The organism is Streptomyces canus (genome assembly GCF_030816965.1).
Classification (GTDB): domain Bacteria; phylum Actinomycetota; class Actinomycetes; order Streptomycetales; family Streptomycetaceae; genus Streptomyces; species Streptomyces canus_E.
This window is the reverse complement of the sequence record NZ_JAUSYQ010000002.1, coordinates 9,588,190-9,643,326: the sequence shown is the minus strand read 5'-3', so window position 1 is coordinate 9,643,326 and position 55,137 is coordinate 9,588,190. Positions and strand designations below refer to the sequence as shown.

Annotated in this window: 53 protein-coding genes, 7 pseudogenes and 1 riboswitch (2 of these 61 cut by a window edge); of the genes and pseudogenes, 35 read left to right on the top strand and 25 right to left on the bottom strand. The window is 70.8% G+C overall.

What is annotated here, in order from left to right; genetic code table 11:
• From QF027_RS45065 to QF027_RS45050, 4 genes are all read left to right on the top strand, one after another.
• Positions 1–629: the 3' portion of a MurR/RpiR family transcriptional regulator gene (locus QF027_RS45065; RefSeq protein ID WP_307081300.1), read on the top strand. 295 nt of this gene lie to the left of the window's left edge; the window shows 629 of its 924 coding nt (coding positions 296–924); its start codon lies beyond the left edge, outside the window; the stop codon is at positions 627–629.
• A gap of 352 nt (positions 630–981) precedes the next feature.
• A complete protein-coding gene (locus QF027_RS45060) occupies positions 982–1,368 on the top strand; it encodes a hypothetical protein (protein ID WP_307081299.1) in 387 nt (128 codons plus the stop codon).
• Between the two features lie 48 nt (positions 1,369–1,416).
• Complete coding sequence (locus QF027_RS45055; protein ID WP_307081297.1) at positions 1,417–1,983, top strand: antibiotic biosynthesis monooxygenase; 567 nt, start codon at positions 1,417–1,419, stop codon at positions 1,981–1,983.
• A gap of 206 nt (positions 1,984–2,189) precedes the next feature.
• Positions 2,190–4,544: a SpoIIE family protein phosphatase gene (locus QF027_RS45050; protein WP_306986432.1), complete on the top strand. Its 2,355-nt coding sequence runs from the start codon at positions 2,190–2,192 to the stop codon at positions 4,542–4,544.
• A gap of 32 nt (positions 4,545–4,576) precedes the next feature.
• Here QF027_RS45050 and QF027_RS45045 read toward each other — a convergent pair whose 3' ends face one another.
• The 3 genes from QF027_RS45045 to QF027_RS45035 form a co-directional block, all read right to left on the bottom strand.
• Complete coding sequence (locus QF027_RS45045; protein WP_306973081.1) at positions 4,577–5,068, bottom strand: flavin reductase family protein; 492 nt, start codon at positions 5,066–5,068, stop codon at positions 4,577–4,579.
• 9 nt (positions 5,069–5,077) lie between these two features.
• Positions 5,078–5,746 (bottom strand): peptidoglycan-binding domain-containing protein, encoded by a 669-nt coding sequence (locus QF027_RS45040; RefSeq protein WP_307081295.1) that lies wholly within the window; start codon positions 5,744–5,746, stop codon positions 5,078–5,080.
• Positions 5,747–5,856: 110 nt separating this feature from the next.
• Positions 5,857–6,687: a hypothetical protein gene (locus tag QF027_RS45035; RefSeq protein WP_307081293.1), complete on the bottom strand. Its 831-nt coding sequence runs from the start codon at positions 6,685–6,687 to the stop codon at positions 5,857–5,859.
• 156 nt (positions 6,688–6,843) lie between these two features.
• Between QF027_RS45035 and QF027_RS45030 the strand changes: the two genes are divergently transcribed.
• Positions 6,844–7,512: a TetR family transcriptional regulator gene (locus QF027_RS45030; RefSeq protein WP_306986433.1), complete on the top strand. Its 669-nt coding sequence runs from the start codon at positions 6,844–6,846 to the stop codon at positions 7,510–7,512.
• A 50-nt stretch (positions 7,513–7,562) separates the two neighbouring features.
• On the opposite strand, the gene QF027_RS45025 is transcribed toward QF027_RS45030, so the two are convergent.
• Positions 7,563–8,015: a hypothetical protein gene (locus QF027_RS45025; RefSeq protein WP_306973084.1), complete on the bottom strand. Its 453-nt coding sequence runs from the start codon at positions 8,013–8,015 to the stop codon at positions 7,563–7,565.
• Positions 8,016–8,251: 236 nt separating this feature from the next.
• Here QF027_RS45025 and QF027_RS45020 point away from each other — a divergent pair, with 236 nt between their 5' ends.
• Complete coding sequence (locus tag QF027_RS45020) at positions 8,252–8,665, top strand: Zn-ribbon domain-containing OB-fold protein (protein WP_307081291.1); 414 nt, start codon at positions 8,252–8,254, stop codon at positions 8,663–8,665.
• Positions 8,666–8,705: 40 nt separating this feature from the next.
• Here the strand turns inward: QF027_RS45020 and QF027_RS45015 are convergent, their stop codons facing one another.
• A complete protein-coding gene (locus QF027_RS45015) occupies positions 8,706–10,058 on the bottom strand; it encodes a Gfo/Idh/MocA family protein (protein ID WP_307081289.1) in 1,353 nt (450 codons plus the stop codon).
• Between the two features lie 186 nt (positions 10,059–10,244).
• Here QF027_RS45015 and QF027_RS45010 point away from each other — a divergent pair, with 186 nt between their 5' ends.
• A complete protein-coding gene (locus QF027_RS45010) occupies positions 10,245–13,013 on the top strand; it encodes an alpha/beta hydrolase family protein (RefSeq protein ID WP_373432478.1) in 2,769 nt (922 codons plus the stop codon).
• Positions 13,014–13,080: 67 nt separating this feature from the next.
• Here the strand turns inward: QF027_RS45010 and QF027_RS45005 are convergent, their stop codons facing one another.
• Positions 13,081–13,461 (bottom strand): PPOX class F420-dependent oxidoreductase, encoded by a 381-nt coding sequence (locus QF027_RS45005; protein WP_306973088.1) that lies wholly within the window; start codon positions 13,459–13,461, stop codon positions 13,081–13,083.
• Positions 13,462–13,544: 83 nt separating this feature from the next.
• Here QF027_RS45005 and QF027_RS45000 point away from each other — a divergent pair, with 83 nt between their 5' ends.
• Both QF027_RS45000 and QF027_RS44995 read left to right on the top strand, forming a co-directional pair.
• On the top strand, positions 13,545–13,811 hold the full coding sequence (locus QF027_RS45000) for a hypothetical protein (protein WP_307081285.1): 267 nt from the start codon (positions 13,545–13,547) through the stop codon (positions 13,809–13,811).
• Between the two features lie 289 nt (positions 13,812–14,100).
• Complete coding sequence (locus QF027_RS44995; RefSeq protein ID WP_306973090.1) at positions 14,101–14,835, top strand: hypothetical protein; 735 nt, start codon at positions 14,101–14,103, stop codon at positions 14,833–14,835.
• Here QF027_RS44995 and QF027_RS44990 read toward each other — a convergent pair.
• Positions 14,829–15,113: pseudogene (locus QF027_RS44990) on the bottom strand (transposase); the annotation flags it as partial. The gene QF027_RS44995 and the pseudogene QF027_RS44990 sit on opposite strands and share 7 nt — an antisense overlap.
• A gap of 275 nt (positions 15,114–15,388) precedes the next feature.
• On the opposite strand from QF027_RS44990, the gene QF027_RS44985 reads away from it, so the two are divergent.
• Entirely contained in the window at positions 15,389–16,762 is a 1,374-nt protein-coding gene (locus QF027_RS44985) for a S1 family peptidase (protein ID WP_307081284.1), read from the top strand.
• A 54-nt stretch (positions 16,763–16,816) separates the two neighbouring features.
• On the opposite strand, the gene QF027_RS44980 is transcribed toward QF027_RS44985, so the two are convergent.
• The 3 genes from QF027_RS44980 to QF027_RS44970 form a co-directional block, all read right to left on the bottom strand.
• Positions 16,817–17,638: an EamA family transporter gene (locus QF027_RS44980; protein ID WP_307081282.1), complete on the bottom strand. Its 822-nt coding sequence runs from the start codon at positions 17,636–17,638 to the stop codon at positions 16,817–16,819.
• Between the two features lie 54 nt (positions 17,639–17,692).
• Positions 17,693–17,878: a hypothetical protein gene (locus QF027_RS44975; RefSeq protein WP_007386663.1), complete on the bottom strand. Its 186-nt coding sequence runs from the start codon at positions 17,876–17,878 to the stop codon at positions 17,693–17,695.
• 114 nt (positions 17,879–17,992) lie between these two features.
• Positions 17,993–19,153 carry an ROK family transcriptional regulator gene (locus tag QF027_RS44970; RefSeq protein ID WP_307081280.1) on the bottom strand — a complete coding sequence of 387 codons (1,161 nt, stop codon included), beginning with the start codon at positions 19,151–19,153 and terminating at the stop codon, positions 17,993–17,995.
• A 167-nt stretch (positions 19,154–19,320) separates the two neighbouring features.
• Here QF027_RS44970 and QF027_RS44965 point away from each other — a divergent pair, with 167 nt between their 5' ends.
• Genes QF027_RS44965 through QF027_RS44950 form a run of 4 tightly spaced genes read left to right on the top strand, consistent with a single transcriptional unit; the run spans position 19,321 to position 23,812 of the window.
• Positions 19,321–20,286, top strand: a complete 966-nt coding sequence (locus tag QF027_RS44965; RefSeq protein WP_306973097.1) for a carbohydrate ABC transporter permease — start codon at positions 19,321–19,323, stop codon at positions 20,284–20,286.
• A gap of 16 nt (positions 20,287–20,302) precedes the next feature.
• Positions 20,303–21,229, top strand: coding sequence for a carbohydrate ABC transporter permease (locus QF027_RS44960; protein ID WP_306973099.1), 927 nt, complete (start codon positions 20,303–20,305; stop codon positions 21,227–21,229).
• Positions 21,230–21,239: 10 nt separating this feature from the next.
• Complete coding sequence (locus QF027_RS44955) at positions 21,240–22,580, top strand: ABC transporter substrate-binding protein (protein WP_307081278.1); 1,341 nt, start codon at positions 21,240–21,242, stop codon at positions 22,578–22,580.
• Between the two features lie 29 nt (positions 22,581–22,609).
• Entirely contained in the window at positions 22,610–23,812 is a 1,203-nt protein-coding gene (locus QF027_RS44950) for a Gfo/Idh/MocA family protein (protein ID WP_307081277.1), read from the top strand.
• Positions 23,813–23,841: 29 nt separating this feature from the next.
• On the opposite strand, the gene QF027_RS44945 is transcribed toward QF027_RS44950, so the two are convergent.
• Both QF027_RS44945 and QF027_RS44940 read right to left on the bottom strand, forming a co-directional pair.
• Entirely contained in the window at positions 23,842–24,537 is a 696-nt protein-coding gene (locus QF027_RS44945) for a L,D-transpeptidase family protein (protein ID WP_307081275.1), read from the bottom strand.
• 103 nt (positions 24,538–24,640) lie between these two features.
• Positions 24,641–25,444 carry an SDR family NAD(P)-dependent oxidoreductase gene (locus QF027_RS44940; protein WP_307081273.1) on the bottom strand — a complete coding sequence of 268 codons (804 nt, stop codon included), beginning with the start codon at positions 25,442–25,444 and terminating at the stop codon, positions 24,641–24,643.
• Positions 25,445–25,494: 50 nt separating this feature from the next.
• On the opposite strand from QF027_RS44940, the pseudogene QF027_RS44935 reads away from it, so the two are divergent.
• Positions 25,495–26,012 (top strand): annotated as a pseudogene (locus tag QF027_RS44935) (hypothetical protein).
• A 1-nt stretch (position 26,013) separates the two neighbouring features.
• Here the strand turns inward: QF027_RS44935 and QF027_RS44930 are convergent.
• From QF027_RS44930 to QF027_RS44920, 3 genes are all read right to left on the bottom strand, one after another.
• The gene (locus QF027_RS44930; RefSeq protein WP_307081271.1) at positions 26,014–26,928 is read right to left on the bottom strand and encodes an SDR family oxidoreductase; all 915 of its coding nucleotides are present in this window, start codon (positions 26,926–26,928) and stop codon (positions 26,014–26,016) included.
• A 94-nt stretch (positions 26,929–27,022) separates the two neighbouring features.
• A complete protein-coding gene (locus QF027_RS44925; protein ID WP_307081269.1) occupies positions 27,023–27,652 on the bottom strand; it encodes an MBL fold metallo-hydrolase in 630 nt (209 codons plus the stop codon).
• Positions 27,652–28,764, bottom strand: a complete 1,113-nt coding sequence (locus QF027_RS44920) for an S-(hydroxymethyl)mycothiol dehydrogenase (RefSeq protein ID WP_307081267.1) — start codon at positions 28,762–28,764, stop codon at positions 27,652–27,654. The genes QF027_RS44925 and QF027_RS44920 overlap by 1 nt, the downstream gene beginning before the upstream one ends.
• Positions 28,765–28,937: 173 nt before the next feature.
• Between QF027_RS44920 and QF027_RS44915 the strand changes: the two genes are divergently transcribed.
• Positions 28,938–31,007: an MBL fold metallo-hydrolase gene (locus tag QF027_RS44915; protein WP_373432477.1), complete on the top strand. Its 2,070-nt coding sequence runs from the start codon at positions 28,938–28,940 to the stop codon at positions 31,005–31,007.
• The gene (locus QF027_RS44905; protein WP_307081265.1) at positions 31,004–31,753 is read left to right on the top strand and encodes a sulfite exporter TauE/SafE family protein; all 750 of its coding nucleotides are present in this window, start codon (positions 31,004–31,006) and stop codon (positions 31,751–31,753) included. The genes QF027_RS44915 and QF027_RS44905 overlap by 4 nt, the downstream gene beginning before the upstream one ends.
• Positions 31,754–31,756: 3 nt before the next feature.
• On the opposite strand, the gene QF027_RS44900 is transcribed toward QF027_RS44905, so the two are convergent.
• Positions 31,757–32,044 carry a metal-sensitive transcriptional regulator gene (locus tag QF027_RS44900; RefSeq protein WP_028807630.1) on the bottom strand — a complete coding sequence of 96 codons (288 nt, stop codon included), beginning with the start codon at positions 32,042–32,044 and terminating at the stop codon, positions 31,757–31,759.
• A gap of 89 nt (positions 32,045–32,133) precedes the next feature.
• Here QF027_RS44900 and QF027_RS44895 point away from each other — a divergent pair, with 89 nt between their 5' ends.
• The gene (locus QF027_RS44895; RefSeq protein WP_307081263.1) at positions 32,134–32,697 is read left to right on the top strand and encodes a rhodanese-like domain-containing protein; all 564 of its coding nucleotides are present in this window, start codon (positions 32,134–32,136) and stop codon (positions 32,695–32,697) included.
• A gap of 70 nt (positions 32,698–32,767) precedes the next feature.
• Positions 32,768–33,334 (top strand): annotated as a pseudogene (locus QF027_RS44890) (ABC transporter transmembrane domain-containing protein); the annotation flags it as partial.
• Between the two features lie 163 nt (positions 33,335–33,497).
• Here QF027_RS44890 and QF027_RS44885 read toward each other — a convergent pair.
• Positions 33,498–33,785 (bottom strand): annotated as a pseudogene (locus QF027_RS44885) (hypothetical protein); the annotation flags it as partial.
• 167 nt (positions 33,786–33,952) lie between these two features.
• Here QF027_RS44885 and QF027_RS44880 point away from each other — a divergent pair.
• On the top strand, positions 33,953–34,318 hold the full coding sequence (locus tag QF027_RS44880) for a nuclear transport factor 2 family protein (RefSeq protein ID WP_306973112.1): 366 nt from the start codon (positions 33,953–33,955) through the stop codon (positions 34,316–34,318).
• Between the two features lie 23 nt (positions 34,319–34,341).
• On the opposite strand, the gene QF027_RS44875 is transcribed toward QF027_RS44880, so the two are convergent.
• Positions 34,342–34,869 (bottom strand): MarR family winged helix-turn-helix transcriptional regulator, encoded by a 528-nt coding sequence (locus QF027_RS44875; RefSeq protein WP_307081261.1) that lies wholly within the window; start codon positions 34,867–34,869, stop codon positions 34,342–34,344.
• A gap of 61 nt (positions 34,870–34,930) precedes the next feature.
• Between QF027_RS44875 and QF027_RS44870 the strand changes: the two genes are divergently transcribed.
• Both QF027_RS44870 and QF027_RS44865 read left to right on the top strand, forming a co-directional pair.
• A complete protein-coding gene (locus QF027_RS44870; RefSeq protein WP_307081259.1) occupies positions 34,931–35,770 on the top strand; it encodes a hypothetical protein in 840 nt (279 codons plus the stop codon).
• 26 nt (positions 35,771–35,796) lie between these two features.
• A riboswitch (ZMP/ZTP riboswitch) is annotated at positions 35,797–35,879 on the top strand.
• Between the two features lie 22 nt (positions 35,880–35,901).
• Entirely contained in the window at positions 35,902–36,753 is an 852-nt protein-coding gene (locus QF027_RS44865) for a bifunctional 5,10-methylenetetrahydrofolate dehydrogenase/5,10-methenyltetrahydrofolate cyclohydrolase (RefSeq protein ID WP_307081257.1), read from the top strand.
• A 1-nt stretch (position 36,754) separates the two neighbouring features.
• Here QF027_RS44865 and QF027_RS44860 read toward each other — a convergent pair whose 3' ends face one another.
• Positions 36,755–38,722, bottom strand: a complete 1,968-nt coding sequence (locus QF027_RS44860; RefSeq protein ID WP_307081255.1) for a ricin-type beta-trefoil lectin domain protein — start codon at positions 38,720–38,722, stop codon at positions 36,755–36,757.
• Positions 38,723–38,924: 202 nt separating this feature from the next.
• On the opposite strand from QF027_RS44860, the gene QF027_RS44855 reads away from it, so the two are divergent.
• Complete coding sequence (locus QF027_RS44855; RefSeq protein WP_307081253.1) at positions 38,925–40,154, top strand: glycosyltransferase; 1,230 nt, start codon at positions 38,925–38,927, stop codon at positions 40,152–40,154.
• Positions 40,155–40,205: 51 nt separating this feature from the next.
• On the opposite strand, the gene QF027_RS44850 is transcribed toward QF027_RS44855, so the two are convergent.
• Positions 40,206–40,868 (bottom strand): TetR/AcrR family transcriptional regulator, encoded by a 663-nt coding sequence (locus QF027_RS44850; RefSeq protein ID WP_306973119.1) that lies wholly within the window; start codon positions 40,866–40,868, stop codon positions 40,206–40,208.
• A gap of 183 nt (positions 40,869–41,051) precedes the next feature.
• On the opposite strand from QF027_RS44850, the gene QF027_RS44845 reads away from it, so the two are divergent.
• Entirely contained in the window at positions 41,052–42,296 is a 1,245-nt protein-coding gene (locus QF027_RS44845) for a YncE family protein (RefSeq protein ID WP_307081251.1), read from the top strand.
• Positions 42,297–42,352: 56 nt separating this feature from the next.
• Here QF027_RS44845 and QF027_RS44840 read toward each other — a convergent pair whose 3' ends face one another.
• Positions 42,353–44,212, bottom strand: coding sequence for a cellulase family glycosylhydrolase (locus tag QF027_RS44840; protein WP_307081249.1), 1,860 nt, complete (start codon positions 44,210–44,212; stop codon positions 42,353–42,355).
• 229 nt (positions 44,213–44,441) lie between these two features.
• Here QF027_RS44840 and QF027_RS44835 point away from each other — a divergent pair.
• From QF027_RS44835 to QF027_RS49865, 6 genes and pseudogenes are all read left to right on the top strand, one after another.
• Positions 44,442–44,717, top strand: a pseudogene (locus QF027_RS44835) (VWA domain-containing protein); the annotation flags it as partial.
• Positions 44,710–45,810 carry an XdhC family protein gene (locus tag QF027_RS44830; protein WP_307081247.1) on the top strand — a complete coding sequence of 367 codons (1,101 nt, stop codon included), beginning with the start codon at positions 44,710–44,712 and terminating at the stop codon, positions 45,808–45,810. The pseudogene QF027_RS44835 and the gene QF027_RS44830, both read left to right, overlap by 8 nt.
• Before the next feature lie 19 nt (positions 45,811–45,829).
• Positions 45,830–46,057 carry an SRPBCC domain-containing protein gene (locus QF027_RS49870; RefSeq protein WP_307180591.1) on the top strand — a complete coding sequence of 76 codons (228 nt, stop codon included), beginning with the start codon at positions 45,830–45,832 and terminating at the stop codon, positions 46,055–46,057.
• Positions 46,048–46,494, top strand: coding sequence for a hypothetical protein (locus QF027_RS44825; protein WP_373432476.1), 447 nt, complete (start codon positions 46,048–46,050; stop codon positions 46,492–46,494). The genes QF027_RS49870 and QF027_RS44825 overlap by 10 nt, the downstream gene beginning before the upstream one ends.
• Positions 46,495–46,715: 221 nt before the next feature.
• Positions 46,716–47,018, top strand: a complete 303-nt coding sequence (locus QF027_RS44820) for a hypothetical protein (RefSeq protein WP_307081245.1) — start codon at positions 46,716–46,718, stop codon at positions 47,016–47,018.
• A gap of 291 nt (positions 47,019–47,309) precedes the next feature.
• Positions 47,310–47,477, top strand: a pseudogene (locus QF027_RS49865) (ISL3 family transposase); the annotation flags it as partial.
• A gap of 89 nt (positions 47,478–47,566) precedes the next feature.
• On the opposite strand, the gene QF027_RS44815 reads toward QF027_RS49865, so the two are convergent.
• Entirely contained in the window at positions 47,567–48,511 is a 945-nt protein-coding gene (locus tag QF027_RS44815; protein ID WP_307081243.1) for an LLM class F420-dependent oxidoreductase, read from the bottom strand.
• Positions 48,508–49,293, bottom strand: coding sequence for an ABC transporter ATP-binding protein (locus QF027_RS44810; protein ID WP_306973126.1), 786 nt, complete (start codon positions 49,291–49,293; stop codon positions 48,508–48,510). Before QF027_RS44810 ends, QF027_RS44815 begins: the two co-directional genes overlap by 4 nt.
• 255 nt (positions 49,294–49,548) lie before the next feature.
• Here QF027_RS44810 and QF027_RS44805 point away from each other — a divergent pair, with 255 nt between their 5' ends.
• Positions 49,549–50,574 (top strand): ABC transporter substrate-binding protein, encoded by a 1,026-nt coding sequence (locus tag QF027_RS44805; RefSeq protein WP_307081242.1) that lies wholly within the window; start codon positions 49,549–49,551, stop codon positions 50,572–50,574.
• Between the two features lie 125 nt (positions 50,575–50,699).
• Positions 50,700–51,545 carry an ABC transporter permease gene (locus QF027_RS44800; RefSeq protein WP_306973128.1) on the top strand — a complete coding sequence of 282 codons (846 nt, stop codon included), beginning with the start codon at positions 50,700–50,702 and terminating at the stop codon, positions 51,543–51,545.
• 203 nt (positions 51,546–51,748) lie between these two features.
• Here the strand turns inward: QF027_RS44800 and QF027_RS44795 are convergent, their stop codons facing one another.
• Positions 51,749–52,177, bottom strand: coding sequence for an MFS transporter (locus tag QF027_RS44795; RefSeq protein WP_307081240.1), 429 nt, complete (start codon positions 52,175–52,177; stop codon positions 51,749–51,751).
• Between the two features lie 226 nt (positions 52,178–52,403).
• Positions 52,404–52,916, bottom strand: a complete 513-nt coding sequence (locus QF027_RS44790) for a metallophosphoesterase family protein (protein WP_307081238.1) — start codon at positions 52,914–52,916, stop codon at positions 52,404–52,406.
• 41 nt (positions 52,917–52,957) lie between these two features.
• Here QF027_RS44790 and QF027_RS44785 point away from each other — a divergent pair.
• From QF027_RS44785 to QF027_RS44775, 3 genes and pseudogenes are all read left to right on the top strand, one after another.
• Positions 52,958–53,188 (top strand): annotated as a pseudogene (locus QF027_RS44785) (SAM-dependent methyltransferase); the annotation flags it as partial.
• Positions 53,173–53,439, top strand: coding sequence for an SAM-dependent methyltransferase (locus tag QF027_RS44780; RefSeq protein ID WP_307081236.1), 267 nt, complete (start codon positions 53,173–53,175; stop codon positions 53,437–53,439). The pseudogene QF027_RS44785 and the gene QF027_RS44780, both read left to right, overlap by 16 nt.
• A gap of 297 nt (positions 53,440–53,736) precedes the next feature.
• Positions 53,737–55,137, top strand: the 5' portion of a protein-coding gene (locus QF027_RS44775; protein ID WP_307081233.1) for a glycosyltransferase family A protein. Its footprint extends 549 nt past the window's final position; only the first 1,401 of its 1,950 coding nucleotides appear in the window; its start codon is at positions 53,737–53,739; its stop codon lies beyond the right edge, outside the window.

Sequence of the window (55,137 nt, the reverse complement as noted above, 5' to 3'; positions counted from 1 at the left end):
TCGCGCTCAGCACCCTCGCCGGCGGCCCGATCGCGGACGACGAGTCGCGCGGCAACGAACTCCAGGCCGCGGTCGACGCGGAGATCGAGAACCTGGAGAACCTGCGCCGCGACTTCGCCGACCCGGACCGGATGATCGAGCTCGGCCGCAAGCTGTCCGAGTCGACCCCGCTGACCATCCTGGGCCTGCGCATCTCGGCGTCCCTGGCCGAGTACTTCGCCTACGCGGCCCGGCGTATTCACCCCGACGTGCGGGTGGTCACCCGCGGCGGCAGCGTCGCCTACGACGCTCTCCTGCAGTCCCGTGAGGCGGGCGGCACCTGGGTGCTCGCGTTCTCGATGCCGCGGCACGCCCAGGAGACCCTCACCGCGCTGCGGGTCGCCCGCAGCGCCGGCCTGAAGGTCGCCCTCGTCACGGACCTGGCGCTCGGGCACGTGGCCGACGAGGCAGACGTCCTCTTCAGCACCGGCACGGGCTCCCGGCTGGTCTTCGACTCCTACGCGGCACCCGGTGTGATCGCCGCCGCCCTGCTCCAGGCCATGACCGACGCCGACCCCGAGCGCACCCAGGCACGGCTCGAGGAGTACGAACAGATCTCCGACCAGCACCAGTTCTTCCTCAGGGACTGACCCCTCCGCCCCCGGTCATACGGATGCACAAGGGGACCATCCGTAATAAATCGAGCATGAATGTTTTCATACTCCTTGCCAAGCGGACGGCATATATAAATACTTCTCACGGATCACCCCCGGGACCACTCCGGGACCCGTCCGCACCCCTGTCCCCGTCCCACCCCCCACCGCCCGAGAGGGCTCCTGTACGGACATCCCGAGCCGTCGTCACCTACCCGCGTCGGCGCCCGGGATGTTCGATGGGCCTCGCCTGCACGCGAGCCCTTGGCGGCCCCGGTCATCCCCTAGACCGGGGCCGCACAACCCCTCGGACCACCCGCACGACGCCGTACACCCGGAAGCGATCACCATGCCCCTGACGACCACGCGGACCACCACCCGTACCGGCCCGGACTGGCCGTGCCAGGTCAAGACGCCCGGCAGCTACGACTGGGAGCGCTCCGCGGCCAAGTGGCTGCGCGAACTGGTGCCGGCGCGGTACGCGAGCTACCCGGCCCTGATGCGGCACGCCGTACTCCTCGCCCGGCACGCGCAGATCCAGGTGCAGCACGAGATCCGGGTCGCCCGCACCGCACTGCAGACCGCCCGGGCGGACCTGCCGTCGCTCGGGCTGCCGGAGTCGGTCATCGAGCACACGATCAAGCTGTACGCCGCCGAGGTCCTCCAGCTCCAGCACATCGCCCGCAGCATCCGTGCGGTCACCCAGGCCCTGGTCGACCACCACCACGGGCGCTGACCCTCCCCGAGGGCATGACCCACGCCGTACGTGGGACCCGTGGTGACCATGAGCACCACCGAAGTACGGCGCGGGGATCCGGTCACCACGGTCCTCACCTGGGAGGTGCGCCCCGGTCGGGAGCAGGAGTTCGAGCGCTGGACGCGCGGGATCACCCGCTGCGCCAGAGGCTTCCCGGGCAATGAGGGCGTGTCCTGGCTGCGCCCCGAGGACGGTCACCGCTTCCACGCGGTGCTGCGCTGGTCCGACGCACACCGGCTCACCGCCTGGCTGGAGTCGGACGAGCGGGCGGCCTGGCACGCGCGGATCGACGACATCGCCATCGAACTCGGCAGCGAACGGCAGTCGACCACCGGGCTCGAGACCTGGTTCAGCCTGCCCGGCACCACGGTGCGGCCCCCGGTCCGCTGGAAGATGGTGCTGACCACGTTCCTCGGCGCCTTTCCCTGCACGCTGCTGATCCAGTGGCTGGTGACGCCCCGCACGGCCGCCTGGCCGCTGCCGCTGCGGGCCGCGATGTTCCCGGTGGTGCTGCTGCCGGTACTCACGTACCTGGTGATGCCACTTCTGAGCCGGCTGCTGCGAAGGTGGCTGTACCCGCCGCCCGACCACTGACCCCGCCGCGAACCGGGGCGCGCGGCCTGTTCCGTCAACCGGCGGGCTCACCGGTGGGTGGGATGTCTGTTGACGAGAGCGCGAACGGCAGGTGGCGCATGTGCGATGCTCAACGCGTGACGAGCGAGTCCACCGACCCTTCACACGCCGGTACCGCGCCCGACATTGCCGCGTTGGCCAAGGTCGTGGCCAGACAACGTGCGGAAATGGACCGGCTGCGGGACCAGGTCGCCACCTCGGCGGTGCTGGAGCGGACCAAGGGCGCTCTCATGGCGCTGACCGGGTGCACTCCGGACGCGGCCGGCGAAGAGCTGCTCCAGCGCGCCAAGGCCGGCAACCGCACCCTGCTGGCGGAGTGCTGGATCACCCTCGGCGCCCTGATGCCCCCGCTGCCGGGCCCCGCTCAGGATCCCCGCCCCGGCCACGGGTTTCCCGGCATACCCCTGGCCGCGGTTCCCGGGCCGGCCGGTCCGCGGGCCGTTCGGTCGGGCACCGCCGTCACCACCGGGCGGGACACCTGCGACCTGGACGACGGCTTCTCCGCGCTCGGCCGCCTCGGCAAGGCCCTCGTCCATGTCGCCACCCCTCAGGATCTGGCCGGCTGCCTCCTGGAGGAACTCGCTGCGGACGTCGACGCCGACGCTCTCCTCCTCTTCCGGTCGCTGCCGACCGGAGGGCTGGAAATGATCGGCCATGCCGGCATCGAAACCACCCTGGCCGCCCAGTGGGCCCGGGTTCCCCCGCTGAGCGGCATCGCCGCGCTCGACGCGCTCCGGGCACGGGAGCCCCGCTGGCTGGAGGACTTCGCGAGGGACCAGGAGCAGCACCTGCTCATAGGGGACCCGCCCGAGCGCTGGCTGTCCCGCGCCTGGCTGCCGGTGCCCACCGGCGACGGCGCCGAGGTCTGCATCGGGATCCTGCGCGCGCGAGGCGGGCCGTTCTCACCGCAGGCCCGGCAGCTGTTGCGAGCGGTCGCCCGGCTCTGTGCCGGATGGCTGCGAGCCTTCGGCGCCCGCTCGGAGCACAGTGCCGCCGCCTCGGCCGCCGCCGCCCAGCCGGTGTTCGACTCGCTCCCGGGCTCGGCGATGCTGCTCACGCCGCTGCGCGGCCCCTCCGGAGAGGTGGAGGACTACCGCATCGACGCCGCCACGGCGGAGGCGGTCGACGTCGTGGGCCGCACGGGCAGGCAACTGCTCGGCCGACGGATCCTGGAGTGCTTCCCGAGCATGGCCGAGGAGGCGGTGTGGCACGGCTGCCTGCGCACGCTGACCACGGGCGAACCGTTCGAAGGCAAGCCGTTCGCCTACCAGGAGGTCGTGGACGGCGCCGCCGCACTGTCCACGTACGCGGTGCACTCGGCCCGCCTCGGCGGCGCCCTGATCGTCACCTGGGTCCGGCACGACTCCTCCGACCGGCAGGAACAGCGGCTGGCGGACGTGCAGCGACTGGGGAACCTGGGCTGGGCCAACTGGAACCTGGTCACCGACGAGGGCAGCTGGTCCTCCCAGGCCTTCCTCGTCCTGAACCGGGATCCGGCGCTCGGACCGGTCCGGCTCGCGGACCTGCCGGAGCTCGCGCTGCCCGAGGACGCCCCCGTGCTGGCCCGGGCCGTGCGCGACCTCGTGCGCACCGGGCGGCAGTTCGACGTCCCGTTCCGGGTCCGGACCGGGGACGAGGTCCGCCATCTGCGGATGGTCGCCGAGGTGGTGGCGGACGCCGACAACAAGCCCGCCGAGGTGCACGGCTTCGTCCAGGACCTCACCGCGCAGCGCAGCGCCGAGCTGGCCCTGGTCGAGAGTGAGCAGGCCATCGTGACGCAGGACGGCGTGCTGCGCGCCGAGCGGACCCTGGCCGCCCGCCTCCAGCACGCGCTGCTGCCGCTGCCGACCCGGCCGGTTCGCCTCGCCGGGCTGCGGGTCGAAGTGGCCTATCTGCCCGCCCAGTCGGGCATCCACGTCGGCGGCGACTGGTTCAGCGCCATCGAACTGCCCGACGGCGACGCCCTGTTCGTCGTCGGTGATGTCGCCGGGCACGGCATCGACGCCGTGGCCACCATGGCCCAACTGCGCTTCACCGCCAAGGGCATGGTCATCACGGGCTCGTCGCTGACCGGAGCACTCACCCGTCTCAACACCCTGCTGCTGCACTCGCGCGACTCCCACGGCACCGCGACCATGGTCCTGGCCCGCTACGAGCCCGCCGAGCACTGCCTGGTGTGGGCCCAGGCCGGCCATCCGCCACCCCTGCTGGTGCGCGACGGAGAGGTGCGCCGTCTCCAACGCCCGCTCGGCATGCTGCTGGGGGCGTGCTCCGATCCGAACTTCGAGGAGGCGCGCTGCGTCCTGGAGCCGGGTGACCGGGTTCTCCTTTACACGGACGGCCTGGTCGAGCGCCCCTCGGAGGGTATCGACCGCGGCCTGGACCGGCTCGCCGCGGCGGTCGCGGCACACCACACGGACGAGCCCGGCTCCCTGGTCCCGCTGCTGACCTCGGTGCTGGAGGGCGAGCGGCGCGACGACGTCTGCGTCGTGGACATCCGGGTGCCGTCCGGGCCGGAGTAACCCCGCGGGAGGCGCGGTGTTTCGGTCCCGGCTCAGTCCGCCGGGTGGCCGGGCGAGATGGAGGTCGTGTCGGAGAGCCGCAGCGGCTTCGCTCCCTCGGTGTCCTCGCGCTCGCCCCATACCTGTGGCTCCAGGACGAACCCGACATGGTCACCACCGTCGGCGCGCAGCACGACCGTGCCGACGAACCAGGCCGCCGCGTCTTCCAGTACGACGGCCCCGCCGGCCTCCTCCCGCCAGCGGACCCGGGCGAACTTGTCCGTCCGGTCCCCGGTCTCCCCGCCGAACAGCTGGGCGAGGCCACGCTGTTCGCGGGTGAGGAGATGGACGGCGAGGCGGCTCGCGGTGCGGGCCACCCGATAGGTGCGGTTGGCCTTCGACAGCCACACCACGTACCGCACGGGCTCGATCGAGCACTGGGAGGCGAATCCGACCAGACAGCCCGCGCGGTCGACGTCCGTCGCGGCGGTCACGACGCACATGTCGGGGTCGAGCCGGTCGATGAAGGCGTCCATGACCGCCATCCTCTTCGATCAGCCGCCGCCCGTGCGAGACTCCAGGTCGCGCCGTGTGTCGTCGCCGTACACCCCGTCCTCGTCCCCGCGGATGCCGTACCAGAGCTGGAAGCGGGCCACTGCGGCGGTCAGGGTCGTGTCGTAGGTGCCGTCGGTGGAGCCGTTGTCGTAGACGTTCGGGATACGCAGGAGGCGTTCCTGCAGGTCGGTGACTTCGGGGCCGTTGTCTCCCTCGCGGAGGGTGCCGGGCCCGTCGGGGTCGGCGGCGCCGGAGGCCGTCGGGGTGGGTGTGGGGGTCGCGGAGGCGGTCGCGGTGGGCTGCGGGGCCGCCTCGGCGGTGCTCTCCCCGCGACCGGCCAGCAGGAGGGCGCTGCCGAAGCCGATCACCGCGGCCGCGGTCACGGCCGCCGCGATCGCCGTGAGGCGCAGTCCGGGCACCCGCCCACGGGGGATGTCACGGGAGCGGCGGGTGCGGTCGTGATCCCTGACGGGCGGCAGTTCCTGGGTCGCGTCCTCGGCTCCCGACGGCGGGCCGGGCAGCGCTATGGACTCGTATCCGACGGCCGCTCGGGGCGGCAGGTCCTTGAGCAGTTCCGCGAGCGCGTCGGTGCGGCGCGGGCGCAGCACCCGGATGGGTTCGATGGGCCGCCCGTCAGGCGGCGCCCCTCGGTCGGACGGTGTCGGCATCCTGGTCTCCTTCCGTCCCGTGCACACGGGTCTGGGCCGTCCCCCAGGGAGTGATACGGCGCCACGGGGCCGGGAGTTCAGCGCTCACGCTCTGTTCGCCCGGGCGTCCGCTACTTGGACGCGGAGGCAAGGAACCCGTGCAGGGATGCCTTCATCGCCCCGACGAAGGCATCCCTGCCCTCGTCGTCGAGGGCGTCCAAGGACAAGTACGGATTGAGGTCCTCCAGCTCGACCAGCAGGAGTGAGCCGTCCGGGGCCCGGCAGGCGTCCACGCGCTGGATGCCGTGGCCCAGGGCGTTCCAGTGGATGAAGCGCCGGGCGAACTCCAGGTCCTCGGGGGTGGGCCGGTACGGCTCCAGCGCCCAGCGCCGGTCGGCGTGCGGGGCGTACAGGGCGTACTGGAAGTCGTGGTCGACGAAGTAGAAGGACACCTCGTAGGCGAAGTCGACGCACGGCTGGACGAGGACGTGCCCGTCGATGTGGTCGCGCACCTCGTCGGCGGACACGATCCGCAGGCCTATGGAGTCGGCGCCGAGCCTGGGTTTGACGACGTACCGGTCCGTCCCGGCCAGCCGGTCCAGGTCCTCGGTGCGGTCGACGGTCGGGATGACCGGGTACCCCGCGGCCGTGAGGTCGAGCAAGTACTGCTTGCCCGCCATGTCGGCCTTGCCGGACAGCGGGTTGTACACGCGCGTGCCGTTTCGCAGCACGCGCTCACGGAAGGCGTCGTACGCCTCCTGGTACGCCAGGACCGGCCCGCTGTTGCGGACGACGACGGCGTCGAAGCCGTCCGCCAGCGCGGCGGCGTCCCGGGGATGGCACAGGGCGAGGTCGAAGTCCTCCCTCAGACGCGAGGTGAGGAAGATGTCCTCGTCGCAGTAGCGGCGCCCGCGGGCCTGATAGGCCAGATCGGTGACGTACAGGAGGGTGGGGCGGGGCATGCGGGGCTCCTCGGCAGGCGGGAGTCGATCGTATGCGGCGGCACTCCTGCCGGACAACGCAACCAACAGCACTCAGTTCCCTCGCACGACTGCACTCAGTGCCATATGACCGGTTCAGGTGCTACGTTCGCGACCATGAGCTCCACCAAGCCCGCCATGCGGGACGCGCTGGTCGCTGCCGCCTTCCAGTTGTTCCTGGAACGGGGTTACGAGCAGACCACCGTCGACGACATCGTCACGCTCGCCGGAGTCGGCCGCCGCTCCTTCTTCCGGTACTTCCCGTCCAAGGAGGACGTGGTCTTCCCCGACCACGAGCGCTGCCTGGCCGACATGACGGCCTTCCTGGCCGCGAGCGACCCCGGGTGCGACCCGCTCGAGCGGGTCTGCGAGGCGGTGCGGCTGGTCCTGCGCATGTACACCGAGAACCCGACCTTCTCCGTACAGCGGTACCGCCTCACCAAGCAGGTGCCCGGCCTGCGCGCTTACGAGCTGTCCGTGGTGTGGCGCTACGAGCGCGCCTTCGCGGAGTATCTGCGCGGGCGCCTGAAGGGTCTGCACGACGGGACGCTCCGGGCCGACGTGATCGCCGCCGCCGTGGCCGCGGCGCACAACAACGCCCTGCGCTCCTGGCTGCGCTCGGACGGGCACGGCGACGCCGAGCAGGCGGTGGAACACGCGCTCGGCTACGTGCAGGCCGCGTTCGGGGCGCCCGGCGCGCCGCCCGCCGACGAGCCGCCCGAGGACGTGGTGGTGATCGTCTCCCGTCGCGGCGCCCCTCTGTGGCGCGTGGTCCAGGAGATCGAGTCCACGCTCGAGCGGGACTGAGCCGGACCGGGCAGGCGGCACGGGAACCGTGCCGCCCGCTCAGCGGCCGCTCAGGTCTGGCACTGCGCCGTGCCGGCGGTGGACCACCCGCTCCAGACGCCCCCGTCGGCGCGGGCGTGTACACGGATCTCGACCTTCACGGGCCCGCACACCCGGGTCGAGCTTCCCACCTCCGTGGGCTCGACGGTCCCACCTGCCGGGACATAGGTGCGACCGCTGCCCAGCTTCACCCAGTGACCACCGTCGACGACACGGAAGAACGCCTCGTAGGCGACGTTCACCGCCCTCGACCCCGTGTTGCGCGCCTTCACGTACGCCGTGATCTCCCGCGTGTAGATGCGGCCTTCCTTTCCGCGTTGGGCACTGATGCAGCCGTTGACGGCCACCCGGCCGGTCGACACACCACCGCCGCAGGCGACCGCCGCGGCGTGAGCGTTCGCCGGAACGGCCAGCACCGTGAGCGCGACCGCACTCAGGATCGTTCCGATACGCCTGACATGCACAACCCTGCTCCCTTCCACCCTGATTGCCTCAGAGGAACCATGACGGGTCGAGGCGTGGCGAGCAGCGGATCTTGGAGTTCTTCACTCCAACGGAAGATGAGGGTACCGAGTACCTTTACGGCTGACACTCAGTGCCATACGCTGAGGCCGTGCACGGTGGCACAGGGAGCCGCGCACGTCCGTGCACGGTTACCCGAGCACGTGGGATTCCGGCCGAGCGCAGGGAGTTGACCAGCGTGTACCACCACTCAGGAAACATTGCTCGTCAGACAGCCGGTTCCGCGACGGGCGTACTCGAGCCCCTCGCCCCGGCCGCGGACGCGATCCTCTTCCAGCGCTGCACCTGGTGCGGCACGGCGATGTACCACCGCCTGCTGTGTCCGGTCTGCCAGGGCGGCGACCTGCGCACGGAGCGCAGCGAGGGCGTGGGCACGGTCCGCCACTCCACGGTGGTCCACCGCAACACCCCCGTCGCGCGCAATGTGTCGCTGATCGAGCTGACCGAGGGTTTCGTCGTCCGGGGCCGGGTCATGGGTCCGCCCGCCGCGATCCACAGCGGTGACCGGGTACGGATGTCGACGGCCAAGGACCCGGTCCGCGGCGAGCCGGTCTTCCAGCTGCTCGACGAGCCCTACCGCGCCTGGAGCTGACGGGACGTCACCCCTGGGCGGAACAGCGGGGCTTCGGGCCTCACCACACCCCCGGGATCAGGTCCCGCACCCGCACGGGCCGCCCCGTCTCGAAGCACCGGTTGGCGGCGATCCCCACCCCCAGCGCCAGGGCGCCGTCCCGTTCGGTGGCCGTCGGGTGAGTCGCGGCACCGGCGTCCTCACGCACCGGACCCGTACCGGGATCCACGGGCCCGAAGAGCGCGTCGAGCATGCGTGGGTCTCCCCCGCCGTGCGCCTCGTGGGCGGTGACGAGCGGAATGTCGACCGGGGGCTGCCACAGGGGCCGCAGGGTCAGACGCGCGCCGCCCGCGTGGTCGGCCGCGGTGTCCCCGTGCACCGCACCGCTCGCCGAGGTGACACCGGTCAGGGGTGCCTGCCAGCGGCTCTCCTCCACCTCGAGTTCCAGACGGCCCCCGCTGCCGTTGAACATGACCCGGTAGCCCTCCCACGGGGAGTAGGCGGTGAGGTGGTACGTCATCGTCGCGCCCCGGGTGTGGCGGACCAGGAGCGCCATGTCGTCCTCGATGGTGACGGGCCCGTCGAAGACGTTGCGGTCGCGGACGTATCCGTCGTCCTGCTCGGCGTCCAGGTACAGGGCCCGCAGGGCGTCATCGGCGGCGAGGTCGAGGGCGAAGGGGTCGTCGGCGGCCGGATCCGCCCCGTGGGCCCGGGTGTAGTCGCGGCGCAGGCCGTGGCGTTCGCCCGCCTCACGGCCGTAGAAGCCGAGCCGCCCGTAGCCGAAGACGTCCTGTGGCTCGTCGGCGAGCCACCAGTTGACCAGGTCGAAGTGATGGCTCGACTTGTGGACCATGAGGCCGCCGCTCAGGTGCTTCTCGCGGTGCCAGCGGCGGAAGTAGTCCGCGCCGTGCCGGGTGTCGAGGAGCCATTCGAAGTGGACGGAGAGGATCTCGCCGATCGCGCCGTCGGCGATCAGGGCGCGGACCTTCTCGTGCACGGGGTTGAAGCGGTAGTTGAAGGCGACGGTGAGGGAGTTGCCGGTGGACCTGACCGTGTCCAGGATGCGGGCGCAGCGGTCCGCGTCGACGGTCATCGGCTTCTCGGTGACCACCCGGCAGCCCGCCTTCAGGGCCGGGACGATGTAGCGGTCGTGCTCGGCGTCGACGGTGGTGACGACGACCTCGTCGATGCCCTCCTTGGCGAGAAGGTCGGCGAAGTGTTCGGGTTGCCACTGGGCGGCCGCGGGTTCGCCGGCCTCGGCGAGCAGCCGGTTGTGGAAGGCCATACGGGTCGGGCTGGGATCGCACAGGGCGGCGACGCGGTGGCCGGGGCGGACGGCGAGGGCCCGGGTGAACAGCTGTGCCCGGTGGCCGGTGCCGACGACGGCTGCGCGGAGGTGGGGAGTTCGGCTCATGGAAAGCGCTTCCCCAGTCCGGTGATCCGCTAGTCCCCACCGCTGCACTGGCTCGATCGCATCGCTCGTCCGCGATCGCTGTCTCCTCACAGACAACCCACAGACGCCCCTCCCCCGTCCTAGGTGACGCGAGAGGCGCCCGGGACCGACGGGACGTCTGCGCACGGGGATGTGAGGAGAGAGCCATTGATCCGTGCCCGGCGAATATGTGTGACCGCCGTGGCGGTGCTGGCGGCCGTGGCGGGTTCGCCCGGACTGGCACAGGCTGAACAGCCGCCTGACTCAAGGCTGTTGAGTGCGACGGATGACAACTCACTTCCGCCCGGCTGGCGGATCGACGGGGAGAGCGGGGCGCGTGAGCTGGTCTGGCGTGCGCCGAAGACCGTGCCCATGGGAGACGCGCGCGTCGAGTTCCGGACCGGGGACCGGCTGCTCGGGGTGCCGAAACCGGCGAGGGACGGGCGGACCTTCCGGCTCGCCCTCGACGAGACGCGACCCACACAGCTGACGGATCTTCAAGTGACAGCTGCGGGACGCCGGTTGGACGCGGCGGCCGATGACACGCACAAGTCCGGCCCGCGCAGTGCACGGGTGCCCGCACAGGCTCCGGCGAACGACGTCGATCCGGGCAGACCCGGCTCGTACCGCACCGTCACCGGTGCGTACGACCTCGACCCCGTGCGCCTGCCGGGGTTCGCCACCCCGGTCGAGATGCGTGCCCAGGTGGTGGCGCCGAAGGGTGCCACCGGCAGCCGGCCGCTCGCGCTGTTCCTGCACGGCCGCCACGGCACCTGCTACAAGCCGGGCACCGAGGACGACATCACCGGCGACTGGCCCTGCGCGGACGGCTACAAGCCGATCCCGAGCGACAAGGGCTATCTGCGCGACCAGCAACTGCTGGCCTCGCAGGGCTATGTGACGGTGTCGATCTCGGCGAACGGCATCAACGCCCAGGACTGGCAGGCCGAGGACGCCGGCGCGCAGGCGCGATCCTCGCTGGTACGGCAGCACCTCGCCCGCTGGGCCGACTGGACCGCTCACCGCTCCACCGCCCCGACCGTGGTGCGCGAGGCCGCGAAGGCCGACCTCTCCCGGGTCCTGCTCGTGGGCCACTCGCGCGGCGGCGAGGGCGTCAACCGGGCCGCCATGGACAGCCTCTACCCGCCGCCCGCCGCCGAGGACGGCTACCAGGGCCCGGTGCGCTGGAAGGTGCGCGGGACCGTGCTCGTCGGACCGACGATCTTCGGCCAGAATCCGGTCGCCGACGTGCCGAACGTGACGCTCCTGCCGGGCTGCGACGGCGATGTGTCGGACCTCCAGGGCGAGGACTTCGTCGACGGGACCCGTGGGGTCAGCCGGGGCACCGCGCTGCACAGTGCGGTCTACATGGTCGGCGCCAACCACAACTACTTCAACAGCGAGTGGACCCCGGGTGAGGCCGAGGCGCCGGCCTCGGACGACTTCTGGACCGACCCCGAGCAGCCGGACCCGGTGTGCTCGCCGGGTGCCGCGACTCGGCTGACCGCCGCCCAGCAGCACCAGGCGGGTTCCACGTACATCGCCGCCGCGGCCCGGCTCTTCCTCGCCGGGGACGACCGGGTGCGTCCGCTGCTCGACGGTTCCGGCAAGCGGGCCCCGTCCGCGGACCCGGCCCGGGTGCTGGCCCACGCGGTCGGCGGCCGCCGCAGCGGTGGCTTCCTGCCGGACGCCGGGGCCGAGGTGACCGGGGCCCGGGTGTGTTCGGCGATCGATCCGGACCCTGCCGTGGCGTGTCTGGACCCGGAGACTCCCGGCTCGTCACCGCACTTCGCGTCGTGGGAGACGGAGCAGGAGACCGGCCGCAGCGCGGTGGACCTGAAGTGGTCCGCGCCGGGCACGGCCGCGCATGTCACTCCGGCCGAGCCGCTCTCTCTGCACGGTTCCCACAAGCTCGCGCTGCGGGTCTTCGTGCCGCCGAACACGACCGGCACCACGTTCGACGTGTCCGTCACCGACGCCTCCGAGCGTCGGGTGACGCTGGGCTCGGTCCGGGTGGACGGGCTCCCCGGCTCCGAGAACACCGCGTCGTACTGGGCTCAGGAGTTGCGCGTCCCGCTGACGGCGGCGACCCGGGCCGGGCTCGATCTCCGGCACGTCAAGTCCCTTGAGCTGACGCCCCGTTCGGCCTCCGGGCGGGCCTGGCTGATGGATGCCTGGGGCTGGGCGCCCGGCACTCCGGCGGTCAGGGCGGCGGCACTGCCGCGCGTCGACGTGGGCCGCGTGATCGTCAAGGAGGGCGACTCGGGCACCCGCACCTACCGGATCCCGGTCGAGATCTCCGGGCACGGCAGCGGCCAGGTCCGCGTGTACGTCCTCGACCCGGACAGCGGCCGGGCCGAGAACAGGCTCGTGACCGTACGGCCCGGCAGTCACGCGATCGACGTACCGGTCGAGGTGAAGGGCGACACGGACTACGGCTACGACGTGGAGCACGACATCGCCGTCAAGGCCGTCCACCACGCCGTCGTCGGCAAGCACCGGGGCGGGGTCACCGCCGAGAACGACGACCCTGAGCCGGTGATCACCCTGACGCCGGTCGCGGACCGGGTGCCCGAGGGAGAGACGCTGACCTGGCGGATGTCCGTGGACGCGCCCGCGACCGTGGACATCTGGCAGCCGATCCGGGTGCTTCCGGTCACCGAGGGCACCGAGCTGTCCACCAAGGACGTGGACCCGCAGTGGCTCCGGGACTGGTCCGGTGACGTGCCCGACCCGGAGCGGCCGCTGTCCGACGCGAACCTGTGGGTGTGGCTGAACATCCCCCCGGGGAGCACCAGCGCGGACTTCATCGTGCCGACCGTCCAGGACCAGGTGGCCGAACCGACCGAGTCGATGCGCCTCGCGCTGACCGACAACAACGCCGATCCGCTGCCCGACAAGCCGGTGCTGACCGGAACGGTGCTCGAACGGCCGTGAGCACCGGGCCGTACGACAGTTCGTAATGACCCTGTGTGCGGGGCCCGGTCCGACCGGGCCCCGTTCGTCACAAGGTCACGCGGATTCCGACCGTCCCGTCCACTCCGCGGCGCAGCCTGCTGCCGAGGAGCGAGAGCCGGCCGACGATGCCGTACTTCCGGGCCAGGAGCTGCCGGTAGCGGGCGGTGGTCGCCGCGTCGCAGATCTCCGCCGTGGCCGGGATCTGGTCGCCGGTCGGGTTGCCGCGCATGTCGCAGGGGCCGACGAGGACGTCCGCGCGGGCCCGGATCCGTTTCACCTTCCAGGCGTCGGCCGCCGACCACACGCCGAGCGCGTCCCCGTCGCGGACCACCCACACGGGCGTGGCGACCGGAGTGCCGTTCTTGCGAAAGCTGGTGAGCAGCAGGTACTTGCCCGCGCCGAGCCGCTCCAGCTGCGTGTCGTCCATGACGGAAGTCTAGGCAAACGCGTTCGACCTGTGCAGACGCGGTACGTGATGCTGGTCGTGGAGCACGAGACGGGGGCCCGGGCGTGATCTGCAGCCGTGGCGACGAAGAGATCGCGTGCGGCGACTCCGGCTCGGACGGCGAGCACCTCCTGGCCGCTAACACGGACGTGTTCCCGCACGGGAGCGTACGGCTGCCGACGGACGTCGCCGCGGAATGCTTCCGTGAGTTGCGGCATCAGATCCGCTCCCCTGCCGAGGAGTACGGCCGGTCCACGGGCATGCCCACGTCCTTGCTGTTCAGCCGTACGGAGGCCTGTTCGCTGGTGAGCGCGTCTCAGCGGTCATTCTGAACAACATGGACCCGCACTTCGGCGACAGGCAGAGCGAGCTCGTGGTCTCCGAGGCTGCGGAGGGCGTGCGCTACCCGCCCCCGCAGGCGGCGTTCGAGGCAAGCTTCCACCACCCCGGTCGTGAGAGCACTTCGCCCAATAGATTTCCCTACTGATTCCTACTGATTCCTACTGAGAATTTCGATTCGTAGTCGAGTAGTGACGGGTCAGCCGCAGCATCTGCTCCGGCACAGCCTGATAGCCTGCAATCTTCGCCGGTCACCCGGACGGAGTCCCCCGGCGGGTCGCCATGTCACACCATCAGCAGCTCATGACAGCCCTCGATGCACTGGACCGCGCCTTCGCCTCTGAAGAGCCGTTCCCCGTCGGGGGTTGCACGTACTGCTACGGCGAGGAGGGACTCGCCGAACTCTCCAGGCCACTGCACCTCATATCCGACGACATGGTGTCCGCGGCCGCCGGAGAGGTGCCCAGCCACTGGGACGACTTCCCGCGTCTCTACCGCCGTCTCGTCCCGCGCATCATCCGCCCCCTTGTCGCCGGTCAGTTCCACGTCTCCGAGGCGCTGATCGCCACCCGTCTGGTCGAGGCGGGCTGGAGCACCTGGGACGCGCCCCTGGCCGACGCTCTTCGCAACGTCTGGACCGCATGGTGGCAGTCCACCTTGCACACCCACGCCAGCCCGGTGTCCATCAGGGACACCCTCGGCCTCATCACCGTCGCCACCGACAGCCTGCGCCCCTGGCTGGACATATGGACCGCCACCCGGACCCCGGCCGCCGACGCGCACTTGGCGGACCTGATGGCCGATGTGCTGTTCGAGTACGAGATCACCGACCTGAGCCTAGGGTTCCACAGCGAGTACCACGCCACCGCGGAGCTGGTGGAGTGGCTCCTCACCGATGTGCGCGACCGTGTCACCGATTCCCGTCTCGACGACCCGCACTTCATTCACCACCTCCAGCAGCTGATCAGCGCTCCGACTGACGTCTCGACCGACGCGGTTCACAAGGACGGCTACTGAGCTCTTGGGGTTGTTGTCGGCTGGTGGGTGAGTGTGATTCCGGTGCCGGTGAAGCAGCCGTCGATCAGGTCCGGGCGGAGTTGGATGTGGCGCAGGCCCCGGCGCAGGGTGTGTTCGAGATGTTCGTCGTCGGTGAAGGCGGTATTGGCCGGCGGCCCCCGCCGTAACAGCGACCAGACGCCCTCGACCGGGTTCAGGTCTGGCGCGTACGAGGGCAGTTGAATGATGGTGAGCCAGTCATGTGCAGCGGCGTACTCGCACGTTCCCGCGGCTCGATGGGTGTTGGGACAGGCGACTCACGTCGGGTGGCCGGTTCCGACATCACCCGTTCAAGTTCGGTAGCATCGCCGCCCCCAGCTGGGCCCGGATGCGCGGGAATGTGGCCAACGCGGGCCTGCGCGCGGCTGGTTGAGACGCCTCAGGTGGATCCTGCGGCACAGGATCACCGGCTGTCGTGAACGCGTCCGGCCCCGGCCACGTATGCAAGGTGGGCGCTCAACGACCGGAGGGCCCTGCGGTGCAGACACCGCTTTTTCGGGTTCGGGAGCCATGCATGAGGCACGCACGACGACGGGTCGTCCGGCGAGTGACACGGCTGGCGGCAGTCGGCGGACTCCTCCTGGGAGGTGCGATGGTCACGCGCGCCGTCGCGAGCGAGACTCCCGCCATCACCGCCGTGCCGCACACCTACGCCATGGAGGCCGGGCGGACGGGGGCGGATCTGGTGTCGCGGCTCGGCTCCTCCCGTACGGCCGGCACCTGGATCGGCACCGACGGCAAGCCGGTCGTCGCGGTCACCGACGAGCAGGCGGCCGCCCAGGTGCGCGAGGCGGGGGCCAGGGCGAAGGTCGTCGGGCACAGCATGGACGAGCTCAAATCGGCGACGAAGACGCTGCGTTCCGCTCCCCGGGTCGCCGGGACCGCCTGGTCCATGGATTACCGGACCAATGAGGTGGTGGTGCAGGGGGACAGCACGGTCTCGGCGTCCGACTGGTCCGCCATGACCAAGGTCGCTGACGGTATCGGTGGCTTCGTCCGCATGGAGCGCACCGAGGGCACCTTCACTCCCCGTCTGAACGGGGCACAGCCCATCCTGTCGACCGGCGGACGCTGTTCGGCGGGGTTCAACGTGACCAACGGCCAGAGCGACTTCATCCTCACGGCCGGGCACTGCGGTCCCACCGGTTCGACCTGGTTCGCGGACACCGGGGGCACCAACCAGCTCGGCAAGACGGTCACCCAGAGCTTCCCGGGCAACGACTTCTCGCTGGTGCAGTACGCCAACGGGAAGGCGGGCGACGAAGCCGGTGTCGTGTTCATCGGCAACGGCAAGGGCGTGCAGATCACCGGCGCGGGCGATCCGTCCATCGGGCAGCGGGTGTTCCGCAGCGGCAGCACGAGCGGGCTGCGCGACGGTCAGGTGACGGCGGTCAACGCGACGGTGAACTACCCGGAGGGCACGGTCACCGGGTTGATCGAGACGAACGTGTGCGCCGAGCCCGGGGACAGCGGCGGTCCGATGTTCTCCGAGGGGATCGCGCTCGGCATCACCTCGGGCGGCAGCGGTGACTGCACGCAGGGCGGTACGACGTTCTTCCAGCCGGTGACGAAGGCGCTGACGGAGCTCGGCATGCAGTTGATCGTGTCGAACCCGGCTGCCGCCGGCGGGGCGTCTCCCGCTCCGTCGGCCACCTCGGCGCAGGCGCAGGGCTCGATCGCTCCCGGTGGGGCCTCTCCCGGTTCCTCGGCGGCGGTGGAGGGTGCGCAGGGCACGCCCCTGCTGAGCCGGCTCACGGACACCCGGAACATCGGGCCGGGTCTGCTGGTCGTCGGGGGAAGTCTGATCGCGCTGGTGGCGACGCGGTACATCCGCTCGGAACAGGACCGTAAGGCGTATCAGCGGTACTACTCGGCGACTTGGGGCTGAGCCCGCCGGCTCTTCGTCCCGGGCCGAGCAGGACCGGTGAGCAGCACCGGTTGTTCATCCCAGGCTCAGCAGGACCGTGGCGACCCCCGCCCCCGCGAGGCCCACCACCTGCTTCCGGCTCAGCCGCTCGTGCAGCAGGGCGAGTCCGAGGATCACGGGGAGGGCCGGGTAGAGGGAGGCCAGGACGACGGCGACGGCCAGCATCTGCCGCTGGGCGGCGAGCAGATAGAGCAGGAGTCCGAGGGCCGCGCCCGCTCCGACCAGCACCGCCTGCGCAGCTCGTACGGGCGGCAGGCGCAGCCGCCGAGGGTTTCGTGCCGCCGCGGGCAGCAGGACGAGTACGGCGGCCACCCGTCCTGCGGCCACCGGCCACAGTCCGCTGGAGGCACCGGCCTGGGCGAGGGCGATGTACTGGAGTGCGACGCCGCCACTGGCCAGCAACCCGTCGGGGACTCCTCCGCCGCCGTCCGCACCGCCGCCGCAGACCATCCAGAGGGCGGGCACCGAGAGGACGATCCCCAGCCAGGCCACGGCGGTGGGCCGGTCGCCGAGCAGCACTCCGCACACGACGGAGAGGGCGACCCCGGTGACGGCGCTGACGGGCACGACCACGCTCATCGCGCCGTGGCTGAGGCCGCGGTTGAGGAAGTGCATGGCGGCGCCGCTTCCGACACCGGAGAGCGCGCCCCACAGGAGGTCGACGGGGCGTACGGAGTCGGCGGGGAGGAAGAGCGCGGCAGAGGTGGCCAGGAGCAGGCCGCCCACCTGCCCGAGGAAGGTGACGGCGGCGAAGTGCGCGCGGCGGGACAGCAGACCGCCGGTGAAGTCGACGATGCCGTAGCAGACCGCTGAGGCCAGTGCGAGGAGAGGGCCCATCCCGTCAGGGGTGCCCAGGGACGGGGCGGTGATGCCCCGCGTCGATCGTCGGGGTCAGGCCGCCCGGACCGGCTGCGGAGCGGCGGCGGCCCACTCCAGGACGAGGCGCTGGTATTCCTCACGCTGCTCGCCGCTCAGTGTCCCGCCCGCCCGGCGCCACAGGGCCCGGATCTCCTCGTTGACCTCGTCGGCCGATCGATCGGTCACGGGTTCAACAGTGGTGGACATGGTGTGAAGCATACGGCTACGGAAGTGAAGGCGCCGTGAGTAATCACATCAGAAAAGGGCATATCGGACCGTGTTGCTGATCACGTCCATCTGCCAGGCGCGCGCTGTCAAGGGGCGTGACCCTGTTCATACTTCGGCCACACCCAGGACCAGCACCTGGATCGCCAGCACGGCGGCTCCGCGAGCCCAGTCGTGGAAGTCGGACACCCTGGTCTCCAGGTCGACCGGGCCGGCCAGGGGGTGGCGGTGGGCGCGGATCGTGTCCGCCACGGTCTTGCCCGCCACGTCCATGAGACCGACACCCTCTCCGGCGAGCATGATCTTCTGCGGCATGGCGAAGTTGGCGATCTGGGCGACCAGGACGCCGAGGGCGCGCCCGGCCTCGCCGATGACGCGGGCGGGCATGGGGTCGCCGGCCGCGGCGAGGGCGAGGATCTCCTCGTAGGTGTGGTCGCGGCCGGTGGCGGCATGCACCTGGTAGCGGATGTTGGGGATGGTCAGCAGGGAGACGGCGCTGCCGCGGTTGCCGTCGGGCGTGAGGGGCCCGTTGGGGTCGATGATCCAGTGCCGTCCGAAGCCCCGGTCCTCCTCGGCGTAGGGCACGCGCCGGCCGCCGAGGACGAGGCCGTAGCCGATGCCGGCGCCGATGGTGAGGACGACGAAGCGGTCGAGGCCGCGGCCGGCGCCGAACCAGGTCTCGGCCTCGACGAGGGCGGCGACGTCGTTCTCGACGACCACCGGCAACCCCGTGCGCTCCTCGACGAGTTCACCGAGGGGGACGTCCCGCCAGTGCAGGAACGGGGACTCGCCGACCACGGCACGCTCCTGGACGAAGCCGCCCACCCCGATACCGATGCCTGCGAGACGCGGGCACCCGCGGGCCAGTTCGACGGTCATCTCCGCGAGCAGGTCGGCGACTTCGGCGGGATCGTGGCTGACCAGGGGCCGGTCGTGGCGGGCGACGATGTCGCTCCTGAGGGTGGTGACGACGCCGTAGACCATGTCCTCGGTGATCTTGAAGCCGATGAAGGACCGGGACTCGGCGACCACGTCGAGGGGCTGCGAGGGGCGCCCCTGGCGCACTTCGGCCGGGATGCCCGCCTCGGGGACCTCGATCAGCAGGCCCGACTCGATGAGCGGTTTGGTCAGCCGGGTGAGGCTGCCCGCGGAGAGGTCGAGGCGGCGGGCGAGTTCGGTGCGCGACAGCGGGCCGTGGACGAGCACCTCGATCGCCACCGAGCGCTCGCCGGTGCTCAGGGGTAGCCAGCTGGCGGCAACTGCGGTCATGAAGGTCAGACTCCCACATGATTTCTTTCGCCATAAAAGCAACGTGGCCATGTTACCGCGTGCATGGTGGCGCTGAAAAGATGTTTGCAGGCCTCTTGACGCATGGATTCTTCCACGACAAAAGTAAGTGGCCGAGGACGAGCCACCGAAGACGAGGGAGTCTCCCGATGACCATCGCCTCCAGCAGCCCTCCGTCGCGTCTGCCGCTCAGCGGCACCGAGGGGGCACGGACCAAACCGGGCACGGAGCCGGGCTCAGGCGGGTCGAGCGGGGGCGACGGGCGCCTGGCCGCGGTGTTCATCGCCCCGGCCCTGGTGGGCTTCGTGGTCTTCCTGCTCTGGCCGACGCTGCGGGGCATCTATCTGAGCTTCACCCGCTTCAACCTGCTGACCCCGGCGGAGTGGGTGGGCCTCGCCAACTACGACCGGATGATCCACGACCCCATCTTCTGGGAGTCGCTGAAGGTCACCGTCGAGTACGTGGTCATCAACATCGGGGTCCAGACGGTGTCGGCCCTCGCCATCGCCGTCCTGTTGCAGCGTCTGACCCAGTCGGCGGTGCTGCGCGGCATCGTGCTCACGCCGTATCTGATGTCGAACGTCGTCGCGGGCCTGGTCTGGCTGTGGATCCTCGACAACCAGCTCGGCATCGGCAACGAGATCATCGCCGGGCTCGGCTTCGACCGCATCCCCTTCCTCGCGGACGAGACCTGGGCGATCCCGACGATCGCCCTGATCAACGTGTGGCGGCACGTCGGCTACACCGCCCTGCTGCTGTTCGCGGGGCTCATGGCCATCCCGAACGACATGTACGAGGCGGCGAAGGTGGACGGCGCGAGCGAGTGGCGGATGTTCTGGCGGATCACCATGCCGTTGCTGCGGCCGGTCCTGGCGGTCGTTCTGATCATGACAGTGATCGGTTCGTTCCAGGTGTTCGACACGGTCGCCGTGACGACCGCGGGCGGCCCGGCGAACGCCACCAACGTGCTCCAGTTCTACATCTACCAATCGGCCTTCGGCCGCTTCCAGTTCGGCTACGCGTCCGCGATGTCCGTCGCCCTCCTGGTGGTGCTGAGCGCGATCACCGTCCTGCAGTACCGGCTCACCCGGGCCGGCCAGACCGATCTCGGCTGACCCGGAAGGAGTCGACATGGCTGCCGTGACCACCACCACGACGACACGCGTACGGCCCACCGGGCGCCGTCCCCTCTCCCCCGGCCGGGTCCTGGCCTGGACGGCGATGGGTGCGATCGTGCTCGTGACCCTGCTGCCCTTCTACTGGATCCTGCGCACCGCGCTGTCCACCAACTCCGGGCTCGCCGCCCACGCGTCCGACCCACTGCCGGTGAACCCGACCGGCACCGGGTTCGCCCGCGCCCTGGGCCTGGAGTCCACGAAGGACGCTATCGCGCAGGGCGGCGCGGGCGGCGGACTGAAGTTCTGGCGCTATCTGCTCAACTCGGTGATCGTCTCCACCCTGGTGACCGTCTGCCAGATCTTCTTCTCCGCGATGGCCGCGTACGCCTTCGCCCGGCTGCGCTGGCGCGGTCGCGACAAGGTGTTCGCGCTGTTCCTGGCCGGGCTGATGGTGCCGACCATCTTCACGCTGCTGCCGAACTTCGTGCTCATCAAGGAACTCGGCCTGATCGACAACCTGTTGGGCATCGCACTGCCGACGATGTTCATGACGCCGTTCGCGGTGTTCTTCCTGAGGCAGTTCTTCATGAACGTGCCCCGCGAGGTCGAGGAGGCAGCCCTGCTGGACGGCGCCGGGAAGGTGCGGATCTTCTTCCGGGTGCTGCTGCCGATGGCCTCCACACCGGTCCTGACCCTGGCCGTGCTGACGTACATCACATCCTGGAACGACTACTTCTGGCCGCTGATGGTGTCCTACAGCGACAACTCACGCGTGCTGACCGTCGCACTGGCCATCTTCCGCGCGCAGACCCCGCAGTCCGGCGTCGACTGGTCGGGCCTCATGGCGGCGACGCTCATCGCCGCGCTGCCGATGCTGGTGCTGTTCGGCTTCTTCGCGCGCCGCATCGTGTCCACCATCAGCTTCACCGGGATCAAGTGAGGGACTTGTGATGCGACTTCGTACGCTGACCGCGCTGGCCGGCGCACTGGCCCTCTGTCTGACGGGGTGCGCGGAGGGCGGCTCCGCCGGGTCCTCCTCGAAGACGGTGACGTACTGGCTGTGGGACTCCAACCAGCAGCCCGCCTACCAGGCCTGCGCCAAGGACTTCGAGCAGCAGAATCCCGGACTGCACGTGAAGATCACCCAGCTGGGCTGGGACGACTACTGGACCAAGCTCACCGCGAGCTTCATCGCGGGCACCGAGCCGGACGTGTTCACCGACCACATCCAGAAGTTCGGCCAGTTCGCCGACCTGAAGGTCCTCGAACCGCTCGACGACCTGGGCATCGACGAGTCCGCCTACCAGCCCGGCCTTGCGGCCAACTGGATGGGCCAGGACGGCCACCGCTACGGCGCCCCCAAGGACTGGGACACCGTCGCCCTCTTCTACAACAAGAAGCTGACCGACGCGGCCGGGCTCACGCCGGCCCAGCTGAACGATCTGGCCTGGAACCCCAAGGACGGCGGCACGTTCGAGAAGGCCATCGCCCACCTCACCGTCGACAGGAACGGCAAGCGGGGCGACGAGCCGGGCTTCGACAAGAACAACGTCAAGGTGTACGGCCTCGCCACCAACGGCGGCGGCGACGGCGACGGACAGACCCAGTGGAGCACCTTCACCGCCTCCGCCGGCTGGAGCTACACCGACAAGAAGCGGTGGGGCGCGAAGTACCGGTACGACAGCCCGACCTTCCAGTCGGCCGTCAAGTGGTACTTCGGACTGGCGAAGAAGGGCTACATGGCGCCCTTCACCGACTACAACTCCCAGTCCAACCAGGCCAACACCCAGGTCGCGGCGGGAAAGGCGGCCACAGCCTTCGACGGCGCCTGGATGATCTCGACGTACGCGGGGTTCAAGGGCCTCGACATGCGCACCGCCGTCACCCCCGAAGGCCCCACCGGCAAGCGCGCCACCATGATGAACGGCCTCGCCGACTCCATCACCAAGAACGCCCGCAACAAGGACGGTGCCCGCAAGTGGGTGAAATACCTGTCCTCGGACGAGTGCCAGAAGACGGTGGGCGGTTACGGCATCGTCTTCCCCGCCACCCCTGACGGAACCGCGGCCGCCGTGGCCGCCTACAAGAAGAAGGGGATCGACGTCACGGCCTTCACGAAGCCGGTCGCCGACAAGAAGGACTTCACGACCTTCTCCTACCCCATCACCAACTACGCCGCGGACGTGTACGCGTTGATGCATCCCGCCATGCAGGACATCTTCGGCAACGGCAGGTCCGTGACCAGTCTCGACCAGACCAACGACCAGATCGACCTGATCCTCTCGCAGTGATCCCGCGACCAGTGAAGGGCACACCCCGCATGACGTTCTCCCTCGGCATCGTCGGCGCCGGCCAGTTCTCCGGCCAGTTCGCCACGCTGTTCCAGGCCCACCCCGGTGTCGGCGACGTCTACGTCACCGACCTGCTGCCCGAACGGGCCGAGCAGCTCGCCGCGGCGCAGGGACTGGCCGGCACCTTCCCCACGTACGAGGCCATGCTGGAGTCGAAGGAGGTCGACGCGGTCGCGATCTTCACCCAGCGCTGGACGCACGGCCCCCTGGTGCTCCAGGGCCTGAACGCCGGCAAGCACGTGTACTCCGCGGTGCCCATGGCCATCACCACCGAGGAGATCTCGGCGATCATCGACACGGTCCGGGCGACCGGGCTCACGTACATGATGGGCGAGACCAGCCAGTACAACCCGGCGACCGTGCACGCCCGCAACCAGATCGCCGAGGGCGCCTTCGGGCGGCTCTTCTACGCCGAGGGCGACTACGTCCACGACATGGACCTCGGGTTCTACGAGGCGTACCAGTACAGCGGCGGCGAGAAGTGGAAGGAGACCGCCAGCTATCCCCCGCTGCTCTACCCCACGCACGCGGTGGGCGGGGTGCTCGGCGCCTGGCAGACGCACGCGGTGAGCGTGTCGGCGATCGGTGTCGTCGACGACCGCGGGGACGGCGTGTTCGACAAGGAGGTCAGTCGGTTCGGCAACGACTTCTCCAACGCGACCGCGCTGTTCGAGGTGGCGGGCGGCGGGTCGTTCCGTACGAACGAGTTCCGGCGGGTGGGCTACCCCTCCCACATCCGGGAGTCGCGTTTCCGGTTCTTCGGAACCGAGGCGAGCATGGAGCAGCTCGCCACGGTCGCCCTCTGGCAGGACAAGAAGGGCGTGAAGGACATCAGCGAGCTCCTGGAGCCCAAGCCGACCATGGCTCCTGACGACCCGTCACTCCAGCACATCGCGCCGGACCTTCGGGCCGCGTTCACGTCCGGGTCGGCGCCGGTGCACGACCGGGCGCGGCTGCCACGGGAGTTCGACAACCTGCACAACGGTCACGAAGGCAGCCACCACTTCCTGGTGGACGACTTCGTGACCGCGGTGAACACCCGCACCCTGCCGTCGGTGAACGCCTGGGTGGCGGCCCGTTACACCCTGCCGGGCGTCATCGCGCACGACTCCGCACGGCAGGGCGGGGCAAGGCTGGAGATCCCGGACTTCGGGGACGCGCCTGACGCGTGACGCTGTCGTCGCGCCGGGCGCCTGGTGTCTCAGGTGCCCGGCTTGCGGCCGTACACGAAGACGTCGTCGCCCTTCTTCAGCAGGGACCAGTACTTCTTGGCGTCCTTGGGGGTCATGTTGGTGCAGCCGTGGGAGCCCGGCGGGTTCCACATGCTGAGGTTGACCGAGTGGAAGGCCTGACCGCCGTCGAAGAACTGGCTGTAGGGCATCGGCACGTTGTAGATCGACGAGACGTGGTTCTTGTCGCGCCAGTAGATCTTCTTCAGGCCGGTGCGGGTCTCGTAGCCGTTGCGGCCGGTGCGGACCGGGACGGGGCCGTAGACGAGCGTGTCGCCGTCCTGGATCCAGCTCAGCTGGAGGGTGAGGTTCACGCAGGCGATACGGCCCTTGTTCACCGGGCACTTGCCGTCCTTGTTGGGGTCCGTGCCGACGGCCTTCTGCTTGTTCATCAGGTCCATCACGCCCCAGGTGACGGATCCGGCGTAGCCGATGTTCGGTGTGATGCCGTGCTTGGTCTGGAAGGCCTTGATCGCCTTGCAGTCGGCGGCGGACTGCCTGCCGTCGACCGGGCGGCCCAGGAACTTCTCCACCTTCTTCTGGTACGGCCCCGCCTGTGTCGTGCAGCTCGCCGCCTGCGCGGGCGCGGCGCCCAGCGCGATGGTCAGCGGTGCGACGAGTCCGGTGATCCCGAGTACGACGGCACCCCGTCTGCGTATGTCCCCCATGGTCCTGTCCCCTTCATAAGTCCTGCGATCTCTGCCATCTAGACGGGTGTGCGCGTCTGTCCGTTGTACCGTGGGGCGCGCTGGGACGAAACGGTGACAAAGCTCACGACGGAGCGCCCCTGTCCGGATGGACCGCCGCGTGGAATCCGGTGTTGACCGCGGTGAGGCCGCCGTCGACGACCAGCGTGGTGCCGGTGATCCACGCCGCGTCGCGGGAGGCGAGGAAGGCGACGGCTGCCGCGATGTCCTCGGGGTCACCGACCCGGCCGAGGGGATACAGCCGTCGCATCTCGGTGAGCTCGGCCTCGCGCCCTTCCCAGGCCGAGGTGCGGACCGTGCCCGGGACGACCATGTTGACGCGCACCCCGCGGCCGGCCGCGTGTCCGGCGAGGGTGCGGGTCAGGGATCCGAGGCCCGCCTTGGCGGCGCTGTAGGCGTGGTTGCCGAAGTCCTGCAGGCCGTTGACGGAGCCGATGTTGACGATCGCACCGCGACCGGAGGCGACCAGGTGCGGCAGTGCGGCGCGCGAGCAACGGTAGGGACCGCTCAGGGTGATGTCCAGGTCACGCGCCCACTCCTCCTCGGAGTCGTCCTCGAAGAGCGGGGTCTCCGGGGTGCACCGGGCGGCACTGTTGACCAGGACGTCGAGCGAACCGAACGCGTCGACGGCGTGGGCGACGGCCGCCTCGACGGCCGGGCGATCCGCCACGTCGCACTCCAGGGCCCGTGCGGCAAGACCCTGTTCACGCAGGCGCGCGGCCGTCCTCTCCACGACCGTCCCGTCCCGGTCGGTCAGCAGGACCGCGGCTCCCTCCTCGGCCAGGCGGCGGGCCGTCGCCGCACCGATGCCGCGGGCTGCGCCCGTGACGAGAACTCCGTGTCCCTCGAAGCGCTTGGTGTGCGTCATGAGGCCGACGGTAGTCCCTCACTGATCAACAGGGCAGATACCGTGCGTCCATGCCGGCGTTCATACAGCAACTACCCGCACTCATCGGCGTCGTCATCGGCGCACTCGGTTCGTATCTGGCGGTCGTGCGCAGCGACCGCGCGCGCTTCCACCGTGAAAAGGCGGCCCGTTGGGAGGAGCGGCGGCTGGCCGTGTGCTGAAGAGGACGATCACGCCGGCGTGCCGGGTGGCGTCCCACTTCGGCAACGACCCCCATCCGCATCCGCTCTCCCCGCAGGAGGCCGCGCCGCTGCTGGCGGAGTCCACGCTCGCCCGGGACCCGGACGGGGAGGCACTGCTTCTGCTGGGGAGCCCCGAGGTGGTGGAGAAGGCGCGGGTATGGGTCACGGTGGTGCTGGAGATGGAGCGGTTCCTGCGCGACGGGACGCGCGATCCGGCGGCGTGGCGGGCGCTGCTCGAGCGGCATCGCAACGGGCGGGACGGTTACTACGCCGCCGTACGCGACGACCTGGCACTGCCACCGGGCCTCGCGGTGCGGTGGCAGCTGCCGCCGGTGCATCCCTCTTGATCTAGCGGTAACCCGTCACGTCCGCCGGCTTGTCCGCGTCCTGGACCTCGACCATGTACCGCCAGGCGTCGGGACGGCTGCCGTCGACGTCCGTGAAGCCGTACGTCCGGGCGAGCGAGCCGCTGTCGAGGGACGTGCCGTTCCAGCGGGCGACGTCGGGGTCGGTGGCCAGCGCGGCGACGCCGCGGCCCACATAGCGCGGGGTCTCCGAGATGGCGAAGTGGGGGACGCGGTCGAGGGCGTCGTGCCAGTTGTCCTCCTGCACCGCGAAATGGTCGAGCATCATCTCCGAGCGCAGCCAGCCCGGGGTCAGGGCGACGGCGGTGGCGCCGCGCGGGCCGAGTTCGTGGCCGAGGGAGAACGCCATGCGCAGGACGGACGTCTTGGCGAGGTCGTAGAAGAAGGAGACGCGGTAGTTCTCGCGGTTGTAGGCGTCGGTTCCGTCGGTCATCTCGACGACCAGGCCGCCGGGCCTGCGCAGCAGCAGGGGCAGGGCGTGGTGGCTGGTGATCGCGTGCGTCTCGACCGCGAGCCTGAGCAGGCGCAGGCCGTTGTCGAGGTCGTGCTCCCACACCGGGCTGTCCCATGCGAAGAGGTGTTCACCGCCCCAGATGTCGTTGACGAGGACGTCGAGGCGGCCCTGCTCGCCGGCGATCCGGTCGACGAGCGAGCGGACCTGCGCCGGGTCCAGGTGATCGGTGGGTACGGCGATGCCCTGGCCGCCGGCCGCGGTGACGAGGTCGGCGGTGTCCTCGATGGTCTCGGGGCGGTCGTACTCGGAGCGGCGGGCGCGGGTGCTGCGTCCGGTGACGTACACGGTGGCGCCCGCCGCTCCGAGTTCCACGGCGATCCCGCGTCCCGCCCCCCGGGTGGCTCCGGCGACCAGCGCGACCTTGCCTTGCAGCGGCTGTGACATGTCCGACCTCTCGTTGTGCCCGATGTCTCTTCGAGCATGACCGGGAAGCCGGACAACCTCTGTCGTGTTTTACGGGCGGTTCACCCGCCGGGCGTCAGTGGCCGCGGTCGATCCATTCCTGGAGGTGCGGGGCCTCGGCGCCGATCGTCGTCGGGTCTCCGTGGCCGGTGAGGACCTTCGTCTCGGGCGGCAGGGCCAGCAGGCGTTCGCGGATGGAGCCGATGATCGTCGGGAAGTGGGAGTAGGAGCGGCCGGTGGCGCCGGGGCCGCCCTGGAAGAGGGTGTCGCCGGTGAAGACGGTGGCGAGGCCCGGGTCGTAGAGGCAGACCGCGCCCGGTGCGTGCCCGGGGGTGTGCAGGACCCGGAGGTCGGCGCCCGCGGCCTCGATGACCTGGCCGTCGCGCAGGTGGCCGTCGGGGTCGCGGTCCGGGTGGGTCTGCTTCCACAGCGGCAGGTCGTCGGGGTGCAGCCAGATGGTGGCGCCGGTGCGGTCGGCGAGGGCGGGCGCGGCGTCGATGTGGTCGTTGTGGGCGTGGGTGCAGACGATCGCGGTCAGCCTGCGGTCGCCCACGGCCTCGGCGATGGCGTCGGCGTCGTGGGCGGCGTCGATGACGATCGCCTCGTGGTCGTCGCCGACGATCCAGACGTTGTTGTCGACGTCCCAGGTGCCGCCGTCGAGGCTGAACTGCCCGGAGGTGACGAGGCGTTCGATGCGGGCGGCCATCAGAGCACCACCACCGAGCGCAGGACGTCGCCGTGGTGCATGCGCTCGAACGCCTTCTCCACCTCGTCGAGTTGGATGGTCTCGGTCACGAACGCCTCCAGGTCCAGGCGGCCTTGCAGATGCAGGTCGATCAGCATGGGGAAGTCGCGGGAGGGCAGGCAGTCGCCGTACCAGGACGACTTGAGCGAGCCGCCGCGACCGAAGACGTCGAGGAGAGGCAGCTCCAGCTTCATCTCGGGGGTGGGCACACCGACGAGCACGACCGTGCCGGCGAGGTCGCGGGCGTAGAAGGCCTGCCGGTACGTCTCGGGGCGGCCGACCGCCTCTATGACGACGTCGGCGCCGAAGCCGCCGGTCAGTTCACGGATCGCCTCGACCGGATCCGCGTCCTTCGAGTTGACGGTGTGGGTCGCGCCCATCGTGCGGGCCTTCTCCAGCTTCCGGTCGTCGATGTCGACGGCGATGATCTTCGCCGCGCCCGCGAGATTCGATCCGGCGATCGCCGCGTCGCCGACGCCACCGCAGCCGATGACGGCGACGGTGTCGCCCCGGCCGACCTGCCCGGTGTTGATCGCGGCGCCGATGCCGGCCATCACTCCGCAGCCCAGCAGTCCCGCTACCGCGGCCGAGACCGACGGGTCGACCTTGGTGCACTGTCCCGCGGCGACCAGCGTCTTCTCGGCGAAGGCGCCGATGCCCAGGGCGGGCGAGAGCTCGGTGCCTCCCCCAGACTTCGTCCGGGAGGTGCCCCCGGTGAGGGTCATCTTCTGCTTCGCGTTGTGGGTGTTGAAGCAGTACCAGGGCCGCCCGCGCAGACAGGCGCGGCAGTTCCCGCACACGGCACGCCAGTTGAGGATCACGAAGTCGCCGGGCGCGACGTCGGTCACCCCCTCGCCGACCGCCTCCACCACGCCGGCGGCCTCGTGGCCCAGCAGGAAGGGGAAGTCGTCGTTGATGCCGCCCTGCTTGTAGTGCAGGTCGGTGTGACAGACCCCGCAGGCCTGCACCTGGACGACGGCCTCGCCCGGCCCCGGGTCCGGCACGACGATCGTCTCCACCCGCACCGGCTCGCCCTTGCCGGGTGCGATCACTCCGCGTACCTCCTGCGCCATGGCCTGACCCCTTCTGTCGCCCGGTGTACGTCCCTCCGACCCTACGCGCGACTGATCAGTAACGGCACCGACTCCCGAGGCGTAAATACCCCCGGGGGTACCTCTGCTACGGTGGCACATATACCCCCGGGGGTAATTGACCCCGGGGTTGTCGCGAGGAGAGGAGCGCTGTCGTGTACTTCGTCGACACCATCGAGGTGCCCGGCCTGGGCAACCGCGGCTACCTGGCGGGCGGCGCCGGCAGCGCCGTGGTGGTGGATCCGCCGCGGGACGTGGACCGGGTGCTCGGGGCGGCCGCCGGGCGCGGGGTGCGGATCACCCAGGTCGTCGAGACGCACGTCCACAACGACTACGTGACCGGCGGTCTGGAGCTGGCCCGGATCACGGGGGCCGCCTATCTGGTGCCGGCCGGGGCGCGGGTCGCGTTCGATCGGACGCCGGTCGCCGACGGGGACGTGGCGAAGATCGAGGACGGGCTGGCGCTGCGGGCGCTGGCCACGCCCGGGCACACCCCGCACCACATGTCGTACGTCCTGGAAGCGGCCGGGCGGGCGGTGGCCGTCTTCACCGGCGGCTCGCTGCTGATCGGCACGGTGGGGCGGCCCGACCTCGTGGAGCCGGCGCTGACCGGGCGGCTGGCCCGGGCCCAGTACGACTCGGCTCATCGGCTGGCGGCGGAGCTGCCGGACGCGACGGCGGTGCTGCCCACGCACGGGTTCGGCAGCTTCTGTTCCGCCGCGCAGGCGGCCGGCGGGGCAACGACGACCATCGGGCAGGAGCGCGGCTCCAACGAGGCTCTGGTCAAGGACGTCGACACGTTCGTCGCCGAGCTGCTCGCGGGGCTGGACGACGTGCCCTCGTACTACGCGCACATGGGGCCGGTGAACACGCGGGGGCCCGGCCCCGTGGATCTGACCCCGCCCCGCCCGGCGGACGCCGAGGAGATCGCGGCGCGGCTGGCGGCCGGTGAGTGGGTGGTGGATCTGCGGGACCGGCGCGCGTTCGCCGAGGGGCATGTCGCGGGGGCGTTCAACTTCGAGGCGGAGGGGCAGCTCGCCACGTATCTGGCCTGGCTGGTCCCGTGGGGCAGGCCGGTGACGCTACTGGCTGCCTCGCCCGCCCAACTCGCCCACGCCCAGCGGGAACTGGTCCGCGTCGGCATCGACCGGCCCGCCGCTGCGGCGACCGGTTCGCCGGCCGAGTGGGTACCGGGCGGGGAGTCGCCGCGCTCGTTCCCGCGCGGCACGTTCGCCGAGCTGGCCGCCCAGGGTTCCGACGCAGTAGTCGTGCTGGACGTGCGGCGGGACTCGGAGCGGTCGGGCGGCCACATCCGGGGCTCGCTGCACATTCCGTTGCATCGGCTGCGCGACCGGCTGCCGGAGATACCGGACGGCACGGTGTGGGTGCACTGCGCGGGCGGGATGCGGGCGGCCGTGGGGGCCTCGATCCTCGACGCGGCGGGGCGTGACGTGGTGGCCGTCGACGACGGGTTCGCCTCCGCGGCCGCGGCCGGGATCCCGATGGCGAGGATCACGGCCGAGGAGGCTCACGAGCTGACCGGGGCGGAGGCGGAGTCCGTACTCCTCGACGTGCGTGAGCACGCGGAGTGGGCGGCGGGTCACGCGCCCGGGGCTGTCCACGCTCCGCTGTCCGAGCTGGCGTGTGGTGGCCGACTGCCCAGGGCCGCGGAGGACCGCCCGGTGGTCACGATCTGCCGCTCGGGCAAGCGGTCCCGGGAGGCGGCGGAGCTGCTCGCGGCGCGGGGATTGGACGTGGTGGACGTCCTGGGCGGGATGGGGGCCTGGGTGGAGGCGGGGCTCGGGGTGGTGGGGGGATCGTCGGGCGGCCGGTGCGCGGCGGGGAGTTCGCCCGGCGCCAACGGCGGCTCCGACGCGCTGACCGGGGCGGACGGCTCGCCCGCCGCCGAGGGCGACCACGGCACACTCACCGTGACGGACGGCTCGCCCGCCGCCGACGGCGACCACGGCACACTCACGGTGACGGACGGTTCGCCCGCCGCCGACGGCGACCACGGCACACTCACCGTGACGGACGGCTCGCCCGCCGCTGACGGCTGCTCCGACAGGCCTGCCGGGGCGGACGGCTCGCCGGGCATGTCTCACGCACACTCCTCAGCGCACGGCTCCTCGGCTCCCGGCGGCCCCTCCCTCGCGCCGCGCGCCGTGGCACACGGCATCCCGGCCGCCCAAGCCGCGGTCGACGCCGCCGCCCGCCTCCCGTGAGCGTCCTCGTCCTGGCCCTGCTCGCCGGTGGCCTCACCGGTCTGGCGCTCGGCGCGCTCGGCGGTGGTGGCAGCATGCTCGCCGTGCCCGCGTTGATCTATCTGCTCGGCTTCAGTCCGGCCGCGGCCACCACCGCCGGACTCGTCGTCGTCACCCTCACCTCCGTGACCGCGCTGGTCACCCACGCCCGCGGGGGCGCGGTGCGCTGGCGTGAGGGCGCCCTGTTCGCGACGGCGGGACTCGTGCCTGCGGCGATCGGCGGGGCCGTGTCGGGACGGCTGCCGCCAGGCGTGCTCACGGGCGCGTTCGCCGTGGTCGCCGCCCTCGCCGCCGTCCGTATGCTCCGGCCGTCGGCATCCGTACGGCCGGACGGTGTGCCGGTGCGCACTAGTCGCGTCGCCCGGGCCGGGGCGGGGCTCGGCGCGGTGACCGGTGTCCTGGGCGTGGGCGGCGGGTTTCTCGCCGTACCGGCCCTGGTGAATGTCGTCGGACTGCGCATGAGAGCCGCCGTCGGGACCAGCCTGCTGGTCATCACCGTCAACTCCCTGGCCGCGCTGGCGGCCCGCGGCGGCACGAGCGTGGACGTCGACTGGGGCGCGGTCGCCCCGTTCGCGGCGACCGCGGTGCTCGGCGCCTGGGACGGCAGGCGCCTGGCCGCCAAGGTGTCGGCAGGCGCACTGCAGCGGACGTTCGCCGTGGCACTGCTGGCCGTGGCCGCGTTCATGCTGGCGGACGCCGTCCGGTGAACGTCAGGCCAGTGACAGGAACAGCTTCTCCAGCCGGGCCTTCATCTGCTCCGTCGTCTCGCCGTCGACGCGGTTCCCCTCGGGGTCGGTCAGGCACTGCTGCAACCCGGTCGCGATGATCGCGAAGCCGGCCCGGTCGAGGGCGCGGGAGGCCGCGGCGAGCTGGGTGACCACGTCCTCGCAGTCCCGGCCCTCCTCGATCATCTTGATCACTCCGGAGATCTGACCCTGCGCCCGGCGCAGTCGGTTCAGCACGGACTTGAGCTCATCGCCCTCGAACTGAAGCTCCACCATCACTCCTCTGCATACCCTTGGGGGTATTTTACCTCCTCGGGTCGCCCCCTCGTCTCACCACCCTCTCAGGAAGGATCACGCACGACATGACCCCTACCGCTCTCGACGCCTCGCAGGCGGGCGCCCGACTGGACGAACTCACCGTCCTCGACGTCCGTACCCCGGGCGAGTACGCCTCCGGACATCTGCCCGGCGCGCTCAACATCCCCCTGGACCAGATCATGCGGGCCCTGCCCGCGCTCCGGGAGGTACGCGGCGAACTGCTCGTCGTCTGCGCCTCCGGCGCGCGTGCGCTGAGCGCCTGCGAGGTCCTCTCCGAGCACGGCATACGGGCCGTCACCCTGGCCGGCGGCACACAGGGCTGGGCCGCGGCCGGGCAGCGGCTCGACCGGCCGGCCGCGGGCACCCGTGCCGTCTGGGCCATGGAACGCCAGGTCCGCTTCACCGCGGGCACCGTCGTCCTGACCGGGCTGGGCCTCGGACTCCTGCACCCCGCCTGGCAGTTGCTCTGCGCGGGAATCGCGGGCGGCCTGGTCTTCTCGGCGCTCACCAACACCTGCGGCATGGCCGCCCTGTTGGGGAAACTGCCGCACAACCGGACAGGGGCCACCGACCTCGACGCGACCCTGGCCACGCTCCCACACCGCTGATCCCCCGTCAGCGCAGGAAGTCCGGACGCAGCCTGAAGTCTCCGCACGCCGTCGGGCCCGAAGGAGCACCGTGAGCATCACCGAGACGGAGTCCGGCCCTCCGACCTGGCGCTGCTCCTCGGATACGTACGGCCGCACCGATGGACCCTGCCGGCGGGTGCCGTTGTCTCGCTGCTGACGGGGGCCACCGGTCTGCTGCTGCCACCGGTGGCCCGGGAGTTGATCGACGACCTGTCCCCCGACCGCACGATCACCGGCGCGTTGTTCGTCATGTCGGGGCTGGTGATCGCCAACGCGGTGGGCGGACTGGGTTCGTACGTGCTGCGGCGCACTGCGGAGTCCGTGGTGCTCGGCGCGCGGCGCGCGCTGTCGTCTTATCTGCTGCAACTGCGCATCGCGGCCGTGGACCACCGAACCCGGCAACCTGATGGCCCGGATCACCTCGGACACCACCCTGCTGCGCGAGGTCACCACCGACTCGCTCGTGGGCCTGGGCACCGGCGGGCTCACTCTGGTCGCGACCGTCGTGATGACGGGCCTCGTCGATCCGGTGCTGCTGCTGGGCGTCACGCTGGCGGTGATCCTGGCCGCGAGCACGGCCCTCGGTGTGATCGTGCCCCGCCGTCGCCGGAGATCCGTTGTCGGCTCCGCCCAGGGCGACATCCCGCGGAGCTGGCCGCTGCGCAGTTCCTGGCGACCGCTGGTTGAGAGTCGTCCGCGGCGCCGCGGCAGGTGCATGCGTCGAGGGCCGCCCGGTCGTCCGGGCGGCCCTCGGTGTCCGTGCGGGAGACTCGGCCCCCGACACCCGGCAGCAGCCCCGTGACGGGGGTGACGAGGTCGGTGGCCTGGTGCAGCTCGTTCAGCTTCTTGACCTGGTTGAGCGCCGCCAGTTGCTCGAAGACGCGCGGGATCTCGTCCTTGTGCTCCGCGGGGATGTCACTCACCGCGAGCGAGTCGATCACGGCGATCGGGCTGAGCTGCGCGGCGTCCGGGGCGCCCGCGTCGGCCGCGTTCGCGAGGGGGGCGGCGGGGCCGGTGACGCCGACGGCGAGACCGACGGCGGCGACAACACGTCGAGTTGAGATCATGTCTGCGGCAACGCGGGCGGGGCCCCCGACCCGGCCGCCCAGCGCCGCTCACCCGTCATGCGGAGTGCCCGGCCTGCGGTTGCCGTGGCCGCCGGGGCGGAGGAGTCTCGAAGAAAGAGGCCTTACGGCCCGCTCCTTGTCGGCCGGGGCCTTCGAAGGAGGTCATCATGGGCACCGCGGCACGACCCGGTTTCGACACCGACATCCTGCGCCAGGGCATCGAAGGACACACCCCGGAGACGCTTCTGTCGCTGTACGCGGACGACGCGGAAATACGCCTCGTCAACCGGAACGCCACCCCCAGCAACCCCAAGGTCCTGCACGGCCGTGACGAGATCGGCGAGATGCTGACCGACGTCTACAGCCGCGACATGACCCACAAGTTGGAAGGGTGCGTGGTCCAGGGCGATCGCGCGGCCTACAGCGAGTCCTGCCAGTATTCGGACGGCATGCGCGTCCTGTCGGAGTCGATGGTCACCCTGCGCAACGGCAAGATCTCCGAGCAGATCATCATCGAGGCATGGGACGAGTAGCAACCAGAGCCGGGAGGGCCCTGTCACATCTCTGCTGACCTGGGCCTTCTCGGCTCGTCCGGGGAGGACTCGGCGGCCACGACCAGCTTCCGCAGCAGGTCCGCGAGGGTGCGCCGCTCCGCCGGGGTGAGCGCCGAGAGCAGCGCGAGCTCACCCGCCTCCTCCGAGGCGACCTGCTGTTCGAACGCGGCGTGACCGGCCTCGGTGAGCCGGACCCGCACCCGTCGCCGGTCGTCGTCCTCGTGCGTCCGGACGATCAGTCCGGCGTCCTCCAGCGGCGTCAGCCGGGCCGACAGGGCTCCCCGGGTCAGTCCGAGGTGGTCGGCGAGGAGCGAGGGGTTCCCGGTGTACGGCGGGCCGAGCCGGCGCAGGGTCAGCAGCACCTTGTACTGCCAGTTCCGCAGTCCGTCGGAGTCGAGCGTGTCTCGGCGGGCCTGGGACGCGTACCGCGCCAGGATGGCCAGCCGCGCGAAGATCGCCTCCTTGACGGGGTCCATCCAGTCGAGTTCCTTCGCCCACACCTCGACGTGTTGGTCGACCGAGTCCCGCATTACCCGCCCCCTGCAATGGTTTTCTTGTGGATGGTTTTTCGTCTGACTACCTTGCCCTGTCATGACCAACACCACGGGCACAACCGTCGAACTCGACGAACTCCTCGCCTCTGCACGCGAGTTGGCACTGGCGGGACGGTGGGAGCGGGCACTGCGCCTCCTGGACGCGACGACCTGTGCCACTGCCGGGGACCGCGCCCGGCTCGCTCTCGCGGCGGCCGAGGTCGCCCTTCAGAGCGACTGGTTCGGCGGTACGGACCTCACGGCCGGCCGTGCCGAGCAGGCGGAGAAGGAGTCGTCGGGCACTGACTGGGATCCGGCCTTCGTCCGGCTACGGCACGACTACTTCCGGCTGCTGCGCAGCGAGGGCACCTTCCGGCCCGGTCCCGACGGCAAGGACCCCGAGGCACTCGCCGGCCTCCGGCGCGACGCGCACGACCTGCGCGAGGACGCCCCCGACGAGGTGCGGCGCGGCTGGGCCTCGATGTACCTGGGGCTGATCGCCGACAACCTCTTCGCCGAGCGTACGGCCGCCCCCGCCCACTACGAGGCCGCCCTGGGCGCCGGTGAGTCGGGCGGCGACGATCTGCTGGTCCGGGAGGCGCTGCGGCATCTCGGCGACCACGACCACGACGCCGGCGATCACGAGGGCGCCCTGGAGCGCTGGCGGCGGGCCACCGCCCTGGGCGCCCGGGCCGGGATGGTCCCCGGTGTGCTCACCCAGCAGATGCTCCTCGCGGTCCTGGCCCGCGACACGGGCGACGAGGCCGGGGCGACCGCGCTGGCACGGGAGATCGCCCGCTGGGCCGAAGCGATCGGCGCCGATCACGTCCACACCCAGGCGGCCGGCTTCCTCGCGGGGGCCTATCCGACGGCTCCGCCGCAGGAGAGCGGGGCATGACCGCCGGACCGCGTCGGCTAGTCTGAGGTACGGACCGTGACTGGCGCTGAGGTGGAGCACCACCGGGGAGCGGTCCGCACACTCGATGCCGTGCGCCTGGGCGATTTCTTCGATCGGCTCAGGAGTGGATCATGTCTCAGGCACGGCTCATCGACGGCACCGCACTCGCCGGGCGCATCCTCGAGGAGACCGCCAAGCGGGCGGCCGACCTCACCGGGCGCACCGGACGGGCGCCCTGTCTCGCGACGGTGCTGGTCGGCGAGGATCCCGCCTCCGTCACCTACGTCCGTATGAAGCGCAACCGCTGCCGCAAGGCGGGTATCGAGTCGCGGCACGTGGAGCTGCCCGCGGCCACGACCACCGAGGAACTCGTCGGCACACTGCGGGAGTTGTCGGCCGACCCCACCGTGCACGGCATCCTGCTCCAGCACCCGACGGGCCCGCACATCGACGAGCGGGCGGCGTTCGAGGCGATCGCTCCGGAGAAGGACGTCGACGGCGTCACCTTCGCGTCCTTCGCGACGATGAGCTTCGGACTGCCGGGCTTCGTGTCGTGCACACCCGGCGGGATCATGCGGCTGCTCGACGAGTACGACGTCGACCCGGCCGGCAAGCGGGCCGTGGTGGTGGGCCGCAGCGCGATCCTCGGCAAGCCGGCCGGCATGCTGCTGCTCGCCCGGGACGCCACGGTGACCTACTGCCACTCCCGTACGGCGGACCTGTCGGCGGCCGTACGGGAGGCGGACATCGTGGTCGCCGCGGTGGGCCGGCCCCGGTTGATCCGGGGCCAGGACATCAAGCCCGGCGCGGTCGTCGTCGACGCCGGGTACAACGCCGGGAACGTCGGTGACGTCGACTTCGACTCCGCGGTGGAGCGGGCCTCGCTGATCACGCCGGTGCCGGGCGGGGTCGGTCCGATGACCATCGCCACGCTGCTGGAGCAGACCGTCGACGCGGCGGTGGCCGCCGCCCGGCAGGGCTAGGTCAGTTCAGCGTCCACTTCTGGTTGGCCTGGCCGCCGCACGACCACAGGACCATCTCGGTGCCGTTGGCCGTCCCCGCACCGTAGGCGTCCAGGCAGAGACCGGCGTTGACGTTGGTGATCGTGCCGTCGCCGTTGACGTTCCACTTCTGGTTGTTCTGGCCGTTGCAGTCCCAGATCACGACCTTGGTGCCGTTGGTCGTGCCGAGGTTGTAGGCGTCCAGGCACTTGTTGCCGTACACCACGAGTTCCTTGCGGGAGGTGTACGTCCACTGCTGGTTCTGGCCGCCGTTGCAGTCCCACAGCTCGGCCTGGGTGCCGTTGCCGATGGTGTTGTCGTAGATGTCCAGGCAGCGGCCGGACTGGGTGCCGACGGCGAGGGTGCTGTTGGTGCCGGGCAGCGGGCGGACCGTGATGTCGGCCAGAGTCGGGGCGCCGGTGAAGGCCAGCGTGTTCGCGGAGCCCTTGGACAGGCCGACCTGGACCGAGACGCTGCCCTGGGAGGAGCCGGTGGGCGGGAAGGAGACCGTGGTCGTGCCCTGGCCGTTGACCTTGAGGGTCGCGGTGCGGGCCGCCGAGGTGTTGTTGGTGTAGGCGACGTCGACGGTCTTGATCCCCGTGCTGCCGGCGACCACGCCGGTGAAGCTCGAGGTGCCTGTGTACGTGCTGCTCGCCGCCTCCGTGCCGCCGGTGACCGTGAGCATCACCGAACCGCCCGCCGGGACGCTCGTGGTGTAACCCGTGCCGTACGAGCCGACGTTGGCGCGCGCCCACAGGTCACGGACGGTCGCGTTCGCGTTGGTCAGGCCGAGGTCGGACCAGCGGACGGTGATGTTCTGCGCGGCGGAGGTGCGGTTGAGGAGGACGACGGCACGGTTGCCGGTGCCGGACAGGACCTTGCCGTAGACCTGAAGCCCTGTGGTGTCCTCGGCGACCTTCACGCCCTGGAGCCCGCGTGGGTCCTGGTCGACACCGATGACCTCGGGGTTCTTGAGGATGTTCGCGGTCTCGGTGGTCATGGTGGCCAGGTTGTTGCCGGCCAGCAGCGGGGCTCCGGAGACGGCCCACAGGTTCATGTGGGTGCGGTTCTGTGCGGCGGTGAAGCCGTCCATGCCGACCATCAGCATGTCCGGGTCGTTGTAGTAGCCGGTGTGCTGGGCCGTGGGGTGCAGGTTCCGGTCGTAGTTGGTCAGCAGGTTGGTCATCGACGGCTTGTTGCCGTAGAGGATGATGTCGTCGTTGGTCCGCCACATCGCGCCCTGCCCCGGGGCCCAGTTCCACGGGTTCTGCCTGCCCCAGTTGCACAGCGACAGGGTCATCGGACGGCCGGTGGTGGCGGTGGCCCTGGTGATCGCGTCGCTGATCGACTGGTACGTCGTCTTCGCGTCGAGTCCCTCCGCGTCACCGCCGCACCAGTCGACCTTCACGAAGTCGAAGCCCCACTGGGAGAACTGGAGCATGTCCTGGTCGTAGTGGCCCTCGCTGCCGGAGCCGGGGGCGGCGGGGCGGCCCGTCGGGTAGTAGTAGCCGCAGCCGTCCTTGCCCGCGTCGGTGTAGATGCCGGCCTTGAGGCCCTTGCTGTGGATGTAGTCGGCGATGGCCTTCATGCCACCGGGCCACTCGGACTCGTCGACGGTGATGTTCCCGGCACTGTCGCGAGTGCCCTGCCACCAGCCCTCGTCGATGTTGATGTACTTGTATCCCGCCGCCGGGAGACCGGACGCGACGAACGCGTCGACCTGCGTCTTGATCACGGTGTAGTCGATCTTCGCGGCGAAGCTGTTCCAGGACGCCCAGCCCATCGGCGCCGAGGGGACCGCCGTCTGGCGGGTGGTCGCGGCCTGCGCGGGGGTCGGCTGGGCGAAGAGCAGCGCGGCGGTGGCGGTCAGGGCGAGGACGAGAGCACGGATGCCGGCGGCTCTGAAGCGTCCTGCGAGACCTCTGCGGGTCGTGCGCGGCGGGGGGTACATGCGGCTCCTTCTGGCGGGGGCACCGAAACAGGTCGAAATATCGAACGAGGATCGGCGATTCGAACACCATGCGCGCCGAAGCTAGAGTCCCGAGAGGCCGAAGTCAACGGCTGTGACAGGGGTGAACTGGCCGGTGTGCACGGGTCGTTCGCGCGGGACGACGCGCACCGGCGCCATACTGTCCGTCGTGCGGGTAGCGATCATGACAGCGGGTTCCCGGGGCGATGTGGCCCCGTTCACCGGTCTGGGGCACGCCCTGGCACGGGCCGGGCACGAGGTCACCCTGGTGACCCACGGCCGCTTCGAGCCGCTGGCGGCGCGGGCCGGGATCGGCTTCCACGCGCTGCCGGTCGATCCCCGGGCGGAGCTGGAGTCCTCGCGCGGGCGGGCCCTGCACCGCAGCACGACCGGTGTGGGCAAGCTGGCGCGGGTGGTCGCGATGGCGCGGGCGCTGGCCGTGGAGATGGCCGACGACCTGGTCGCCGCCGCCCGGGTGAGCGACGCGCTCCTGCTCTCCGGATCGGTGGCCCCGCTGGGCCACGCCATCGCCGAGGGTCTGAGACTGCCCAGCCTGGGTCTCAACCTCCAACCCCTCGCGGCCACCAGGGAGTTCGCACCGCCCATGCTGGGCATCGGCTCGTGGGGCGCCCTCGGCAACCGGATCGCCGGGGTGGGCCTGAACCTGGCGGTGGAACAGGTCTTCGCCGCGGCCCTCCCACCGGTCCGGGCCCGGCTGGGCCTGCCTGCGACGAGCACGGCCGCGGCACTGCGCGCCCGCGAACGGCAGCGCTGGCCGGTGCTGCACGGATTCAGCCCGCGCGTGGTCGCCCGGCCTCGCGACTGGCGGTCCGGGCTCGACGTGGCGGGCTACTGGTGGCCGTACGACGGCGAAGCACCGCTCCCCGACGTCCTAGGGGACTTCGTCGAGGCCGGCCCGCCCCCGGTCTTCGTGGGCCTGGGCAGTGCGACCGTGCCGGACCCCGCCCGGGTCAGCACCGAGATCGTGCGCGCCCTGCGCCGGGCCGGGCTGCGCGGTGTGATCCAGCGCGGCTGGGCAGGCCTGACGGCGACCGGCGACGACATGCTGACCATCGACGAGGTGCCGCACTCCGCGCTCTTCCCGCGGATGGCGGCGGTGGTCCACCACGCGGGTGCGGGCACGACGGCGGCCGGCCTGCGCGCCGGGGTACCGGCGGTCCCGGTGCCGATCCAGTTCGACGAGAGCTTCTGGGCGGCCAGGCTGGTGGCGCTGGGTGTGGCCCCGCGTGCCCTGCCGCTGCGGCGTCTGACCGCCGACACGCTGGGGGCGGCGCTCATCCGGGCGACGCGGGACACCGGATGTCAGGAGCGGGCACGGACGGTGGGCGCACACATCCGAGCGGAGGACGGCGCTGCCCCCGTCGTGGCGGCGGTGAACCGACTGGCGAGCTGACGACCCCGCGCCTGCGCAGGCGCGGGGTCGTGGTGACATGCGGCTGCGTTCTCACCCTCGAGCGGACTCCCACCCAGGCGGTTGCAGAATCCCCAGCAGCTGCCGCACCAGCTCCTCCACGACCTCGTCCAGGGTCGCGTCCACCCACCCCGCGCTCCAGTCGTGCAGCAGGCCGTTCACACTGCCGATGAACCCGGTCGCCGCGAGCCGATAGTCCCGCAGCGCCGCCTCCCCCCTGACCACGGCCCGGTTCGCCTCGGCGCACACCAGGTCGACCCAGAGCGCCCGACGGGCCAGCCGCTGCTCCTCCAGCCGGGCGCTGACGCCGATGATCTCCACGAACGTGATCCGCACTCGCCGCGGATCGGAGGTGACGTTCGCCGCGTAGGCGCGGAAGATCGCGGCCGCGCGCTCCGCGAGCGGCAGACGGTCCGCGTCGGCCACCGCGGCCAGCACGGCACCCGTCGCCCAGTCGTTGACCTCGAGGTGCAGCTCGGCCAGGACGTCCTCGAGGGTGCGGAACTCCTCGTAGAACTGGCGGGTGGAAAGGCCCGCGGCCTCGCTGAGGGCCGCGACGGTCGTGGCGCGGTAGCCGGGGGCGTCCCCGAAGAGCTGGAGTGCCGCGTCCAGGAAACGGCGGCGCCGCTCGGCCTGCCGCTCCTCGGCCGTCTTGCCGCCGTAGCGACCGGTCGGGGCCCTGAGCCTGCCCGTCACCGAACCTCCCACTCGGGCCGGAGCGTCCGGCCTCCCGTATGAGCACCAATTTTGTCGTGTACGCAGTCTTGTGGAGAAGGGCCCCCCTTCCTTACTTTGCAGTAAGTTCAATCTGAAAGCACGCATCTTCAGTTTTGCCGCCTTGGCATGCCCCCGTCACGAGCCGCCCGAGGGAGACCCGTCATGCCTGTTCTGAGAACCAGACACCTGTGGGCCATGGCCGCCGCCGTCGTCCTGACCGTCACCGCCCCCGCGACCACCGCCTCGGCCGCGGACGCCGCCGCCCTGCGCGAGGTGCTGTTCGTGGCCAACAACTGGGACGGCACGGCCGACGTCATCAAGTCCTCCGGTGACCTGGCGAAGATCGGCCGGATCAACGTCATCCCCGACAAGGACGCCCGGATGGCGGCGATCAACGCCGATCCGATCAAGTGGATCTACTTCATGGCGATCCGCAACAGCGTCGGGGAAGGCCACGACCAGTTCGCCGACGACATGTACTCCACGCCGGACGGCAAGTCGGTGGTCGTCTCGCGGCCGAGCTTCGCGGACGTGGTGTCGATCGACCTGGCCACCGGGAGCATCAACTGGCGCTTCCCGGTGTCGGGTTACCGCGCGGACCACATGGCGGTCTCCCCCGACGGCACCCGCGTCGCGGTGTCGGCCTCCACGGCGAACACCGTGCACGTGCTGAACATCGACACGGGCAAGCAACTCGGCTCCTTCGCCACCGGTGACAAGCCGCACGAGAACATCTTCACCAAGGACGGCAAGTACCTCTGGAACATGGCGATCGGTGACGTGAACACCGACTCCGACGCGCCCTGGCTGGACTGGACGAAGGGTGACCGGCACATCACGGTGGTGGACGCGACCACCTACAAGCAGGTCAAGACCATCGACATGCGGGACAAGCTGGACGCGATCGGCCTCACGGACTACTCGGACGCCGTCCGGCCCGCCGTGTTCTCGCCGGACGAGTCCAAGCTGTACTTCCAGGTGTCGTTCTTCAACGGCTTCTTCGAGTACGACGTCGCCACCGACAAGATCACCCGGACGAAGACCCTGCCGAAGAACCCCGCGACCAGCGACGACCGCACCACCATGGTCAACGACTCGCGCCACCACGGGATCTCGATGAGCCCGGACGGCAGCAAGCTGTGCGTGGCGGGCACCATGGACGACTACGCGACCGTCGTGAACCGCACCACCCTCCAGGAGGGCCCGCTCGTCCCCGCCTCGAAGCCCTACTGGGCCACCGTCAGCGGTGACGGCAAGAGCTGTGTCGTCTCGGAGAGCGGTGCCGACCAGGTCACCGCGATCGACTTCGCGACCGGGCAGAAGACGGTGTCGGTGCCGGTGGGCGACCATCCTCAGCGGGTGCGCCTCGGGCATGTGGCCGCCGGCTGGACGAGCCCGTCTTCGTAGGGCTCACGCACCTGCCCTGGCGTCGGGGCCCGGTTCGGCCCCGACGCCGGGGACAGTCAACCGATCTTCTGGCGCACCCAGTTCGCCAGCTCGGACTTGGCCGCGCTCAGCACGGACGCCGAGGGCGAGGTCGCTCCATTGGTCACCAGCGCGTAGTGCAGGACACCGGAGTCCGAGTCGGTGAGCAGCAGCCGTCGGCTCCCCGTGCCGCCCGGCTCGAGGGTCGCCCCCACCGGGGTCGACGAGCTGTACGCCGGAGGGCCGTAGACCGTGCCCAGGTCGGAGACCACCGTGGTCGTCGAGTTCGGGAAGGACGCCGGCAGGTGGAGTTCGGTGGGCGTGGAGCCGCTTCCCGAGCGCCAGACCAGCACCGAGTACTGGCCCGACCCGACGAGCGACGACACGTTCGGCAGGCTGCTCGGCACCGGGTTCCAGGTCAGGGTCGTCGAGCCGTCGCGTGAGCGGTCCTCGTAGGTGAAGGCGAGAGTCGTCCCCGCGGTGGCGCTCGGGTAGATCCGGTCGAGGAGCCGGGCGTCCTGGCGGAGCACCGCCGCACCCGAGTCGTCGAGCTTCACGGCCGACAGGTCCTCGTCGTTCCAGGCGTCGCCGGAGGTGAGGACCTTGTCGGGGTTGTCGTTCATCAACTCGTGGTGGCGGCCGTTGTAGATGTCCCACTGCCATTGGGTGCCGGAGAGGACCGGTCCCGAACCGGCGGGCGCGGACCACCAGTTGGCGCCCTTCACCCGGGAGTCCAGGGCCTGGTACATGGCCTTGAGGACGGTCGGTGCCTTGCCGGCGGTCGAGCCGTTCAGCGGGTGCCCGAACTCGCTGACCACGGCCGTCGTCCCGGCGGCGGCCGCGCGGTCGCGTACCGTGCCGAAGTCGGTGACGTACTGGCCGTCGGAGGCGTTGCCCCACATCAGGATGCCGGAGATGGCCTTCTGGTCGTAGAAGTGGGTGTTGAAGACGTACCGGGAGCCGAGCGTGCCGGCGTCGAGGAGGCCGCCCTCCTCCTTGCTGACGTTGCCGTTCCAGAAGAGGTTCGGCTCGACCATGGCGGGCTTGTCCGTCCAGCCCGCCGCGTCCATCCGGGCCCGGAACTTCACGTAGAAGGGCCAGAGCAGGTCGCGTTCCCAGCTGCGGCTGTTCTGGCCGGAGTCGTAGGTGCCGGCGTAGGGCTCGTTGTAGGGGTCGAAGCCGACCACGCCGGCGAACTCCTCGGTGGCGAGGTTCGCCTTGAGGTACGCCATGGTCTTCTGGGCGGTGGCCAGGAAGGAGTCCTGGAGGCCGTACTTGTTGTGCCAGAAGTCGTACTGGGCGGCCTTGACCGCGCCGTTCTGGGTGATGTTCTGGCCCCACAGCAAGCAGATGCCGCAGGACTCGGCGGGGTAGTCGCCGAGCGCCACGGCCCACGCGGGGGCGCCGTCGCCGGTGTACCAGCTGCCCGAGGTGAACAGCCAGCGGGAGTACAGGTCCTGGTGGAAGTCGGGGTAGACCCGGATGCCCGCGTCGAGGAACGCGCGCATCTGCGCGGTGGCGTTCGCCAGATACGCGGTGTCGACCTGGCCCTTCACCGGTTCCGCGTAGGCCCAGGAGAGCAGGAAGCGCACGGAGTTGCCGCCGCCGAGGGCTCTCAGCGCGGTCGCCGACTTCTTGGCGTCGGCGACCGAGGCGAAGGGCAGGCCCTTGTTCTCGGCGAGCTTGGTCTCGCCGGAGACGTTGTAGCCACGCAGCACGACCTCGCGGCCGTTGCCGTCGACGAACCGTCCGTTCTGGACGGTCAGGGGGGTGTCGTCGAAGGAGAGGGAACCGGTGAGGGCGTCGGCGGGGGCGGGTCGGACGCCCGCGACCGTCAGGAATCCGCAGAGGACAACCAGAACAACGAGCAGACGTGCACGTTTATTCGGCATGTCCATTACAGTCCGACCATTTCGGTACAACGTCAACACCATCTGACTGATGAGTAAGTTTCACTTTCGTCGCATCTGACACCTCACCCGCCGACCCGACGCGTCACGTTCAACAGATGCTCCTTGCGGTTGAGGGGTTGGGAACTGCTGTTTGCCCGCCGAATGTGTGACCTCTGTGCGTTGAGCTCGTTGGGTGTGGTGAGCGGGTTTTCGAGGGGCCGGATGGGGGGACCGGGGGCAGCGGGGCACGGCACGCGGGGCGGTCGTGGTGGTGCTGTCGGACGGCTGGGAGCGTGGCGATCCGGAATTGCTCGCGGCGCAGATGCGACGCTTGCACCGGCTGGCGCATCGGGTGATCTGGGCCGATCCGCGCAAGGCGCGCCCCGGTTACGCGCCCCTGGCCGCCGGGATGGCGGCCGCGCTGCCGAGCGTGGACGCGTTCGTCGAGGGGCACAGCCTGGCCGCGCTGGAGCGTCTGGCGGCGGTGGTGAAAGGAGCCGACGATGCGTGACATCCTCCCGGTGCTGAGCGGCTGGTACACGGCAAGGGTGCCGTTCGGACTGGCCACGGTGGTCTCGACGAGCCACAGCGCGCCGCGCGATCCGGGCGCGGCCATGGCCGTGGGTCCGGACGACGAGGTCGTCGGCAGTGTGTCCGGCGGCTGTGTCGAGGGGGCCGTGTTCGAGCTGGCCCAGGAGGTCGTGGCGAGCGGAGAGGCCCGCCTGGAGACCTTCGGGTACAGCGACGAGGACGCGTTCGCGGTGGGGCTCACCTGCGGCGGGGAGATCACGCTTCTCGTGCGTCCCGTGACGGCCGTCCTCGATCCCGCCTTCGGCGAGATCGCGGAGTCGGTCGCGGCGGCCCGCCCGGTGACCGTGGCGACGGTGACCGACGGCCCCGCACCCCGCGGTGCCACGCTCGCCGTGTGGCCGGACCGGGTCGCGGGCACCCTCGGCACCACCGGCCTGGACGTGGCGGTCACCGCCGACGCGCGCGGCGAACTCGCCCTGGGCGCGACGGGGTTGAGGCACTACGGCCCGCACGGCGAGCGGCGCGAGGACGCGGTCACCGTCTTCCTGCACTCCTTCGCCCCGCCGCCCCGCATGCTGGTCTTCGGCGCGATCGACTACGCGGCCGCGGTCGCCCGGATCGGCGCCTTCCTCGGCTACCGGGTCACGGTCTGCGACGCCCGCCCGGTCTTCGCCACGCCGAAGCGCTTCCCGGCGGGCGTGGAGGTCGTCGTGGACTGGCCGCACCGCTACCTCGGCGGCACCGACACCGACGAACGCACGGTGATCTGCGTCCTGACCCATGACCCGAAGTTCGACGTGCCCCTGCTGGAGGAGGCGCTGCGCCGGCCTGCGGCGTACATCGGGGCGATGGGCAGCCGGCGCACCCACGACGACCGGATGAAGCGGCTGACCGAATCGGGGCTGACCGAGGCCGAGTTGTCCCGGCTGCGCTCGCCGGTCGGCCTGGATCTCGGTGCCCGTACCCCGGAGGAGGTCGCCGTGTCCGTGGCCGCCGAGATCGTCGCGCTGCGCTGGGGCGGCAGCGGTGCCCCGCTGACGGCGACGGCGGGGGCGATCCATCCGTCTTCGTGAAGCCTGCCTGGAGGAGGTCATGGAACTGCACCACGAGTTCACCGTGCCGGTCCCGGTCGACGAGGCCTGGCGGGCGCTCCTCGACATCGAGCGGGGCGCGCCCTGCATGCCCGGCGCGAGTGTCGAGGACCATGACGGCAGGACCGTGACCGGCTCAGTGAAGGTCGAGGTCGGACCGGTCACCGTGACGTACCGGGAACCGCCGTCTTCGATGAGCGGGACGAGTCCGCGCACCGCGTGGTGCTGACCGCCAGTGGCCGGGAGACCCGTGGCCAGGGCACCGCACGGGCCACGGTGGCCGGCGCTCTCACCGGGCAGGACGGCGGTACGGCTGGGTGGGTGCGGACGGATCTGGCGGTGACCGGGCGGCCGGCGCAGTTCGGGCGGGGTGTGATGGCAGAGGTCGGCGACCGGCGGGTCGGCCAGTTCGCCCGGTGTCTGGCGGAGCGGCTGGGCGAACCGGAGAGGGTTCCGGGCCGGCTGGGCGGGCGGGGAGACGCTCCGGATCCGGTCCGACCCACCCAGGAGCCCGACGCCGAGCCGCTCGACCTGCTGCCCGCGACCGGCGTACCGGTCGCCAAGCGGGCCGCGGCGGCACTGGTCGCGGCCGCCGTCGTGGTGATCGCGACCACCCGGATACGGCGAATGCGGAATCACGGGTGTGAGTCGCGCTCGAAAGGGTAGGCGATGAGCAACGGGAGAGGGTGTCCGAAACCCTCGCCCCACCTCCGATCGGGAAGGAGGTCCGTGAGAACGCACACTCGCAGCGTCCGGGCCGCTCCCCTGCATGCGGAGCGGCCCGGACCTCATGAGCGCCGGTGTGTCGGTGTCAGGGCTCCGGGCAGCAGAGTCGGCGCCGGCACCGCGGCGGCCGCGTAGAGGCAGGCCGAGCCGAGCGCGACGGCATGGAAGCCCCGCAGGAAACGTGCCTGATCGCCGGGCTGTCCCGCGACGGCGCCCGCCACCGCGATGCCGATCGCGCCGCCCGTCTGCCGTGCGGTGTTGTTGACCGCGGAGGCGAGGCCCGAGCGCTCAGCGGGGACCGTGGCGATGGCCCCCGCGACGACCGCCGGGTCAGCAGTCGCGCGGCCGGGCTCGGCGCGATCGCCGACCTGGGCTTCGTCGGCCTCGACGACCGCGGCCCGGACGACGAAGCCGTTTACTCAACTCCTCGGCGAGCACGTCCAGCTCACTCCGCCGAGCCGTGATCCGCTCCAGCTCGGACAACCCGCTCCCTCCCGCGATCCGATGGCGCTATTCGCATGGCGACGGATCGTAGGCGGACACACGCGACGGACGCAGCAGAACCCCCAGAAACCGCCCCGGCCGCCCAGTCAGACGATCTTCATCGTGGACATCGGCCGCCGACCAGGGAAGAACACACCCACACCAGCCCCATGACCAGCGTCTTCACGATGCACACCACTCACTGGAAGGCCGCCGTCCGGGGCCACGGCGTCCCCGGGGGCCACTTACCCGGCGCGCGTGGCTGAGACGCCCGGCTCGATGCACTCGGCCTCGAAGTCACCGGGCAGTGGCTCGACCCGGATCGTGCAGTGCTGGCGTGCCGAGCCGTTGAGCCGGACCGGTGATGCCGCCGGTGCGGCTGTGAAGGATCGCCGCGCGACACGGTGACCCGGCGGCTGGTGCGGGCGCAGCCCACTGGGCCGGCCGGGCAACCTGACGTGCCTGGAGCTGCACGTACCTGATCAACGGCTATGCGACTTCTGGCACAGGGTGCCTCGGTCTTCACGTGCTACAGCTGCGGGAGCACCTCACCGGCGATGAGTTCCAGGTGGTCGAGGTCAGAGAAGTCGATCAGTCGCAGATGGATCCGGCATGCGCCGATCGCGGAGAACTCGCCGAGCCGCTCCACGAGCTGGGCCGGGGATCCGACCACCGGATCCTCCGGCGGCAGCGCGCTCTTGACGTGCAGTGGGGCGGCCCGCCGCTGCGCCTCCGCGTCGGTACGGCCGATCGCGACCACGACACCGGCCGAGAGCACCAGCGGTGGCTGACCGGCGTCGGCCCGGCCGGTCCGGTCACACGCCTCGGCAACCCGTTGGTACGCCTGGGCCGTCTCTGCCACCGACTTGAAGGGCATGTTGAACTCGTCGGCATACCGGGCGGCCAGCTCCGGGGTGCGCTTGGGGCCGCGGCCCCCGACGATGATCGGCGGGGCCGGCACCTGCACCGGCTTCGGCAGAGCTGGCGCGTCGACCAGCTGGTAGTGGTCGCCGCGGTAGCTGAAGCTCTCGCCGACCGGTGTCCGCCACAGCCCGGTGATCACCGCCAGCTGCTCCTCCAGCCGGTCGAAGCGCTCCTGGACGGCCGGGAACGGAATGCCGTACGAGGTGTGTTCTCGTTCGTACCAGCCGGCGCCGATGCCCAGCTCGACCCGCCCGGAGCTCATCCGGTCGACCTGCGCCACCATCACGGCCAGCGGGCCTGGCAGACGGAAGGTGGCCGAGGTGACCAGGGTTCCCAGCCGGATCCTGGAGGTCTCCCGGGCGAGCGCGCCCAGCGTGAGCCACGCGTCGGTGGGTCCGGGCAGCCCGGGATCGGCGCCCATCGCCTGGTAGTGGTCGGCCCGGAAGAAGCCCTCGAACCCGCCGGCCTCGACGAGTCGCACAAAGCGCAGCTGATCTTCGTAGTCGGCGCCGCGGTGCGGCTCGGTGAAGACGCAGATCCGCAGGGTCATCGCTCCTCCGTTTCGGCCGACGTGGACATGTCCCGTTCCATCAGCAGCTCGTGCAGATCGGCGCTGCACCGGGCCACTTCGCCGAGGTGCGCAGTTCGGCCCAGCGTCCTCGGCCGGGGAATGGCGATGTCGACGACCTTGCGGATCCGGCCCGGGCGCGGACTGAGCACCACCACCCGGTCGGCGAGCAGCACGGCCTCGTCTATCGAGTGGGTGACAAAGACGACGGTGGCGGAGTTTTCGATGTGGACGCGTTGCAGCTCCACCGCGAGTTCCGCGCGGGTCAGCGCGTCGAGTGCGGAGAACGGTTCGTCCATGAGCAGCACCCGGGGCTTGCCCATCAGCGACCGGCACAATGAGACACGTTGCTGCATACCGCCGGAAAGCTCGTGCGGCCGGTGCTTCTCGAAGCCGCTCAGTCCGGCCGTCTCCAGCAGCCGGCACGCCTGGTCGCGGCGCTCTGCCTTGCTCCAGCCGAAGATCTCCGCGGGCAGCAGGACGTTGTCGAGGACGGACCGCCAGGGCAGCAGGGCCGGCCGCTGGAACAGCAGGGCGACATCCCGCCGGGCTCCGGTGACCCGCTCGCCGCCGATGATGATCTCGCCCTCGGTGACCGGCAGCAGCCCGGCGATCAGCCTGAGCAGTGTGGACTTGCCGCACCCGGAACGGCCCACTACCGCCACGAACTCACCCTCGGCGATGTGAAGGCCGATGCCCTGGAGCGCCATCGTCGAACCGGACCGGCTGGTGAAGCTCCGGGACACACCGGTGAGTCTGATCATCCGGCGGTCTCCCCATCCACTGGCGATCGCAATGCCGGCCGGTTCGTAACGCTCGGTCAGGTTACCTGGAACAGGCCGCTCAGCGGTACCTGTCGTTCTGTCGGTGAATTCCTCACACCTGGCCTGCAACTGCCAGGCTCTCGTACGCTGATGCCCGCACGAAGTGTCATGCCCTCCGGCGGTTCGTTACGCCGTTCTGTCTCGACGCCCCCTCAGCCGGCGTAGTCGGCGGTCGGAAAGGACAACACTGTGCGCATGAACAGGTTCGCCCGTACGGTCGCCGCGGTGGCCCTGGCCACGGCACTGGCACTGGTTTCGGGGTGCGGCGGGTCGGACTCCGACACCGGTGCTGGTGCGGACGCCAAGGCACTGGAGCAGGTGACCTACCTGACCTCGTTCGGCAACTTCGGCCGGGACGCGTACGCGTGGGTCGCGAAGGACAAGGGGTTCTTCGAAGAGGCCGGCTTCGACGTGGAGATCAAGCCGGGCCAGGGCACCGGCGGCGTGATTCCGGCCGTCGTGAGTGGCCGGGCGCAGTTCGGCCCGATCGACCTGACGGGGGGTCTGCTGCAGATGGGCAGCGGCCAGGCGAAGGACTTCGTCGCGGTGGCCGCCATCCAGCAGCGCACTATGGCCGCGATCGCCACCACCGAGGGCAACGGCATCGCCGCACCGAAGGACATCGAGGGCAAACGGCTCGCCGACACGCCCGGCTCTGTCGTGCGCAATCTCTTCCCGACGTACGCCCGACTGGCCGGAGTGGACGCCGGCAAGGTGACTTGGGTCAACGGCGATGCACAGACCCTGATGGGCACGCTTGCCAGCGGCTCGGTGGACGGCATCGGCCAGTTCGTGGTGGGTAAGCCGACCATCGAGGCGGTGACCAAGAAGAAGGCCGTCCTGCTCCCGTACAGCGACGTGATGCCCGATCTCTACGGAAACGTGCTGATCACGTCGAAGAAGATCGCTGAGCAGGAGCCGGAGATGGTGAAGCGGTTCTCCACCGCGCTGCTCAAGGGCTTGGAGTACAGCCTGGCCAACTCGAAGGAGGCCGCCGAGATCCTGAAGCGGAACGTGGACGCCACGAATCCGGCCGCTGCGGCAGCCGAATTGGAGTTGATGGCCGCGTACGTCAGGCCAGGCGGTTCCGGCACCGCGATCGGGACGCTGGACTCCGGGCGGGTCGCGAAGAGCATCGCGATCCTGCAGGGCGCGGGTGCGCTGCCGCATGGAATGACCCCTGAGCAGATCATCGACTTCGATCTCGTACCGAAAGCCTGATTCGCACGCGTTGCCCGAACGTACGCGCCCCGTCAGCGGTCGGTGGGCAGCACCGGCATTTGCCGCCCCGACTCCGCGCTGAGTGGCCGAGCAAGGGGACGAGCTGGCGGATCGAGGAGGATGGGATGACCGATCTGTCGCAGCCGCAGCAGGCCCCGGCGGCCCCGAAGCCGGTGCCTGTGCCGCGAGTGGGACTGCAGCGCAGGACGAGCATCGGTGCCGTGCTGCTCCCGTCGGCCGGACTGCTGGTCGCGCTCGGCGTGTGGTGGCTTCTCACGTCGGTGCTGGAGGTGATCCACCCGGTAGTGCTGCCTCCGCCCGGTGCCGTCCTCTCCGCGTTCACCGCAGCCCCGGCCCAGTTCCTGGAACACACCGGCCACACCACGGTGGAGACGGTCGTCGGGTTCGTTCTCTCCAGCGCCTGCGGAGTTCTGATCGGACTGTCACTGGCCGCCTCACGGGTACTGGAGCGGATGTTCACGCCGCTGCTGGTCGCCGTCAACGCAGTTCCGAAGATCGCGCTCGGGCCGCTCTTGGTGGGGGCGCTCGGCTGGGGGCAGAAGCCGGTCCTGACCATGGTCTTCCTGCTTTGCTTCTTCCCGATCGTGCTGTCCACCACGACCGGTCTCACGTCGACGCCGGCGGACCTGGCCGAGTTGGCGCGCTCGCTGAACGCCTCGCGCTGGCAGGCGTTCCGGAAGGTACGGCTGCCCGCCGCGCTGCCGCAGATCTTCGTCGGGCTGAAGGTGGCCATGCCGCTCGCCGCTATCGGCGCGGTCATCGGCGAGTTCCAGGCCGGCGAGACCGGGCTGGGCTATCTGATCGTGCAAGCCGGCGGGGTCGGCGACACCGCCACGGCCTGGGCGGCGATCATCCTGATCGGGCTGATGAGCATCCTGCTCTACTTCGCTTTGGTGCTGATCGAGCGGCTCGCGCTGCCCTGGGTCAGGGAAACCACCTCGCGCAGCTGACTGCCGGCGCAGGACCGTGCCAGCGCGGACCAGCAGCGGGAGGTACCGCAGTTGGTCCATCGGGAGGTTGTGGACCAGGTCGGCGAGCGCCGGTCTCGGGCTGGACGCGAAGGGCGCACCTTCCCGAGGGATCGACTTCTGGTCATCGAGTAGGCCGACGCCACACCGTCAGAGCAAGTGCCATGGCCTGCTCATGATCGCGCTCACCGACGACAGGGGCCGCCCTGCAGCACGACCGGCACGTTGATCAGGAAGACGGCCCACCAGCCGAATCCGTCGACGAGGGCACCACCCACGAGGGGTCCGGCGGGCAGGGCGAGACTCCCGATGGCCGCCCACCCGCCGATCGCCCGGGCCCGGGCCGCGTCGTCGGGGAAGGCCCGGCCGACGATGGCGAGCGTGCCCGGCAACAGCAGGGCGGCGCCGACGCCCTGGACCACCCGGGCGGCCACGAGCACCCCTGCGCTCTGGGCGAGACCGCAGGCCAGGGAACCGGCGCCGAAGACGCCGAGGCCGGTCAGCACGACCCGCTTGTGGCCGTACCGGTCCCCGGCCGCGCCACTGGTCAGCATGAGGGAGGCGAGCGCCAGCGCGTATCCGTCGACGACCCTCCCCCAGAGGGGTACCCCCAAGCCCGCCGACGTCCGTGCCGAGACCCGAGCCGATGGCCGGCAGGGCGACGTTGACGACGGTGACGTCGAGCAGCACCAGGAAGTATCCGGCGCACATCACGACGAGGACGGTGCGCGGCGACCCGGAGTTCCCGGGGCGCGCCGCGCGTCGGAGCAGCGTTACCGGTGTAGCAGCCATGTTTCCGTCGTATCAGGCGGCACTGACAGTCCCGGGTCCCCGTGAGCCCTACGGCGAAACGATCCGCGGCGGCAGGCGGTGCAGGGTCACGTCCGTGAGGCGGCCGTCGGCCACGGTCGCCGTCATGTAGGTGCAGTGGGGCTGGCGGCGGCGGTCGGTCGGCGAGCCGGGGTTGAGCAGCCGCAGTCCTCCGGGGGCGGTGGTGTCCCAGGGGATGTGACTGTGGCCGAAGACCAGGACGTCGGTGTCGGGGTAGCGGGCGGCGCAGCGGGCCTCGCGGCCCTGGGCGGCGCCGGTCTCGTGGACGACGGCGAAGCGCAGGCCGCCGAGTTCGGCGTACGCCACCTCGGGCAGCCGTGCGCGCAGTTCGGGTCCGTCGTTGTTGCCGTGGACCCCGACGAGTCGTGCGCTGCGGTTCTCCAGCAGGTCGAGGGTGGCGGTGTCCACCCAGTCGCCGGCGTGGAAGACGACGTCGGCGTGCGGGAGCTCGGCGAGCAGCGGGGCCGGGAGCTGCTTGGCACGCTTGGGCAGGTGGGTGTCGGACATCAGCAGCAGGCGCACGGGATCACCCTAGAGGGGCTTGCGGCCCACCCCCGCACCACATGGACAGCGCGCCGGGGCCGGACTCGGCCTCCGGACGCCACTCGGGCAGCTGGACGGCGCCGGGGTCGGGGGAGTTCGGTGCCGTCGAAGAGGCGGGTGACGTCTGGCTGGGCGGGCGTGACACCTACACCGCCGACCAGGAGGCCGCCGAGCCGGCGGCCGCGACCAACCCGCAGATCGTCCCCGCGGTCCGCGCCGACCGGGCCTTCCTGGGGTGGGCCGTGCGCGAACTGGCCGGGAAGGCGGGCATCCGCCGGTTCCTCGGCATCGGCACCGGCATCCCTACCGGAGCGGATGGGGGTGCTGCCCCTCTGGGAGGGCGGATCCGGGCGCCCGAGTCGGCCACGTCGACAACGACCCGCTCGTCCTCGTCCTCGCCCACGCCCGCGCACTGAGCACCCCCGAGGGCGCCACCGACTGTCTCCAGGCCGACCTGCGCGCGCGTTGCAGACACGAGCGGGATGAGCCACCGAGGAGTTGACCGCCGCCACCCCACCCGTCGGGTGCTCGTGCAGAGACAACCGCTCCCCTCACCGCCGTCCGTCAGCCGACATCCACGCTGTGCCCCTCCGCACACGTTCTTCAGCGGGTTCGTTCCACCGGGGTCTTCCGCGCCCCTCACCTGCCGGTGGTCCCCCATCTCGGCAGGGCGACCACCTCCTGGGTCCACTCGCCAACACGGTCTGTGACGTGGCACTTACTCGGCGGCGTTAACATCGCGCCACAAAGCGTCTATCCGTGACGCATGCCACAAATCACTCAAGGAGTCCGGACACCGATGCCGGTCAAGGTCAGCGTCGTCATCCCCGTCTACAACCCGGGGAACTACATCGAGGACTGCATTGCCTCGCTGCGCAGGCAGTCCCTGCCCCCGGACGAGTTCGAGGCGATCTTCGTCGACGACGGTTCGACCGACGACACGCCGGCCCGGCTCGACGCGCTGGCAGCCGAGGTCGCGAACATGACGGTCATCCACCAGGAGGCCTCAGGCTGGTCGGGCAAACCCCGCAACGTCGGGATGGCCGCCTCCCAGGGCGAGTTCGTCATGTTCGTCGACAACGACGACTACCTCGGCGACGAGGCCCTGGAGCGAATGTACGACTACGCGGTCGCCAACGGCGCCGACGTGGTCGTGGGCAAGATGGCCGGCAAGGGGCGGGGGGTGCCGGTGGAGCTGTTCCGCCGCAACCACCCCCGTGCCACCGTCGACAACGCCCCGCTGATCGACAGCCTGACACCGCACAAGATGTTCCGGCGGGCGTTCCTCGACCGGATCGGCCTGCGCTTCCCCGAGGGCAGGCGCCGACTGGAGGACCACGTCTTCGTCACGGAGGCGTATCTGCGCGCGGACAACGTCTCCGTGCTCAGCGACTATGTCTGCTACTACCACCTCAAGCGCGACGACGCCTCCAACGCGGGCTTCCAGCGCTTCGAGCCGGTGGGCTACTTCCAGAACCTGCGTGAGGCGCTCGACGTCGTCGAGAAGTACACCGAGCCGGGGCCGACCCGCGACCGGTTGTTCCGTCGCTGGCTGCGCAACGAGATGGTCGAGCGGATGCGCGGGAAACGGCTGCTCGCCGCGCCCGAGGACTACCGCAAGGAGCTCTTCACCGAGATCCGCGGGGTGGTCGTCGAGCGCTTCGGGCCCGGTGTCGCGGCCGGCCTTCAGCCCACCCAGCAGGTCGTCGCCGCGCTGATCGCCGACGACAGGCTGGACGACCTGGTCGCGTTCGCCGAGTGGGAGGCCCCCGTGGTCTCCAGGGCCGAGCCGGACGGCGTCGCGTGGGAGGAGGGTGTGTTGCGGGTCGGCCTGTCCGCCGAACTCGCGTCCAGCGGTACGCCGATGACGTTCCCCGCCGAGGGCGGCGCCGCCGCGCTCACCAAGCCGCCGGCCTCCGTGGAGGAAGCCGTGGACTGGGTCGGCGCTCACGCCGTGGCCGGCTTCGAGCGTGCCACGGTCGATCTGCTGCTGCGGAAACGCGCCAGTTCCGCCCAGTACTTCCAGCCAGTGGAGTTCACCCGGGAGACCGTCCCGGGTGAGGACGGCCGGGTGCGGCTGGTGCTGCGGGGCACGGCAGCCCTGGATCCGGCCACCGCGGCCGACGGCGGCCCGCTCGACGCCGGGCTGTGGGACGTGTTCGTCCGCGTCAAGCTCGGCGGCTGGACCAAGGAGTCCCGG

Bases quoted from the DNA above. Each gene is read 5' to 3' on its own strand.
- QF027_RS45060 (WP_307081299.1), top strand. From the start codon at position 982: ATGCCCCTGACGACCACGCGGACCACCACCCGTACCGGCCCGGACTGG.
- QF027_RS45055 (WP_307081297.1), top strand. From the start codon at position 1,417: ATGAGCACCACCGAAGTACGGCGCGGGGATCCGGTCACCACGGTCCTC.
- QF027_RS45050 (WP_306986432.1), top strand. From the start codon at position 2,190: ATGGACCGGCTGCGGGACCAGGTCGCCACCTCGGCGGTGCTGGAGCGG.
- QF027_RS45045 (WP_306973081.1), bottom strand. From the start codon at position 5,068: ATGGCGGTCATGGACGCCTTCATCGACCGGCTCGACCCCGACATGTGC.
- QF027_RS45040 (WP_307081295.1), bottom strand. From the start codon at position 5,746: ATGCCGACACCGTCCGACCGAGGGGCGCCGCCTGACGGGCGGCCCATC.
- QF027_RS45035 (WP_307081293.1), bottom strand. From the start codon at position 6,687: ATGCCCCGCCCCACCCTCCTGTACGTCACCGATCTGGCCTATCAGGCC.
- QF027_RS45030 (WP_306986433.1), top strand. From the start codon at position 6,844: ATGCGGGACGCGCTGGTCGCTGCCGCCTTCCAGTTGTTCCTGGAACGG.
- QF027_RS45015 (WP_307081289.1), bottom strand. From the start codon at position 10,058: ATGAGCCGAACTCCCCACCTCCGCGCAGCCGTCGTCGGCACCGGCCAC.
- QF027_RS45005 (WP_306973088.1), bottom strand. From the start codon at position 13,461: ATGGACGACACGCAGCTGGAGCGGCTCGGCGCGGGCAAGTACCTGCTG.
- QF027_RS44995 (WP_306973090.1), top strand. From the start codon at position 14,101: ATGTCACACCATCAGCAGCTCATGACAGCCCTCGATGCACTGGACCGC.
- QF027_RS44985 (WP_307081284.1), top strand. From the start codon at position 15,389: ATGAGGCACGCACGACGACGGGTCGTCCGGCGAGTGACACGGCTGGCG.
- QF027_RS44980 (WP_307081282.1), bottom strand. From the start codon at position 17,638: ATGGGCCCTCTCCTCGCACTGGCCTCAGCGGTCTGCTACGGCATCGTC.
- QF027_RS44975 (WP_007386663.1), bottom strand. From the start codon at position 17,878: ATGCTTCACACCATGTCCACCACTGTTGAACCCGTGACCGATCGATCG.
- QF027_RS44970 (WP_307081280.1), bottom strand. From the start codon at position 19,153: ATGACCGCAGTTGCCGCCAGCTGGCTACCCCTGAGCACCGGCGAGCGC.
- QF027_RS44965 (WP_306973097.1), top strand. From the start codon at position 19,321: ATGACCATCGCCTCCAGCAGCCCTCCGTCGCGTCTGCCGCTCAGCGGC.
- QF027_RS44960 (WP_306973099.1), top strand. From the start codon at position 20,303: ATGGCTGCCGTGACCACCACCACGACGACACGCGTACGGCCCACCGGG.
- QF027_RS44955 (WP_307081278.1), top strand. From the start codon at position 21,240: ATGCGACTTCGTACGCTGACCGCGCTGGCCGGCGCACTGGCCCTCTGT.
- QF027_RS44950 (WP_307081277.1), top strand. From the start codon at position 22,610: ATGACGTTCTCCCTCGGCATCGTCGGCGCCGGCCAGTTCTCCGGCCAG.
- QF027_RS44945 (WP_307081275.1), bottom strand. From the start codon at position 24,537: ATGGGGGACATACGCAGACGGGGTGCCGTCGTACTCGGGATCACCGGA.
- QF027_RS44940 (WP_307081273.1), bottom strand. From the start codon at position 25,444: ATGACGCACACCAAGCGCTTCGAGGGACACGGAGTTCTCGTCACGGGC.
- QF027_RS44930 (WP_307081271.1), bottom strand. From the start codon at position 26,928: ATGTCACAGCCGCTGCAAGGCAAGGTCGCGCTGGTCGCCGGAGCCACC.
- QF027_RS44925 (WP_307081269.1), bottom strand. From the start codon at position 27,652: ATGGCCGCCCGCATCGAACGCCTCGTCACCTCCGGGCAGTTCAGCCTC.
- QF027_RS44920 (WP_307081267.1), bottom strand. From the start codon at position 28,764: ATGGCGCAGGAGGTACGCGGAGTGATCGCACCCGGCAAGGGCGAGCCG.
- QF027_RS44895 (WP_307081263.1), top strand. From the start codon at position 32,134: ATGACCCCTACCGCTCTCGACGCCTCGCAGGCGGGCGCCCGACTGGAC.
- QF027_RS44880 (WP_306973112.1), top strand. From the start codon at position 33,953: ATGGGCACCGCGGCACGACCCGGTTTCGACACCGACATCCTGCGCCAG.
- QF027_RS44875 (WP_307081261.1), bottom strand. From the start codon at position 34,869: ATGCGGGACTCGGTCGACCAACACGTCGAGGTGTGGGCGAAGGAACTC.
- QF027_RS44870 (WP_307081259.1), top strand. From the start codon at position 34,931: ATGACCAACACCACGGGCACAACCGTCGAACTCGACGAACTCCTCGCC.
- QF027_RS44865 (WP_307081257.1), top strand. From the start codon at position 35,902: ATGTCTCAGGCACGGCTCATCGACGGCACCGCACTCGCCGGGCGCATC.
- QF027_RS44860 (WP_307081255.1), bottom strand. From the start codon at position 38,722: ATGTACCCCCCGCCGCGCACGACCCGCAGAGGTCTCGCAGGACGCTTC.
- QF027_RS44855 (WP_307081253.1), top strand. From the start codon at position 38,925: ATGACAGCGGGTTCCCGGGGCGATGTGGCCCCGTTCACCGGTCTGGGG.
- QF027_RS44845 (WP_307081251.1), top strand. From the start codon at position 41,052: ATGCCTGTTCTGAGAACCAGACACCTGTGGGCCATGGCCGCCGCCGTC.
- QF027_RS44840 (WP_307081249.1), bottom strand. From the start codon at position 44,212: ATGGACATGCCGAATAAACGTGCACGTCTGCTCGTTGTTCTGGTTGTC.
- QF027_RS44830 (WP_307081247.1), top strand. From the start codon at position 44,710: ATGCGTGACATCCTCCCGGTGCTGAGCGGCTGGTACACGGCAAGGGTG.
- QF027_RS49870 (WP_307180591.1), top strand. From the start codon at position 45,830: ATGGAACTGCACCACGAGTTCACCGTGCCGGTCCCGGTCGACGAGGCC.
- QF027_RS44820 (WP_307081245.1), top strand. From the start codon at position 46,716: ATGGAAGCCCCGCAGGAAACGTGCCTGATCGCCGGGCTGTCCCGCGAC.
- QF027_RS44815 (WP_307081243.1), bottom strand. From the start codon at position 48,511: ATGACCCTGCGGATCTGCGTCTTCACCGAGCCGCACCGCGGCGCCGAC.
- QF027_RS44810 (WP_306973126.1), bottom strand. From the start codon at position 49,293: ATGATCAGACTCACCGGTGTGTCCCGGAGCTTCACCAGCCGGTCCGGT.
- QF027_RS44805 (WP_307081242.1), top strand. From the start codon at position 49,549: ATGAACAGGTTCGCCCGTACGGTCGCCGCGGTGGCCCTGGCCACGGCA.
- QF027_RS44800 (WP_306973128.1), top strand. From the start codon at position 50,700: ATGACCGATCTGTCGCAGCCGCAGCAGGCCCCGGCGGCCCCGAAGCCG.